The 57,355-nt window shown below is 64.1% G+C and carries 51 protein-coding genes and 1 pseudogene (2 of these 52 running past the window's edge); 30 read left to right on the forward strand and 22 right to left on the reverse strand.

Annotated elements, in window-relative coordinates; all coding sequences use genetic code 11:
• Both RAD16_RS23490 and RAD16_RS23495 read left to right on the forward strand, forming a co-directional pair.
• A protein-coding gene (locus RAD16_RS23490) for a regulator (RefSeq protein WP_458160224.1) crosses the window boundary here: on the forward strand, positions 1 to 1,003 show its 3' portion. 650 nt of this gene lie to the left of the window's left edge; only the last 1,003 of its 1,653 coding nucleotides appear in the window; its start codon lies beyond the left edge, outside the window; it ends in the stop codon at positions 1,001 to 1,003.
• Between the two features lie 170 nt (positions 1,004 to 1,173).
• Positions 1,174 to 2,157: a hypothetical protein gene (locus RAD16_RS23495; protein ID WP_458160225.1), complete on the forward strand. Its 984-nt coding sequence runs from the start codon at positions 1,174 to 1,176 to the stop codon at positions 2,155 to 2,157.
• A 29-nt stretch (positions 2,158 to 2,186) separates the two neighbouring features.
• Here RAD16_RS23495 and RAD16_RS23500 read toward each other — a convergent pair whose 3' ends face one another.
• The 10 genes from RAD16_RS23500 to RAD16_RS23545 form a co-directional block, all read right to left on the reverse strand.
• On the reverse strand, positions 2,187 to 3,011 hold the full coding sequence (locus tag RAD16_RS23500; RefSeq protein ID WP_458160343.1) for a carbohydrate ABC transporter permease: 825 nt from the start codon (positions 3,009 to 3,011) through the stop codon (positions 2,187 to 2,189).
• 11 nt (positions 3,012 to 3,022) lie between these two features.
• A complete protein-coding gene (locus RAD16_RS23505) occupies positions 3,023 to 3,961 on the reverse strand; it encodes a carbohydrate ABC transporter permease (protein WP_458160226.1) in 939 nt (312 codons plus the stop codon).
• Positions 3,958 to 5,280, reverse strand: a complete 1,323-nt coding sequence (locus RAD16_RS23510) for an ABC transporter substrate-binding protein (RefSeq protein WP_326897140.1) — start codon at positions 5,278 to 5,280, stop codon at positions 3,958 to 3,960. Before RAD16_RS23510 ends, RAD16_RS23505 begins: the two co-directional genes overlap by 4 nt.
• A gap of 85 nt (positions 5,281 to 5,365) precedes the next feature.
• Positions 5,366 to 6,145, reverse strand: coding sequence for a sulfur oxidation c-type cytochrome SoxA (gene soxA, locus RAD16_RS23515; protein ID WP_458160227.1), 780 nt, complete (start codon positions 6,143 to 6,145; stop codon positions 5,366 to 5,368).
• Positions 6,142 to 6,459 (reverse strand): thiosulfate oxidation carrier complex protein SoxZ, encoded by a 318-nt coding sequence (gene soxZ / locus RAD16_RS23520; protein WP_458160228.1) that lies wholly within the window; start codon positions 6,457 to 6,459, stop codon positions 6,142 to 6,144. Before soxZ ends, soxA begins: the two co-directional genes overlap by 4 nt.
• Positions 6,459 to 6,926, reverse strand: a complete 468-nt coding sequence (locus RAD16_RS23525) for a SoxY-related AACIE arm protein (protein ID WP_458160229.1) — start codon at positions 6,924 to 6,926, stop codon at positions 6,459 to 6,461. Before RAD16_RS23525 ends, soxZ begins: the two co-directional genes overlap by 1 nt.
• Positions 6,927 to 6,930: 4 nt before the next feature.
• The gene (soxX, locus tag RAD16_RS23530) at positions 6,931 to 7,383 is read right to left on the reverse strand and encodes a sulfur oxidation c-type cytochrome SoxX (RefSeq protein WP_458160230.1); all 453 of its coding nucleotides are present in this window, start codon (positions 7,381 to 7,383) and stop codon (positions 6,931 to 6,933) included.
• Positions 7,376 to 8,659 carry an FCSD flavin-binding domain-containing protein gene (locus RAD16_RS23535; RefSeq protein ID WP_458160344.1) on the reverse strand — a complete coding sequence of 428 codons (1,284 nt, stop codon included), beginning with the start codon at positions 8,657 to 8,659 and terminating at the stop codon, positions 7,376 to 7,378. Before RAD16_RS23535 ends, soxX begins: the two co-directional genes overlap by 8 nt.
• Positions 8,660 to 8,707: 48 nt before the next feature.
• Positions 8,708 to 10,894 carry a molybdopterin cofactor-binding domain-containing protein gene (locus RAD16_RS23540; protein ID WP_458160231.1) on the reverse strand — a complete coding sequence of 729 codons (2,187 nt, stop codon included), beginning with the start codon at positions 10,892 to 10,894 and terminating at the stop codon, positions 8,708 to 8,710.
• A gap of 11 nt (positions 10,895 to 10,905) precedes the next feature.
• The gene (locus tag RAD16_RS23545; RefSeq protein ID WP_458160232.1) at positions 10,906 to 11,355 is read right to left on the reverse strand and encodes a (2Fe-2S)-binding protein; all 450 of its coding nucleotides are present in this window, start codon (positions 11,353 to 11,355) and stop codon (positions 10,906 to 10,908) included.
• A 337-nt stretch (positions 11,356 to 11,692) separates the two neighbouring features.
• Between RAD16_RS23545 and RAD16_RS23550 the strand changes: the two genes are divergently transcribed.
• Positions 11,693 to 13,300 (forward strand): B12-binding domain-containing radical SAM protein, encoded by a 1,608-nt coding sequence (locus RAD16_RS23550; RefSeq protein WP_458160345.1) that lies wholly within the window; start codon positions 11,693 to 11,695, stop codon positions 13,298 to 13,300.
• Between the two features lie 277 nt (positions 13,301 to 13,577).
• Entirely contained in the window at positions 13,578 to 15,761 is a 2,184-nt protein-coding gene (locus RAD16_RS23555; protein ID WP_458160233.1) for a hypothetical protein, read from the forward strand.
• 24 nt (positions 15,762 to 15,785) lie between these two features.
• Here the strand turns inward: RAD16_RS23555 and RAD16_RS23560 are convergent, their stop codons facing one another.
• Positions 15,786 to 17,177, reverse strand: coding sequence for an MFS transporter (locus RAD16_RS23560; RefSeq protein ID WP_458160234.1), 1,392 nt, complete (start codon positions 17,175 to 17,177; stop codon positions 15,786 to 15,788).
• Positions 17,178 to 17,348: 171 nt separating this feature from the next.
• Between RAD16_RS23560 and RAD16_RS23565 the strand changes: the two genes are divergently transcribed.
• From RAD16_RS23565 to RAD16_RS23575, 3 genes are all read left to right on the forward strand, one after another.
• Positions 17,349 to 18,410, forward strand: a complete 1,062-nt coding sequence (locus tag RAD16_RS23565; protein ID WP_458160235.1) for an isocitrate/isopropylmalate dehydrogenase family protein — start codon at positions 17,349 to 17,351, stop codon at positions 18,408 to 18,410.
• 317 nt (positions 18,411 to 18,727) lie between these two features.
• Positions 18,728 to 19,828 carry a calcium/proton exchanger gene (cax, locus tag RAD16_RS23570; RefSeq protein WP_458160236.1) on the forward strand — a complete coding sequence of 367 codons (1,101 nt, stop codon included), beginning with the start codon at positions 18,728 to 18,730 and terminating at the stop codon, positions 19,826 to 19,828.
• Between the two features lie 192 nt (positions 19,829 to 20,020).
• Positions 20,021 to 20,962: a hypothetical protein gene (locus RAD16_RS23575; RefSeq protein ID WP_458160237.1), complete on the forward strand. Its 942-nt coding sequence runs from the start codon at positions 20,021 to 20,023 to the stop codon at positions 20,960 to 20,962.
• A gap of 54 nt (positions 20,963 to 21,016) precedes the next feature.
• Here RAD16_RS23575 and RAD16_RS23580 read toward each other — a convergent pair whose 3' ends face one another.
• Together RAD16_RS23580 and RAD16_RS23585 are read right to left on the reverse strand one after the other, a co-directional pair.
• Complete coding sequence (locus tag RAD16_RS23580; protein WP_458160238.1) at positions 21,017 to 21,472, reverse strand: hypothetical protein; 456 nt, start codon at positions 21,470 to 21,472, stop codon at positions 21,017 to 21,019.
• A gap of 275 nt (positions 21,473 to 21,747) precedes the next feature.
• Positions 21,748 to 22,563 (reverse strand): hypothetical protein, encoded by an 816-nt coding sequence (locus tag RAD16_RS23585; protein WP_458160239.1) that lies wholly within the window; start codon positions 22,561 to 22,563, stop codon positions 21,748 to 21,750.
• 204 nt (positions 22,564 to 22,767) lie between these two features.
• On the opposite strand from RAD16_RS23585, the gene RAD16_RS23590 reads away from it, so the two are divergent.
• Entirely contained in the window at positions 22,768 to 24,699 is a 1,932-nt protein-coding gene (locus RAD16_RS23590; protein ID WP_458160240.1) for a hypothetical protein, read from the forward strand.
• A 114-nt stretch (positions 24,700 to 24,813) separates the two neighbouring features.
• On the opposite strand, the gene RAD16_RS23595 is transcribed toward RAD16_RS23590, so the two are convergent.
• Positions 24,814 to 25,557 carry an SDR family NAD(P)-dependent oxidoreductase gene (locus RAD16_RS23595; RefSeq protein ID WP_458160241.1) on the reverse strand — a complete coding sequence of 248 codons (744 nt, stop codon included), beginning with the start codon at positions 25,555 to 25,557 and terminating at the stop codon, positions 24,814 to 24,816.
• Between the two features lie 141 nt (positions 25,558 to 25,698).
• Between RAD16_RS23595 and RAD16_RS23600 the strand changes: the two genes are divergently transcribed.
• From RAD16_RS23600 to RAD16_RS23620, 5 genes and pseudogenes are all read left to right on the forward strand, one after another.
• Complete coding sequence (locus RAD16_RS23600; RefSeq protein ID WP_458160242.1) at positions 25,699 to 26,469, forward strand: methyltransferase domain-containing protein; 771 nt, start codon at positions 25,699 to 25,701, stop codon at positions 26,467 to 26,469.
• 209 nt (positions 26,470 to 26,678) lie between these two features.
• Positions 26,679 to 27,683, forward strand: coding sequence for a DctP family TRAP transporter solute-binding subunit (locus RAD16_RS23605; RefSeq protein WP_458160243.1), 1,005 nt, complete (start codon positions 26,679 to 26,681; stop codon positions 27,681 to 27,683).
• Between the two features lie 262 nt (positions 27,684 to 27,945).
• Positions 27,946 to 28,290, forward strand: a pseudogene (locus RAD16_RS23610) (TRAP transporter small permease); the annotation flags it as partial.
• Between the two features lie 240 nt (positions 28,291 to 28,530).
• On the forward strand, positions 28,531 to 29,814 hold the full coding sequence (locus RAD16_RS23615) for a TRAP transporter large permease (protein ID WP_458160346.1): 1,284 nt from the start codon (positions 28,531 to 28,533) through the stop codon (positions 29,812 to 29,814).
• Positions 29,815 to 30,114: 300 nt separating this feature from the next.
• Positions 30,115 to 32,043, forward strand: a complete 1,929-nt coding sequence (locus RAD16_RS23620) for an alkyl/aryl-sulfatase (RefSeq protein ID WP_458160244.1) — start codon at positions 30,115 to 30,117, stop codon at positions 32,041 to 32,043.
• 213 nt (positions 32,044 to 32,256) lie between these two features.
• Here the strand turns inward: RAD16_RS23620 and RAD16_RS23625 are convergent, their stop codons facing one another.
• Positions 32,257 to 33,327: a glycosyltransferase family 4 protein gene (locus RAD16_RS23625; RefSeq protein ID WP_458160245.1), complete on the reverse strand. Its 1,071-nt coding sequence runs from the start codon at positions 33,325 to 33,327 to the stop codon at positions 32,257 to 32,259.
• Positions 33,328 to 33,605: 278 nt separating this feature from the next.
• On the opposite strand from RAD16_RS23625, the gene RAD16_RS23630 reads away from it, so the two are divergent.
• From RAD16_RS23630 to RAD16_RS23645, 4 genes are read left to right on the forward strand one after another with little or no spacing between them, the layout of a single operon-like run.
• Positions 33,606 to 35,369 carry an ABC transporter ATP-binding protein gene (locus RAD16_RS23630; protein WP_458160246.1) on the forward strand — a complete coding sequence of 588 codons (1,764 nt, stop codon included), beginning with the start codon at positions 33,606 to 33,608 and terminating at the stop codon, positions 35,367 to 35,369.
• A 58-nt stretch (positions 35,370 to 35,427) separates the two neighbouring features.
• A complete protein-coding gene (locus RAD16_RS23635; RefSeq protein ID WP_458160247.1) occupies positions 35,428 to 37,632 on the forward strand; it encodes an amylo-alpha-1,6-glucosidase in 2,205 nt (734 codons plus the stop codon).
• A gap of 22 nt (positions 37,633 to 37,654) precedes the next feature.
• Positions 37,655 to 38,191 carry a PRC-barrel domain-containing protein gene (locus tag RAD16_RS23640; protein ID WP_458160248.1) on the forward strand — a complete coding sequence of 179 codons (537 nt, stop codon included), beginning with the start codon at positions 37,655 to 37,657 and terminating at the stop codon, positions 38,189 to 38,191.
• A gap of 23 nt (positions 38,192 to 38,214) precedes the next feature.
• The gene (locus RAD16_RS23645; protein WP_458160249.1) at positions 38,215 to 39,534 is read left to right on the forward strand and encodes an MFS transporter; all 1,320 of its coding nucleotides are present in this window, start codon (positions 38,215 to 38,217) and stop codon (positions 39,532 to 39,534) included.
• Positions 39,535 to 39,575: 41 nt separating this feature from the next.
• Here the strand turns inward: RAD16_RS23645 and RAD16_RS23650 are convergent, their stop codons facing one another.
• From RAD16_RS23650 to fixL, 4 genes are all read right to left on the reverse strand, one after another.
• The gene (locus tag RAD16_RS23650) at positions 39,576 to 40,274 is read right to left on the reverse strand and encodes a helix-turn-helix domain-containing protein (protein ID WP_458160250.1); all 699 of its coding nucleotides are present in this window, start codon (positions 40,272 to 40,274) and stop codon (positions 39,576 to 39,578) included.
• A gap of 223 nt (positions 40,275 to 40,497) precedes the next feature.
• Entirely contained in the window at positions 40,498 to 40,920 is a 423-nt protein-coding gene (locus RAD16_RS23655) for a response regulator transcription factor (RefSeq protein WP_458160251.1), read from the reverse strand.
• Positions 40,921 to 40,964: 44 nt separating this feature from the next.
• Positions 40,965 to 41,582 carry a response regulator FixJ gene (gene fixJ, locus RAD16_RS23660; RefSeq protein ID WP_458160252.1) on the reverse strand — a complete coding sequence of 206 codons (618 nt, stop codon included), beginning with the start codon at positions 41,580 to 41,582 and terminating at the stop codon, positions 40,965 to 40,967.
• A gap of 3 nt (positions 41,583 to 41,585) precedes the next feature.
• On the reverse strand, positions 41,586 to 43,103 hold the full coding sequence (gene fixL / locus RAD16_RS23665; protein WP_458160253.1) for a sensor protein FixL: 1,518 nt from the start codon (positions 43,101 to 43,103) through the stop codon (positions 41,586 to 41,588).
• A gap of 206 nt (positions 43,104 to 43,309) precedes the next feature.
• Between fixL and RAD16_RS23670 the strand changes: the two genes are divergently transcribed.
• From RAD16_RS23670 to ccoS, 10 genes are all read left to right on the forward strand, one after another.
• Positions 43,310 to 44,140, forward strand: coding sequence for a universal stress protein (locus RAD16_RS23670; RefSeq protein ID WP_458160254.1), 831 nt, complete (start codon positions 43,310 to 43,312; stop codon positions 44,138 to 44,140).
• A 66-nt stretch (positions 44,141 to 44,206) separates the two neighbouring features.
• Positions 44,207 to 44,632: a CBS domain-containing protein gene (locus RAD16_RS23675; RefSeq protein ID WP_458160255.1), complete on the forward strand. Its 426-nt coding sequence runs from the start codon at positions 44,207 to 44,209 to the stop codon at positions 44,630 to 44,632.
• Between the two features lie 312 nt (positions 44,633 to 44,944).
• The gene (gene ccoN / locus RAD16_RS23680; RefSeq protein ID WP_458160256.1) at positions 44,945 to 46,594 is read left to right on the forward strand and encodes a cytochrome-c oxidase, cbb3-type subunit I; all 1,650 of its coding nucleotides are present in this window, start codon (positions 44,945 to 44,947) and stop codon (positions 46,592 to 46,594) included.
• 10 nt (positions 46,595 to 46,604) lie between these two features.
• On the forward strand, positions 46,605 to 47,339 hold the full coding sequence (ccoO, locus tag RAD16_RS23685; protein ID WP_458160257.1) for a cytochrome-c oxidase, cbb3-type subunit II: 735 nt from the start codon (positions 46,605 to 46,607) through the stop codon (positions 47,337 to 47,339).
• A 13-nt stretch (positions 47,340 to 47,352) separates the two neighbouring features.
• Positions 47,353 to 47,517, forward strand: a complete 165-nt coding sequence (locus RAD16_RS23690) for a CcoQ/FixQ family Cbb3-type cytochrome c oxidase assembly chaperone (protein ID WP_027528922.1) — start codon at positions 47,353 to 47,355, stop codon at positions 47,515 to 47,517.
• A 6-nt stretch (positions 47,518 to 47,523) separates the two neighbouring features.
• Complete coding sequence (gene ccoP, locus RAD16_RS23695) at positions 47,524 to 48,399, forward strand: cytochrome-c oxidase, cbb3-type subunit III (protein WP_458160258.1); 876 nt, start codon at positions 47,524 to 47,526, stop codon at positions 48,397 to 48,399.
• 111 nt (positions 48,400 to 48,510) lie between these two features.
• Entirely contained in the window at positions 48,511 to 49,977 is a 1,467-nt protein-coding gene (gene ccoG, locus RAD16_RS23700) for a cytochrome c oxidase accessory protein CcoG (protein ID WP_458160259.1), read from the forward strand.
• 15 nt (positions 49,978 to 49,992) lie between these two features.
• Complete coding sequence (locus tag RAD16_RS23705; protein ID WP_326897109.1) at positions 49,993 to 50,478, forward strand: FixH family protein; 486 nt, start codon at positions 49,993 to 49,995, stop codon at positions 50,476 to 50,478.
• Positions 50,479 to 50,489: 11 nt separating this feature from the next.
• On the forward strand, positions 50,490 to 52,679 hold the full coding sequence (locus RAD16_RS23710) for a cation-translocating P-type ATPase (RefSeq protein ID WP_458160260.1): 2,190 nt from the start codon (positions 50,490 to 50,492) through the stop codon (positions 52,677 to 52,679).
• Positions 52,679 to 52,846 (forward strand): cbb3-type cytochrome oxidase assembly protein CcoS, encoded by a 168-nt coding sequence (gene ccoS, locus RAD16_RS23715; protein ID WP_008138466.1) that lies wholly within the window; start codon positions 52,679 to 52,681, stop codon positions 52,844 to 52,846. Before RAD16_RS23710 ends, ccoS begins: the two co-directional genes overlap by 1 nt.
• On the opposite strand, the gene RAD16_RS23720 is transcribed toward ccoS, so the two are convergent.
• Both RAD16_RS23720 and RAD16_RS23725 read right to left on the reverse strand, forming a co-directional pair.
• Positions 52,843 to 54,045, reverse strand: a complete 1,203-nt coding sequence (locus RAD16_RS23720) for an MFS transporter (protein WP_458160261.1) — start codon at positions 54,043 to 54,045, stop codon at positions 52,843 to 52,845. The genes ccoS and RAD16_RS23720 overlap by 4 nt on opposite strands.
• 97 nt (positions 54,046 to 54,142) lie before the next feature.
• Positions 54,143 to 54,625: a cupin gene (locus RAD16_RS23725; RefSeq protein ID WP_458160262.1), complete on the reverse strand. Its 483-nt coding sequence runs from the start codon at positions 54,623 to 54,625 to the stop codon at positions 54,143 to 54,145.
• 238 nt (positions 54,626 to 54,863) lie between these two features.
• Between RAD16_RS23725 and RAD16_RS23730 the strand changes: the two genes are divergently transcribed.
• On the forward strand, positions 54,864 to 55,148 hold the full coding sequence (locus tag RAD16_RS23730) for a hypothetical protein (protein ID WP_458160263.1): 285 nt from the start codon (positions 54,864 to 54,866) through the stop codon (positions 55,146 to 55,148).
• Positions 55,149 to 55,228: 80 nt separating this feature from the next.
• Positions 55,229 to 55,945 (forward strand): peroxiredoxin-like family protein, encoded by a 717-nt coding sequence (locus RAD16_RS23735; RefSeq protein WP_458160264.1) that lies wholly within the window; start codon positions 55,229 to 55,231, stop codon positions 55,943 to 55,945.
• Between the two features lie 26 nt (positions 55,946 to 55,971).
• Here RAD16_RS23735 and RAD16_RS23740 read toward each other — a convergent pair whose 3' ends face one another.
• A complete protein-coding gene (locus RAD16_RS23740; RefSeq protein WP_458160265.1) occupies positions 55,972 to 56,853 on the reverse strand; it encodes a LysR family transcriptional regulator in 882 nt (293 codons plus the stop codon).
• A 201-nt stretch (positions 56,854 to 57,054) separates the two neighbouring features.
• On the opposite strand from RAD16_RS23740, the gene RAD16_RS23745 reads away from it, so the two are divergent.
• On the forward strand, positions 57,055 to 57,355 hold the beginning of the coding sequence (locus RAD16_RS23745; protein ID WP_458160266.1) for a patatin-like phospholipase family protein. 836 nt of this gene lie beyond the right edge of the window; the window shows 301 of its 1,137 coding nt (coding positions 1–301); the start codon lies at positions 57,055 to 57,057; its stop codon lies beyond the right edge, outside the window.

A 57,355-nucleotide genomic window follows, 5' to 3' on the forward strand; every position in this document is an offset into this window, starting at 1 on the left:
CATCGCCTGGGGCTCCAACCTGTTCGGGCTCGGCCTCGGCGGATTGAGCATCGCGGGTGTCGGCGCTGCCTTCGCCAATTTCGGCTTCTCGGTGCCGATCCCGGCCGTGGGCTACGTCTTCTCCGGCTTCGAATTCCTCGGCATCATTCTCGTCACCGCGATTCCGTTCGGCATCTATGACCTCGTCGAAGCCATGGACAATGTCGAGAGTGCGGAAGCGGCCGGCGACGAATATCCGACCACGCGGGTGCTCACCGCCGACGGCGTCGTCAGCCTGATCGGCTGCCTGATGGGCAATCCCTTCATCAACGCGGTCTATATCGGCCATCCCGGCTGGAAGGCGATGGGCGGCCGGATCGGCTATTCGGCGGCGACCGGCATCATGGTGGTGGTGCTGGCTTGGTTCGGCGTCATCTCGGTGCTGCTGGCGCTGGTGCCCGTCGTCGCGATCTCGCCAATCCTGCTCTATATCGGCATGCTGATCGGCGCACAGGCGTTCCAGACTACGCCGGTCAAGCACGCGCCGGCGATCGTGCTGGCGCTGACCCCGCACCTTGCCGCCTGGGCCAAGCTGCAGATCGACACGATGCTGGCCTCGACCATGACGGCCGCGGTAACCGTCGGCAGCATGGCCGCCGACAAGGCCGACGCGGTCAAGACCGCTGCGGTCGCGGCGCTGCCGCAGCAGGGCGTGTTCTATCACGGCCTGGAAGTGATGGGCGGCGGCTCCATCCTCGGCGGCCTCATCCTGGGCGCGATCGGCGTCTTCATCATCGAGCGCGATTTCGAGAAAGCGTCAGCGTTTGCGCTGGTCGGTGCGGTGCTGACCTATTTCGGCTTCATGCACGGTGAAGCCGTCGGCATCGGCGGCGGCTTTGGTGTCACGCCCGCCGTGGCGTTCGCCTACGCCGTGATGGCGGCAGGCTTGTTCGCAGCGAGCAAGCTCGGCACCAGCGAGCGCTACGCCGCGCATCCGGAGATGCACGCCGCGCCGGCGGAGTAAGCGTCGGCTTCGGTCGTTTCGGAGCGGCCGGGCATGTCCCGGCCGTTTTCTTTTCAGCGGGGCCAGCTGTTGTGGTGCGTGCGTATCGGGCGCTTGGATGTCTTGCCCAGCCCAACCAAGCTGCTCTACTCTCGATGGCGCAGAAGCCGTCATCCCAACCGGGCCTTTCGATGCTGCCGCTGGACCATCCACTTTGGAAGAGGCTGGACGACGCACATCGTGATCGGGACATCCCGCAGTTGGTGGCCAGACTTTCGGAGGCCTGGGACGACGAACGCGCGAACTCACTGTTCTGGGACTGCCTCTGTCATCAGGGCACGTGTTACGGGGCAACCTATGCTGCAATCCCGCACCTTCTGACGATTGCGCAAGCTGACGCCAACCGGCATCAACGGCTCGAAATCGCACTCTTCTGCGGCTATGTTGTGCTCAACGCCCTGATGCCTCGCGGCCAGGGGGAAGATCAAGAACTGTCGGGGCTTCCGCGTACCTCTGAGGAATGGGAACAGAAGCTCGATTGCTTTCGCGACCTCGTCGCGCATCTTGAAGATCCGGGCAGGCGACCATCCCACTATGAACTAGCGAGGTCTTTGCCGCGATACAGGCAGATCCTTCTTGCCGGACCAGTCGTAGACGCAGATCTCGGCACGATCGCCGAGATCAGGCTCGAATTCCTGTCATCTCTATCGACCGTGAGCAAGATATGCGAGCAGGCGCTGCTGGAAAAGCCGGGACGTGAGAGTGTCGTGATGCCCCTGCTGGGAGGCATCGCTGCGGCGGAAGGGCATCTGGCTCTCGGTCATCTCTTCTTCCAAGGCCAGGAAGGCTGGTTGAAGTGTACGCGTTGCGGCCTTGGCCATCAGTTTGCCCTGCTTGGAGATCAAGTGGCCCTGTATGCCGAGGAGCGTTCTTCGATTCCGGCTGCCGGAATTGATCCGCGGCCGCTTCTCGACATGAAGGAAGGAAAAGCGTCGAGATCCGATGGCATCATGACGCCCGTCGATGACAGCAGGGAGCTTGCGCCGTTGATCACGCGGCTGATCCGGCTCGCCGACCGCGTGCAAGCCCGGCCGGTGGCCACGCTACTGCGCAATTTCCTCGGCAGCTTTCATTGTCGGCGCTGTGACGCAGAGGTGCCGGCCTGCGCCGACTGACGTCGGCGAAACCAATGCCTCTGGCCCAGCTACCCGCCCTTGACAGCCCCCGCGGTGAGCCCGGCCGCGATCTGCCGCTGCGCAAACACCGTCAGCAGGAGTACCGGGAGCGTGACGATTAGTGCGGCGGCGGCCAGCGGTCCCCAGCTCAACTGGTCGAACGAGATCATGTTGTAGACGGCGACGGGCAAAGTGCGTGTCTCGCGTCCGGCCAGCACGATGCCGAAGACGAAGTTGTTCCAGGAGAAGATCACAGCGAGAATGAAGGCGACCGCGATGCCGGGCTTGGCGATCGGCAGTGCGACGTGGCGGAAGACCTGCCAGCGCGTGGCGCCGTCGATCAGCGCGGCTTCTTCCAATTCCAGCGGCGTCGTCTCGAAATAGCCGATCATGATCCAGATCACGATCGGCACCGTCACCACCAGATGGATGATGATCTGCGGCACCAGCGTGCCGAGCAGGCCGAGCCACTGGAACAGCAGGAACAGCGGGATCAGATAGGACAGGCCGGGCGTGATGCGGGCGATCAGGATCACGATCGCCGATTTGTGCGCGGCCATGCGCGCGATGCCGTAGCCGGCGGGGACGCCGACGATCAGTGCCAGTGCGGTCGCGCTGCCTGTCACGATCAGGCTGTTGACGAAATAGGTCAGGAAGCGATTGGAGGCGAGCACGTCGGCATAGTTCTTCCAGGCGATATGCTCGGGGAAGAACACCGGCGGGTAGGCGGCGTTGTCGATCTCGAATTTGAGCGACAGCGACAGCATCCAGAGGAAGAACAGGATGGCCGGCGACACGATGACGAACACCGAAAGCCACAGGCCGATCTTGCCGATGATCTGACGTGGGCTAATTTGACTTGGCGTCATGCGTCGCTCGCGATTTCTGTCCACACCATGCGCTGGCGGGCGTAGAGCATCACCGCCGCGAGCAGGACGATCAGCAGGAAGAACACCACTGCGATCGCCGAGCCGTAGCCGAGGTCGTAATAGGTGAAGGCGACGCTGTAGAGATAGATGTTGATCGTCTCCGACGCCGAGCCCGGTCCTCCTTGCGTGATCGCGAAGATGATGTCGAAACTCTTCACCGCATCGATCATGCGGATCATGCCGGCGATGAACAGGAACGGCATGATCAGCGGCAGCGTGATGAAGCGGAACACCTGCCAGAGATTGGCGCCGTCGATCTGCGCGCTCTCATAGGGTTCGGTCGGGATGGCGGCGAGGCCGCCGAGCACGATCAGCATGACCAGCGGCGTCCATTGCCAGGTCTCGACCAGCACTAGCGAGGGAATCACGGTCGCGGGGTGGAAGACCCAGAGCTGCGCGGGGATTCCGACCAGCGACAGCAGATAGTTCAGCACGCCGAGCTGCGGGTGAAACATCATGGTCCAGACCAGCGCGATCGCCACCGGTGTCGCCATCATCGGCATGATGAAGATGCCGCGCAGAAAACCGCGGCCGGCGAATTTCTGGTGAAACACCACGGCCGCGAACGTGCCGAGCACCAGCGGCAGCAGCACCGACAACGCGGTATAGACGATGGTGTGGACGACCGCCTCGAGGAAGCGCGGATCGCTGGTCAGCCGCAGATAGTTGGACAGCCCGACGAAGGTGGTCGGCGAGCCGACCTTCCATTCGTTCAGGCTCATCCAGATCGTGAAGACCCATGGGAAGATGATGATCGCGATCACGACGACCAGCGCCGGCACCACGAACGGCCAGTAGGACGGCGGCCGCAACTCCTTCTCCGGCGCGGCACCGGACTGTGCCGCGGCCGGATCCGCTTGTATCAACGCACTCACGTCTTTTCGCTACGCTCCAGGATCGGCCGGTACTGGTCGTTCGCCTTCTTCAGCTCGGCCGCAGGATCGGCGCCGGAGAGCGTGGCGGTGAGCGCCGCGCCGACGATGTCGCGGAATTCGGCGACCGGGATCACGACGGGCAGGCCGAGCTTGCTGATCTTGCCGGACTCGATCACCGACTGCAGCCACTCCTTGGTCTTCACGCCCTTCTGGACCTCGGGATCGTTCAGAATCGAGTTGCGGAACGGCACACCGCCGCCGGCCTGCAGCAGGCGCGCACCCTGCTGCTTCGAGACCGCCCACTGGCAGAGCAGATAGGCGGCCTCCTTGTTCTTGCTCGCCGCGGCAATGCCGATGCCGTCGCCATAGGTCGACGAATATTGCCCCTTGGGCCCGGCGGGCACGACGGTGTAGCCGACCTTGCCGACGACGCGCGAGGCGGCGGGATCTTCCAGCGGCGGCGCCCAGCCCACGCCGTCGATCCACATCGCGGACCGGCCTTGCGTGAACGAAGCCATCGACTCCATCCAGTTGAAGCCGGCGACGCCGGGCGGTGCGGTCTTCGTCAGCAGCGTCTGGTAGAGCTTGGTCGCGGCAATGGCTTCCGGACCGTCGGTCAGGATATTGCCTTTGGCATCGAGGAATTCGCCGCCGTAATCGAGGAAGAAGTTGCTCCACATCGCCATGTTGGCGTTGCGCAAGCCGCGTCCGACGAAGCCGTAGATGCCCTCCTTGGGATCGGTCAGCTTCTCTGCCGCAGCGACCATCTCGTCGAGGGTCTTCGGGACAGCAACGCCCTTTTTCGCGAACAGCTCCTTGTTGTAATAGAGGATGAAATAGTCCACCGACCAGGGCAGCGACAGCATCTGGCCCTTGTCGTTCTTGGCGTATTGCAGGCCCGCGGCTGAGAAATCGCTCTCGACGAGGTCGGGCGCGGTCAGCGTCGGGTCCTTCATGTAGGGCGTCATGTCGGCGAGCCAGCCGGCCTTCTCGAACTGCCGCTTCTGCACGTGATAGCTGAGATGGACGACGTCGAAGCTCGGCCGGCCCGAGGTGAACTCGATCACGACCTTCTGGCGCTGCTGCTGCTCGGGAATCTGCTCAGCTTCGACCTGGATGCCGGTGAGATCGGTGAATTCCTTGAGGTTCTTTTGCAGATTGTCGCCGCGCGGACCCTTCGCGAGAATCACCTCCAGCTTGGTCCCGGCATATTTCTTCCAGTTGACCTCGGCGCGCGCCGGCAATCCGGTCAGGCTGAGCGCGCCAGCCGCTGCGGTGCCTGTCAAGAGCGTACGGCGCGAGATTCTGTAGTCCACCACTTAAAGTCCTCCCTGTGACTCATCGTCGTCTTTGGGAGGCATACTAGCTTCCGTGCCACGCCTGCCTAGTCCTAATTCTGGCTGATCAGGGCCGCACGGCCGGAGTCTCCATCGGCAGGCCGCGCGCCCGCGACATCAGATAGAGCTCGAGCGCGACGAGCTCCGGTGCGCCGTAATCATAGGCCTGGGCGCGAACGCCGGTCATGCAGCTGCGCAGGCGCCGCTCCAGCGAGCCCAGCGTCTGCCATTCCAGTCGATAGAGCGGATAGCCGGTCGGCTGCGCTTGCGTGATCGGCGAGCCCGCGAGGCGCTTGTCAAAGTTGTCGTCGTGGCAATTGGTGCATGCAAGGTTGAGCTGGCCCTCGCGCTGCATGAAGAGCTTGTGTCCCTGCGCGACGAAGGGCTTCAGTTGCGGATCGTCGCCTGCCGTGATCGCGACGCCGCGTGACTGATGGGCGACGAAGGCTGACAATGCCAGCAGATCGCGGCTCTCATAGGGCAGCGGGCTCGCCTGCTGATGATTGGCGCGGCAGAGATTGATGCGCTGGTCGAGCGTGACGGGACGCGCCAGCGCCTTGTCGTAGGCGGGATAGCGCGCCGCGACGCCCTTCATGCTGCTGCGGGCATCGCCGTGGCAATCTGCGCAGGCTTTGCCGGCGCTGCCGGCCTTCTTGCCCCAGAGCGCTTCGCCGTCGAGCACGAACAACATGCCCGGATTGGCAGTGTCGTCATTCTGCATGGCGCGCGTATCGGGGCCCATGAAAGTATAGCCCGACCGGCGCGTAGCGGACGGGATTTCGTCGGCGAGCAGGGCAGGGGCCGCAGCAAACAGCATTGCTGCCGCTATCGCGTACCAAAATCTCATTCGACCGTAATCGATGCCGATGCGGTGGACGAATAGCCGTTGTCGCCGATCCATTCGAACTCGAACTTGCCGCTCTCCTTCGCGACCGTGAAGAACGACAAATAGGGGTTCGCCGCGATGGCCGGAAACAGGGCGGCGCGAAAGATCTCGGCACCGTTGTAGCGGCAGGTAAAGCTCGTGATGATGTCGCGCGGCACGAGCTGGCCATCGGCGGTATGGCGGAAGCCGGTTTCCATGATGTGCGAGGTCAGCGTGCGAATCTCGATGATGTCGCCGCGCTTGGCCTTCGAGGGAACGTTGATGAGCGCTGCCATCAGTTCATCTCCTCGGTGCAGGCCGCCAGCGTCACGACCACGTCGGCGACGACTTGCCAGAACGTGTCGTCGGAGAGGCGGGCGATCGCCACCACCTTCTGGGTGTCGGCGAGCCGGATCCGGGTCGAGACCTGGGCGCGGCCGGAAGCGGGGTTGAGGTAGAAATTGCCGATGTTCGGCTGCGGGTTCTTCTCGTTGAAGACGTGGATACTCTTGACGTACTCGGTCGCCGTCATCGGGCTCGCCACGCTCACCGTCATCGGCACGGTGTTGCCATTCTCGACCAGCGGCGGAATGTCGAGCTTGACCTTCCCCATGCGAATCTGGGCTTCGCCGACGACGTTGCGGATGGCGGTGTTGAGCATGGCGGGCGTTGCTTGCAGCGGCCGCAGCGTGACGACCGGGATCGCGCCGGCGACGGTGATGCCTCCGGCAATGCTCAAAAATTGTCGTCGCGTGGTCGGCATGCACCTAGTCCCGAAGCGTTACAAGAAAAGCCACGATGTCCTCGATTTCCGCGGCGGATAATATCGGCTTGCCGGCAAAATTGCGTCCCGTCCGGACTAGCCCGTCTTTGCGATAATAGGAGGGCATGATGGTCTGCGGGTTGAAACGCGATGCGTCGACCAGCCGCAGTCGCAGCTGGCCCGCCGACCACCAATTGCCGGTGCCGGTGAGATCGGGTGCGAGATCGCCCTGGAATCGCGCCTCCGGGAACGGACCGGAATGGCAGAGGATGCAGGTCGTGGTGCGCGCCACCACCAGCGCGCGTCCGCGCGCGGGATCGCCCGGCGTGCCCGTGAGTGGCTCCGGGATGGTGTCACCGATGATCTTGTAAGGCGCGAGCTCGTCCGCTCTTGCTCCGCAAATCAGAGCGAGGCCGAAGGCGACCAGCGCGGCGGTATGGAGGGATGCTTTAGCCAAAGGTGTCCGCCGTGATGGTTTGAAACCAGCGCTCGGCTTCAGTCGCCTCGCGGGCGCGCAGCTCAGGCGGGGCATCGACCGGGCTGGTCGCGCCGCCCTCGACCTCGGCAAAGATGTCGCCCTTCGGCTGGTAATTGCCGGCGAGCGAGAAGCCGTAACCGGGCGCGACGGTGTTGTAGCAGACGCCGGTCAGACGCGGTGCTTCCGGGGCACGGCCTGCGAGCAGGCTGACGATGGCGCTCGCGCAAGCCTTGCCTTGCGCGCTCGCGGCCGATGCCGATTTGGGGATGCCGCCGCCGAGGCAGGCATCGCCGATGACATGGATGTTCTTGACGAGCTTCGATTCGAACGTGACAGGATCGATCGGACACCAGCCGGTCGCATCCGTAGCGCCCGCGGTCTCGGCGATGCGCCCGGCGCGCTGCGGCGGGATGACATTGGCGACGTCAGGGGTGTAGTTGCCGAACTCGGTGATGATGGTTCTGGTCGAAGGATCCACGGATGTGACGCGACCGCCTTGCGAGAGAGCGATGCGCTCGATCATGTCGCCGTAGAGTTCCTTCCACGCCTTCTCGAACAGCCGCTGCTGCGAAAAACTGTCCTTGGCATCGAGGACCAGCACTTTCGAGCGCGGCTTTTTCGCCTTCAGGTAATGCGCGATCAGGCTGGCGCGCTCGTAGGGCGCCGGCGGACAACGCGAGGGATTGGCGGAAACGGCGATGGCGACAGTGCCGCCATCCGCCATCGCCTCGAGCTGCCGGCGCAGCAGCAGGGTCTGTGCACCGGCCTTCCAGGCGTGCGGCATTTTTTCCGACGCAGTTTCGTCATAACCGGGCAGGGCTTCGAAATGGAAGTCGATGCCGGGGGAAAGCACGAGGCGATCGTAAGGCAGCGCGACGCCGTCGGTCGTCATGACGCTGCGCCGCTCCGGTTCGATCGCGCTCACGGCCTGGCCGATCACGGTGACGCCATCGGCGGCCAGCCTGTCATAGCCGAATTGCTGCGCGTCGATGTCGCGCAGGCCCGCGATCACCTCGTTGCTAAGGGGGCAGGAGGTGAAGACCGCATTCGGCTCGATCAAGATGATTTGCAAGTCGGCTTGCGCGCGCTTCAGCGCACGGGCGCAGGCGGCGCCGCCGAAGCCGCCACCGACCACGACGACACGCCCCGTGGACTGCGCGCGCAGAATCGATGGCCGCGCCAGCGTCGCGGCCGCCATGGTGATGCCGAACACGGCATTCCGCCGTGTCACCGGGCGTGTTGTCATCAAGTGCATCTGCAAAGGGGCTGCGGCGGCGATCGCTCGCCGCCGCAGCATGCTACTTCAAGCGAAGGTGATGTTCTGATCGCGCAGCGGCACCGAGCGGATACGCTTGCCCGTCGCCGCGAAATAGGCGTTGAGCACCGCCGGCGCCGCAACGCCGATGGTCGGCTCGCCGACGCCACCCCAGAACCCGCCGCTCGGCACCATCACCGATTCCACCTTCGGCATCTCGTTGATGCGCATCGAATTGTAGGTGTCGAAGTTGGTTTGCTCGATCTTGCCGTCCTTGACGGTGCAGCCGCCATAGAACAGCGCGGACAGGCCATAGACGAAGGAGCCGGCGATCTGCCGCTCCACCTGCGCCGGATTGACGACGTAGCCGGGATCAGTGGAGGCGACGATGCGATGCACCTTGATCTTGCTGCCGTCGGTCACCGAGATCTCGGCGGCGCCGGCCACATAGCTGCCATAGCCCATCACCTGCGCGATGCCGCGATAGACGCCTTTCGGCGCCGGTGTGGTCCAGCCGATCTTCTCGGCCACGGCATTGAGCACCGCCAGATGCTTGGGATGATTGCCCATCAGCTTGCGGCGGAACTCGAGCGGATCCTGGCCTGCGGCCTGGGCGAGCTCGTCCATGAAGCATTCCATGTAGATCGCGTTGTGATTGACGTTGACGCCGCGCCAGAAGCCCGGCGGAACGTGCGGGTTACGCATCGCATGCTCGATCAGCAGGTTCGGCACCGAATAGCCGAACGCGGCTTCGCCGGATTGGGCGACGCCCTGGAATGCGGCCGGGTCCATGCCGTTCTGCAGCGCTTCGGGACGCAGCGAGAACAGGATCGACTGGCCGGACAGCCGGTAGTGCAGCGCGACCAGGTTGTTGTTGGCGTCGAACGCGCCGGTCATTTTGCACTGGGTGATCGGATGGTACCGGCCGTGCGCCATGTCCTCCTCGCGCGACCACAGCAGTTTGACCGGCGTGCCCGGCATCTGCTTGGCGATCAACACTGCCTGGCGGACATAGTCGGTCTGGCCGCGCCGGCCGAAGCCGCCGCCGGGCATCACCTTATGCACGTCGCACTTGTCCGCCGGAAGGCCGGAGGCCTCCAGCACCGCCGCGAAGGCGGCCTCGCCGTTCTGCGTGCCGCACCAGACCTCGCATTTGTCCGCCGTGTAGATCGCCGTGGCGTTCATCGGCTCCATCGTGGCGTGGTTCTGGTAGGGATAGTTGTAGACGGCCTCGACCTTCTTGGCGGCGCTGGCGATCGCGGCCTTGGCATCGCCGTTCTTGTTGCCGACATAGGCCGGCTGGTCGTTGTCCAGGCCTTCTGCCAGCCACTTCGCGATCGACTCGCTGGAGACCTTGGCGTTCTCGCCCTCGTCCCAGACGATCGGCAGCGCTTCCAGCGCGGTCTTGGCGTGCCACCAGGTGTCGGCAACCACCGCAACCGCGGTATCGCCGACCTTGACGACCTTCTTGACGCCTTTCATGCCGGTGATCTTGGCTTCGTCGTAGCTCTTCAGCTTGCCACCGAACACCGGGCAGTCCTTGATCGCGGCGTTCAGCATGCCCGGCAGCTTGACGTCGATGCCGTAGATCATCGTGCCGTTGGTCTTCTCGGCGGTGTCGAGCCGCAGCAGGCCCTTGCCCGCGATGGTCCAGTCCTTGGGATCCTTGAGCTTGACGTCCGCCAGCGGCGTCAGCTTCGCCGCGGCCTCGGCGACCTTGCCGTAAGTCGTGGTCTTGCCCGACGCCTTGTGGGTGATGACGCCCTTGGCGACGGTGCATTCGGAGGCCGGCACCTTCCACTCGTTCGCGGCGGCCTCGATCAGCATCACGCGCGCGGTGGCGCCACCCTTGCGGACATAGTCCTGCGAGGAGCGGATGCCGCGGCTGCCGCCGGTCGAGAAATCGCCCCAGGCGCGCTTGCGGGCGACACTCTGGCCGGGTGTCGGGTATTCGGTCGTCACCTTCGACCAGTCGCATTCGAGCTCCTCGGCGACGAGCTGGGCGAGGCCGGTAAGGGAGCCCTGGCCCATCTCCGAGCGAGCGATGCGAATCACCACGGTGTCGTCGGGCCTGACCACGACCCAGGCATTGACCTCGGGCGAGCCGTCCGCGGCGCGCACCACGGCGGGACCGCCGAAGGGAAGGTCGAGGCCGATGGCAAGGCCTGCGCCGACTGCGGCGGTGCCGACGACGAAGGCGCGGCGATTCATCTTGGGAGAGACGTGCTTGTTCATGGGGCGGCTCCTTAGGCGCTGGCGATCGTGTGGATCGCTTCGCGCACCTGCTGGAAGGTGCCGCAGCGGCAGATATTGGTGATGGCCTCGTCGATGTCGGCATCGGTCGGCTTCGGCTTCTCGGCGAGCAGCGCCGCCACCGCCATGATCATGCCGCTCTGGCAATAGCCGCATTGCGGAACGTCCTGGGCGATCCAGGCCTGCTGTACCTTGTGCAGCGTGTTCCCGGACGCGAGCCCCTCGATCGTGGTGATCTTCTTGCCTTCGGCCTCGGCGACCGAGATTCCGCAGGAACGGGTGGCGACGCCGTCCATGTGAACCGTGCAGGCGCCGCATTGTGCAATGCCGCAGCCATATTTGGTGCCGGTCAGGCCGGCATTCTCGCGGATCGCCCAGAGCAGCGGCGTATCCGGCTCGACATCGAGCGTGAGGGTTTTTCCGTTGATTGTTAGGTTTGCCATCGCAGTCCCCTGATTGGCCCAATCCACCGATTGGACTCAGGGAACAATGTGTCTGGCAAATTGGAACTGTTCAAATCAAGAGTCCGAGGGGTGGCAGACGAAGATTCTCGCCGACTCGGGAAGATTAGGGGGCCTGCGGTGTTCTGCCTCGCTTGGCTCCGGGCGGGCGGAGCGACCTCTCTCTGCGCGCCAAGGCAGCGGGCCTGGGGCGACGTTCGTTCATGAACACCGGTTCCCAACCCGCGCACCGCTGCGTTGCGGCGACAGTTTGTCCTTTTTGCCGGGGTGCAAGACGGAAACGCTTTGCTTACACTGCACCCGACGCAGAAGGAGTTCCATCGACGTGGCGAGCCATTGCAAAGTGCTGATGCTTTATCCGTTGTTCACGGCGGAGTCGTTCTGGAGCTTTGGCGAGTCCTGCAAATTGATGGGGGTGCGGCGCCCGGCCGCGCCGCTTGGCCTGATCACCGTCGCCGCGATGCTGCCGAAGAGCTGGACGATCCGGCTGATCGATTGCAACACGCAATCCTTCGGCGACGACGATCTTGCCTGGGCCGACGTCGTCTTCACCGGCGGAATGTTGCCGCAGCAGGCCGACACGTTGCGCCTGATCGACAAGTGCCGCGCTGCGGGCAAGCCAGTGGTGGTCGGCGGTCCCGATCCGACGTCGAGCCCGCACATTTACGAGAAGGCCGACTTCCGCGTGCTCGGGGAAGCCGAGAGCGTCATCGACGACTTCATTGCCGCCTGGGACAGCGGTGCACGCTCCGGCGTGTTCACCGCGCCAAAATTCCAGGCCGACGTCACCAAGACGCCGGTGCCGCGTTTCGATCTGCTGAGGTTCGAGGACTACCTCTATCTCGGTGTGCAATATTCACGCGGCTGTCCGTTCACCTGCGAGTTCTGCGACATCATCGAGCTCTACGGCCGCGTGCCGCGGACCAAGACGACCGAGCAGATGTTCGTCGAACTCGAGACGCTCTACGCGATGGGTTACCGCGGCCATCTCGACTTCGTCGACGACAATTTCATCGGCAACAAGAAGTCGCTGCGGCAGTTCCTGCCACAGCTTGCCGAATGGCAGCGTGCTCACGGCTATCCCTTCGAGCTGTCAACCGAAGCCTCGGTCAATCTGGCCGACGATCCCGAACTGCTGGAGCTGATGGGAGAAGCCAACTTCTTCGGAATCTTCGTCGGCATCGAAAGCCCTGATCCCGCGACCCTGGTCGCGATGCGCAAGAAGCAGAACACACGGCGCAACATCGCCGAGAGCATCCACAAGATCTACGCCGCGGGCATGCTGGTCACCGCGGGCTTCATCGTCGGCTTCGACAGCGAGAAGGTCGCAATGGCCGACGCCATGGTCGACTTCATCGAGGAGGCCGCAATTCCGGTCGCCATGGTCGGTCTGCTCTATGCGTTGCCGAACACGCAGCTCACGCGCCGGCTTGCGAAGGAGGGCCGGTTGCACGCGGGCCACGATCTGGCACCGACGATGGGCGGCGACCAGTGCACGGATGGCATCAATTTCGATCCGGTGCGGCCGCTGCGCGATATTCTCCTGGACTACAAGACGGTGCTGGAGCGGATCTACAGTCCGGCGGCCTATGCGGGCCGGGTCGACAAGCTGATGACGCTGCTCGACCGGTCCAGGCAGCGCCATGAGCTCGCCGAAGGCGACATCCGCGCGAGGGTCGGAGCGATGGAGACCGTGCACCGCGTGGTCACGGCCATTCCGGACGGGCGCCCGCTCTGGCAGACCTTCATGAACTGCGCCAAGCGCGACACGTCATCGGCGCGCATTGCGGTGCAGATGATCGCGGCCTATGCGCATCTCGGGCCGTTCTCGCGCAAGGTCATCGCGGCGATCGATGAACGCCTCGCTGAGCTGGACACGGACACGCCCAATCCGGTTGCGGCGGCCGGTGCGCGGCATCTGGCCTGACATCCAAAGCGTAGAGCAGTGTCCTACCGACGACGCAACGACGCGCCGGCGATAGCGCGCGGCTGCCTCGATCTGCCTGCTCGCTGGCGCCGAATTCAGGGCGGCAAGTGTGAGCTGCTCGCTTGACAGCAAAACAACCTCGGGCTGATCGTGACCGGGATGACACCGCTCGCGATTTCGGCGGCCGTGCCGGCAACTGCGCCGGCCCGGCGAGCTTCAGTGCCCGGCGGCGATCAGGATCCGAATTGCGGAGAGCTCGGCTTTGGCGGGGTAGGTCATGTCCAGGAAGATGATCGGCTGGTCGGTCGCGGCAATCACCGCGATCGCGTTGGTGTTCGCCTATCTGCCTTCGTTCGTCGCCGACTCCCTCTACAAGAATGTCGAGGACATCTCCGACGGCGAGATGCCTGCCACGATCACCGCGTTCCAGTCCGGGCCGGAGGTCGTCAGCACGCTCGGCGGCAGCGGCGAGGGGCTGAACTGCAGCCTTCCGGCGCTGACCAACATCTTCTTCGACGGAAGCAAGGATGACGCCGGCAAGCGTCATTTGGTGCTTCAGCGTTTCCGGCAAGCCTGCGTCTTCCACGACCTCTGTTATCGCCACGGCCTTGCCACGTACGGCTACAACCAGAACGACTGCGACCGCATCCTGCAAAACGCGGCGTTCCGGCTGTGCACCTATATTCGTAACGGGAGCGAGGCGAGCAACGCGACCCGATGCCAGACCGATTCGAAGATGGTTCTGGCAGGCGTCAGCATCGGCGGATACGACTCCTATCGCGGCTGGGATCGCTCGACCTATTTCGAGTTCGAGTCCGATCCGTCGCGCTCGAACGGCTTCGTCGCCAGCCGCGTGGTGGATCACCCGTTCAGGGCCGTCGATCCCGTCAAATATCGCAGCGAGCCGGATCAGGTCATCCTGACCTTCGAGAACGTCAGGTCCAATGTCGCCGTCACCTGCACGACCTGCGCGAAGCTGCCCGTCTTCGACACCATGCAGGATCAGAATCAGGTCAGCGCCGAATTGCGTTCGGTCGGCGTGACCAAGCTGCCGGAGGCGCTGCTCGGGCGCAAGCCCATGCTGTCGCAAACCGTTCCGGTGTGGCTGCCGCCGCGCCGCCGTCATGCGGCACCACATTTGCTGGTCGACAGTGCAGGGAAGGATCATCTGATCTGGATGAGCCGGAACAACCCGCGCGGCACCATGTCCTGCATCGTTCTTGCCGATGCAGCCCGACTGCTCACCAACACGTTGCCGAAGCGGGATCTCTGCTCGGTCGATGCCCACTCGTCCCTGACCATGGTGGAGATCGACATGTTCGCAACCTCTCCGCTCCCCATGGAGATCCCCGGCGCGCCGGACCCCATCTACGCGACCGCCATCAGTCCACAGAAGACGACCGCTCACGATCTCAGCTTCTGCTCGCGTTCTGCGTCCAGGCCGATCGAGGGTTCAGGAAACGACGACCAGTCCAAATGCGTCAACTTCTCCGGAGACGGCGTCGGCAAGGGCGCGGCGCTCGGCGCGTTCCAGAACTTTTCGGTGATCCGGCCCGGGCAGCAGATATCTTTCGCGCGGGACGTCGATCTTCGGACGGAGTCGCCGCTGACCGCACTCTGGCAGCGCGCGCTCGGCAACACCTATTCGCCGGGCGGGTCCCTGCTCGTGATCGACGTCGCGCCGCCGGCGGCCGCCAAGGGACCGGCCGCAGCCAGGCTGAACAGGATCGTCCGGTTCAACATCGACGACCGCTTCGATCCGATGATGCCGATCTCGCGCAAGGTGGACGATTTGCGCTTCCTGAGCCTGGAAGCATCGAAGTCGAACGTGTACCTGCGCATGATCGATTTCGCCAACGACAACCCGGCGGTCGGCAATGTGCGGCTGACCATGGGCGGCGGCGACGTGGTGCTTGACCGGTCGTGGGCCGCGAGGCCGATGCTGGTGCTGGAGACCAGAGACGCCCAGCCCAAGACCAAGCTGGTGTTTTCGCGCGGCGAGATCGCGGTCGAGCCGGGCAAGCCCGTCGCTCCCGATGCGACGACGGAAGCGTTGACATTGCAGACTCTGGTTTTCGAGCGCGATGCCGCGGCGCCTTCGGATGCACCCTTCGTGAAATCGGCCGGCGCGGTTTGCAGGATCGTCTACGAGTTCGCGGCCAACCATACCGACTGGCCGTGCTATCGCGCGTTCAACCCCGCGCGGCCGATGCGGGCTTCGCCGGCGGCAACGATGCAGGCCTCCCAGATGCTGGTCGGGCATTTCTCGCAAGGCGGCGGACACGGCATCGCATTTCCCGACGTCTGCCTGAAGTCGGAGCCGATCGTGCTGAAGCCGCAGGGGGACACGTTCGTGTCTTCGCGCGACACCGCGGGCTGGCCAAGCCTGACCCGGAAGATCGCGTGTAAGCCACTCGACGCGGCGGCGACCGTGAGCCAGCCGATCGCTGCGGCTTTCTAGGCGCGGCGGGCGAACGCGCTCCGCCTATCTCACCGCCAGCCGCAGAAAACTCATCACGCTGCCGAGCGCGGCAAAGCCGGCGCCGAGCGCCAGCGCGACGGTCGCACCGTCGTGGCCGGCCAGTGCGAAGCAGAACGCAGCCAGGGCGGCTCCCGTCGTCTGGCCGGTCAGGCGCGCGGTGGCGACGATGCCGGAGGCGCTACCGCTGCGGTGGGGCGGCGCGCTCGACATCACCGCCTTCATGTTCGGCGCCTGGAAGAAGCCGAACCCCATGCCGCAGATCACCATCCGCCAGATGATGTCGGGAATGGCGGGATTGGCCGGAAGCATCGCGAGCAGCGCCATGCCGAGGCCGAGCAGCACGAGCCCGATGCCGCCGAGCAGGCCGACGGCATGGCGATCGGAGAGGCGGCCCGCGATCGGCGCCATGATGCCGACCACCAGCGGCCAGGGCGTCATAAAGAAGCCGGTCTCGACCTGCGAGCGTCCGAGCACGTCCTCGAAATAGAACGGCAGCGAGACGAAGGCGAGGCCCTGCACGGCGAAGGAGCACACGGCCGTTGCCGCCGACAACGCGAACATCGGCCGACTGAACAGATCTATCGGGAGCATCGGCGCGGGATGATCGGCGTGGCGACGCGTCAGGATGAAGCCGAGCGCGAGCGCGGCGACCAGCTCGACGCCGACGACGACGGGCGACAGATTGTGCGCGGCGCTGCCGATGCCGGTGATGAACAGGCCGAGGCAGGCCGATGCCAGGATTGCGCCGAGAAAGTCGAAGCCGTGATCGGCGCGCGGCGTCTTCGGCAGCATCGCAAAGCCGATGCCGGTCGCAACCAGGCCGAAGGGAATGTTGACGGCAAACAGCCACGGCCACGGGCCGAGCGCGAGAATGGCGGAGGCGACCGAGGGGCCGAAGGTGAAGGCGGTGGCCACCACCAGCGCATTGTGGCCGAAGCCGCGGCCGAGCATCTTTCCGGGATAGACGAAGCGCACCAGCGCCGTGTTGACGCTCATGATGCCGCTGGCGCCGAGGCCTTGCAGCGTGCGCCCGACCAGCAGGCTGTCCAGCGACCACGCCACCGCGCAGAACAGCGAAGCGACCGTGAACAGGATCAGGCCGCCGAGATAGATGCGCTGGTGCCCGACGATCTCGCCGAGGGCCCCGAGCGGCAGCAGCGTCGCGACCAGCGCGATCTGGTAGACGTTGACGACCCAGACCGACTGCTCCGGCGAGACGTGCAGGTCGGCGGCAATGGCGGGCAGTGCGATGTTGGCGATCGCGGTGTCGAGCGAGGCCATCGCCAGCGCGGTGAAGATGGCGGCGATCGCCCAGCGCCGCTGCGTGGCCGGCAGGCCGTCGGAAATGGTGTGGTCGGGCTCGCGCGCGGCGGCGGCAGGTAACGTGATTGTCATTGCGTTCGCGCGTGGCTCCGGCGGCGTGCCTCAAGGGGACTTTTGGCATGTACTACGCCGCTGGCCGCTTCCACAGGCATATGCTTGCATGCTGTGTATGCGCGAAGCTCAGGCGATGACGCCTCGCGCTGGCGTATGATCGCGGCGTGACTGCCATTTTGGGGAAACGCCATGCAAATCGTCGTTCTGCCCGGCGACGGCATTGGACCGGAGATCACGACCGCGACATCGGGTGTGCTGCGCGCGGCCTCCGAACGCTTCCAGCTCAATCTGCGGCTGGAGGAGCACGCGGTCGGGCATGCGAGCCTGAAGCTATCGGGCACGACGGTGCGGCCCGAGCTGCTCGACATCGTCCGCGGCGCCGACGGTCTGATCCTGGGGCCGACCGCGACCTTCGACTTCAAGGACGAGGCGCATGGCGAGATCAATCCGTCCAGGTATTTCCGCAAGAGCCTCGATCTCTACGCCAACGTCCGGCCGGCGCGCACTTATGCGGGCCGGCCCGGCCCGCTCGGCGATTTCGACCTCGTCGTGGTGCGCGAGAACACCGAAGGGTTTTACGCCGACCGCAACATGGAGCAGGGCAATGGCGAGATGCTGGTCACGCCCGATGTCGTGATCTCGCTTCGCCGGATCACGCGGCTGTGCTGCGAGCGCATCGCGCATGCCGCCTGTCGTCTGGCGATGAAGCGGCGCAAGCATCTCACCATCGTGCACAAGGCCAATGTGCTCAAGATCGGCGACGGCATGTTCCTCGACATCTGCCGCGAGGCAGCGAAGGGCTACCCGGGCCTTGCCGTCGACGACATCCTCATCGATGCCATGATGGCGCATGTGGTGCGTAGTCCCGGTCGCTTCGACGTCATCGTCGCCACCAACATGTTCGGCGACATCCTGTCCGATCTCACCGCTGAGCTCTCGGGCAGCCTCGGCCTCGGCGGCTCGCTCAATGTCGGCGATCGCTATGCCATGGCGCAGGCGGCGCACGGCTCGGCGCCCGACATTGCAGGGCAGGACATCGCCAATCCGGTGTCGCTGATCCTCTCCACCGCGCTGCTGCTCGCCTGGCACGGCGAGAAGAGTGGCGCGGTCCGTTACGAAGAGGCCGCGCGTGCAATCGAGGCCGCGGTGGCGAAGGCGCTTCGCGCGGGCAGGGCGACGCGCGACGTCGGCGGCAGCCTCGGCACCATCGGAGCGGGCGCTGCGATCGCGGAGATATTGCAGGCAGAGTAAGGGCTCCAGAACAAAAAGTCGGAAAACAACCCCATGCACAGTAGAAGGCCCCTTGATCGATAAGGGATTTTTCGAGGCGCAACGTGACGGCATCCGACGTGGCCTTGACGTTGACCCGTCGGGCAAAACACTGGCAGAATGTGATCGTCGCGGAGATCGGGCTGTGAGCCCATGAAGTCGTGATGTCCGCTTCCAGAGGCAGGGTGGATTTGCGCTTCTGCCCCATGCTGGATCTGCCGCTCGCGTTGACGCAGATCAAGACGCGCCCTTCCTGCCCGCCAGACCTTTCCATCGGTGCATCCATGGAAGGGGGCGGCATGCAAACTCTGTTCAGGGAAATCCGGGATACGCCTTTGCTCTGGATGCTGGCCTTCGTGCCCATCGTGCTGGTGGCCGAGGCGCTTGCTCCGCATTCCCACACGCTGCTCTTCGTGCTGGCCATCCTGGCCATCGCGCCGCTGGCGGCCCTGCTCAGCCACGCCACCGAGGCGGTCGCCGCCAAAACCGGCGATGCCGTGGGCGGACTGCTCAACGCCACGCTCGGCAATCTGACCGAGCTGATCATCGCCATCACGGCGCTGCGTGCGGGCCAGTACATGCTGGTGAAGGCCTCGATTGCCGGCGCGATCGTCACCAATGCTGTATTCATGCTGGGGGCCTGCCTGCTGCTCGGCGGGATGCGCTACCATGTGCAGGAGTACAATCGCGCCGGCGCGCGGCTCTCGTCCGGCCTGTTGCTGATGGCGACCGTCGCCCTGCTTGCCCCTTCGGCGGTCGCCGATCTCGAGCACCTGCCTGCGGATGGGCACATCCTGAACAAGCTGAGCGTCGGCATTTCAGTCCTGCTGATCATCGCGTATGCGCTCGGCCTGTGGTTCTCGCTCGGGACCCACAAGGAATTGTTTGCAAGCGCCGATCACGGTGACGAGCATGGGGCGCACTGGCCGATCGGAACGGCCGTCGGGACACTGCTGGTCGTCACCGTGCTGGTCGCGCTGGTGAGCGAAATTTTTGTGGAATCCGTGCAGAAGGCGGCGGAGACGTTCGGAATGAGCCCGGCCTTCGTCGGGTTCATCATCGTCTCGCTGGTCGGGGCCGCCGCCGAATTCGCAGTGGCCTTTGCCGCAGCGCGCAAGGACCGGCTCGACATGGTCGTCAGCATCGCACTCGGCAGCGCCTCCCAGATCGCGCTGTTCGTTGCCCCCGCGCTCGTGCTGCTCAGCTATGTGGTCGGGCCGACGCCGATGAACCTGCAATTCTGGCCAGGCGCGGTCACCATGGTGATGATTGCAACTGTCACGGCGACCTTCATCACCACGACCGGACGCTCGGCATGGTTCGTCGGCGCCCTGATGATCTTCATCTACGCGGTCTTCGCGCTGACGCTGTATGTCGTGCCGCCGGCGGGCCAGGGATGATTTGAGGTAGCCCGGCGGAGGTAGGGCGTTCGGTCGCGCTCGTGCCGGCTTGCGTCTTTACAATTCCAGATTGTAACATTCCCGTGTGATCAACCGAAATCCCGGAGAGCAAACATGCAAGTGGCTGCAGTTCTGGCGCGCGCCCACGCGGCGGTCGAACAGGGAATTCGTTACGAGCTTGGAGAAGGTGGAATGAATCCCGGCTCTCCGACGCCGGGCCATGGCGGTCTATGCGACTGCTCGGGTTTCGTGGCCTGGTGTCTCGGCATGAGCCGGAAGACGGCGGATCAGTTTTACATCCACTTCAACGGTGGCTGGATCGAGACGACGGGGGTGTGGACGGATGTCGGGCAATCCGTCGGTATTTTCGACGAGACGAGCAAGAAGCCCGGCGCGGTGGTGGTCTATCCGGACCAGCACGGGCACCAGGGACACATCGGCATCATTGTCGACGCGAACAGCGTCGTTCATTGCTCGAAGGGGAACGACTCGCAGTACGGCAACGCCATTCAGGTCACGCCGCTCACGGTGTTCAACAACAACCCGAACACGCGCTACGGCTGGCTGGTCGGCCTGCAGGACGGTATCGGCTTGGCGGCCGCGGCCGGGCCGAATTACCGCAGCCTGACGCCGGGCGGATTCTTCTCCAGCACGCCCTACGACACCTCGATCAAGCGCTCGATCCGGACCAACAACCCGGGCGCGCTGAACATCTCTAACTGGCAGAAGAATTTTCCGGGTTATGCCGGCGTCACGCAGCCTGACAGCGCCGGCAACGTCACGACGATCTATGTCACCCCCGAGCACGGCACGGCGGCCTGGTACAATCTTCTCACCGATCGCTACGGCTATGGCGAGGAGGGCTCCTTCGCCCTGGCGGCGCTGGCGAAGAAATATGCGGGCGTATCCAGCGTGAACGATCCGGCCGTCACGGCCTATGTGAAAGGCTGGCGAAAATGGTCGGGTAACGTGCTGAACAAGGACTCCGTCACCCATCTCGACAACAACGACGAGGTGTTGCTGCTGGCGCGCGCGATGTTCGGTCATGAGATCGGCGCGGCCTCGCCGTTGCATCCTGACCAGATCATGACCGGCGTTGCGTTGAAGCGCGCGGGAGAATTGCCGCCGAACTAGACAAGAGATCCTGATCGAACGGAGGACGGCGGCAAGCCGTCCTCCCAATCTTCGCTACCAGTAGCCGGCGTAGCTGCCGGAGGGCGAGCAATAGTCGCTGCTATAACTGTAATACGACACGGACGGATAGCTGTAGCCATAGCTGTAGGCGGGATAGCCGCCATAGTAGCCACCGTAGTAGCCGCCGCCATAACCTCCGTAATAGGCGCTCCGCGCAATCGCCCCGCCGACGACGGCACCGGCGACGCCGTATCCGAGGCCGCGATAGCCGTAGCCGCGATAGCCGTAACCTCCGCGATAGCCCCAGCCGCCGCGGTAGCCCCACCCGACGCCGCGATAGCCGTAGCCACGCCAGCCGCCGCGCCATTGCACTTCAGTCGTGGCCGGCTCGACCATCGATTTCATCGCCGACAGATGCGTGGGGATCGGCCCGGCCTGGGCGCCGGTGCCGAGCAGCAGAACGCCGGCTCCGGCAAGAACGAGGGTACGCAAACACTTCGCGGAGGTCATGATCGAGCAACTCCCTGCTGGCGGGCGGCGCCTTCTGCGCGGCCATCGCGCATATTCCGGGATGGCGCCGCCGCGGCGGGCTTGATCTAGATCAAGCACATGGGGGCGCGGAGGACGCCCGCAGCCGCACGATGGGGAGGGCCCTTGCGAAACCCATGATGTTTCACCCCCGGATGCTGTCGATGGGTTTCGCTTCGCTCTACCCATCCTACTGGCTGCGGCCGTAGGACGTCGGATGATAAGCGAATGCGTCGCATGAGCGGTCAATAGATGCCTTACGGCGACGTGCACATTCGCGACAGTCGGGCGAGCGTCGCATTCGAGCACCAAGGAAAATGAATCTTCGAAATCAACGTCTTTGGTCTGGAACGCTCCAACGCCATCTTCTGAAGCTCGGGAAACGCCTCCATTGCAATCGCAGAGAATTTGTCCTCTTCAACGACAACAGCCTTCGTCTCAGGCGTTAAATAGAATCTGCGAACGACTACTGTCGCCTCGTGTGATGCGATCGAGGCGGTTGCCAAACGCACCTGGAGACACGTCGAAAGTTCAACGAGGTCTTTCTTCGCAAGTTCATTCCCTAATGGGAAAGAAAATCGACCCGCGCCGGCACTCTGTATCCCAAACTGGTTCGGTCCACGCTCCTCATGCAGCAGTTTGATTTCTTGAGTGATAACCTCCTTCTCTTTCACCGAGGTGGCTTTGAAGTCGGTTTGAAATCGAGCAAGGACTTGGCCGGTTTTTTCGCAATCGTATCCTTTGACGTCTGCGACAAAATAGAAGGTGACATCAAGGATTGCAGCAGTGCGTGTTCCGGTATTGATCAATCCGATGGACGTTGGCTTCGCGTCCGTCGTCAGGCGGCCTGGCACGGTCTTGAAAGCAAGCGGCGCGTCCTTAAGAACAACATTGACTTCGTCAGCGACGTAAAGTTGCTCGCGAAACGCCGTGGCTGCTGAAATCAGGAACGCGCAAACGGAAATGACAAGGGCCACCTTGTCCTTCAGCGACAGGCGCTTGCTCTCTCTTTCGGCTATTCTCGCAGCGTCAGCGGCCTTGCGCTTCTCGTAAGACTCCCGCGCTTGATTCAAGCTCAGCCCCTCATCCCCACTGGCGCTCGCATATTGCGCTACGCATACGGTACACTTCAAGCATGAAAGCCGCCCTGCGGGCGCGCTCTACCCCTCCTGGATGCTTTCGAAGTTTTGTTGCCGCATCTCGTTCGATCTCGTTGAGGTTGCTTCGCAAGCAAATTACACTGTTTCAGCGCTTTTCGCGCGATGAAAGGAAACAGGATGCCGGCGGAGGTTGGGATTCTTCTGGTGCACGGTATCGGGACACAAAATCGCGGCGAAACGCTCGTCACTTATGGCGAGCCGCTGTTCAAAACAATAAAGGGAGGGGTCGAGCTTCCTGGATCTGAGGTGGTCGAGGGACCTGATCCCAAGACCCGTGAAAAGACATCTGAAGATGAATCTCCAGCCTCTTCCCCAAAAGTCGGGCGGGTCCGGCTGTTGGACTCGTTTTTAAGTCCTCTCATCAATGACGTGCCGAATCGCCTGGTGCCTCCGCACGTCCAGCTTTCCATAACGAACTCGGATGACCCCGGCGAGGTGCCCATCAAGTGGGTGATGGCAGAGTGCCACTGGGCAACGTCGTTTCCCGCCCCGAATGCCCGGAAGGTCACGCTATGGATCATGAGAGTTCTGCCTTGGGTATGCGTGACTTTTGTGTCGCGGCGCCTTCAGATTGCAATCAAAGCAACGCGGTCCGCGTTGGCGGCGCCAGGGTCTCGCCCTCTTGAAATTGCAAGACTAGGTGCGGGCGGCTTATTGCCGGCCTTGTGTTTGCCGCTGATCACTCCGCTCGTCGTAATCTTCGAGTTGTGTCTTGCGGGCTTGCTGATCGTGCAGCTCGTCCCGCTCAAGATTGTTCAAGATATCGTGGTTCGAATTAACGCGGCGATTTCATCGGTGCTTGGTGACTCGTTCATTTTTACCTCGAGCGCGTTTCGACAGCAGGCAGTCGTCTCGAAATTGCTGCGGGATATCGATTGGCTGGAAACGACTTTCGAGTGCAAACGGATCGTCGTGATGGCTCATTCCCAGGGGGCGGCAATCGCCTACCTGGCTCTGCGCCAGCGCGAACTCAGCAGCGTCAAGCTTCTCATCACGTTCGGCGCCGGTATCCTCAAGCTACATCAACTCAGCGGGGAGGAGGGGGGATATCGGACTATGGGGCTGAGTATCCCGATCTTCGTCAGCGGCGTGATGATGCTCTTGCTAGGATACAACCTCCTTTCGGAGCCTGGCTGGTTTGAGACTTTTTTGGCAGGCTTCGCCGCCCTCGCATACTTGGTCATGGCAGCGTTCTTTGCTTCGAGCGACTACTCTGCGGAGATCCTTGACGCTTCAGATGATCTGGCGAGGAAGAACATAAAGTGGGTAGATATCTTCGCGACGCTGGACCCTGTGCCGAATGGGCCGATCTTCATAACTCCGAACGAAAATATTGAGAGTATCGAAGTCTGCAACTCATCATCACTGATTGGGGATCATACGTCGTACGATCTCAACCGAGATGTTTTCTTTCCATATGTCGTCAGCGCAATCGCACGGTCTGTTGAAACCAATGTTTCGTTGAATCCTCTTGACCCAGCCAAGCTGTCATTGTTTCAGGCCGGTCGGCGCGTCAGGATTAGTTCGGAGAAGCTCGATCACTTGCTGTTGCTGCTAGCATTGGCCGGAGTTTTGTTTCATCGAGAAGCAGTTATAGCGGCCGGTGACTGGCTGAGTGGGTGGATCAACTATGCTTGTCACACTGCTGCCGACGTCGGCCATTGCTGGCCGTTCGCCGCCAGCGCAACCGGGCTTGGAATTACGTTGTGTTCCTACATGTTTCTAAGACTGTCCGTGCAGGCGATTGCGGCCCTCTCCCACCATTTTAGCGAGATGAGGGAAGTTCGCTTTCTGTCTATCGGCATTTTCTTCGGAGCTGTTCGCCATTTTCTGGCGTGTATAAGCTTGTCTTTCGTTGCACTTCTCTATTTCTCGCAAATCGTTCCTCCCTTCAGTTGGAGTCCGAACCCAAGCCGTTTCGTTCAGGCGTATATGATCGGTAACATTGCCACGATCCCCCTCGCGTTCCTCGATGCGTATCGTATGCGGCGAATACGGAAAGCTGGAAAGCGAGACGGTCGCCGCAAAGACAGTGATGGGTCGGACTGACAGGCAGTCGGACCGGTCAAACACACGCCAGTCCCTTGAGAAAGGAAGGGGCGTGAAGCGGCCCGCTGACGGCTTGCTGCCGCAGCGCTACATTCCACTGGGCTGGTGCCCCCCTCAGAACTGATACCGCCTCAGCCCCCCATCCACCGGGATCACCGTGCCCGTGATGTACCGCGCCACCGGTGACGCCAAAAACACCGCGAGCGCCGCGAGGTCCTCCGGCTCGCCCCAATAGCCGACCGGGATCTCTTCCTCCGCAAAGCGCTCTCGATAATCCGGCGGGTAGTTGCGGCGGATCTGCTCGCTCATGATGCGGCCGGGCGGGATGCAGTTGATGGTGATGCCGTGCTCGCCGATCTCGCGCGACAGGCCCTTGGCCCAGGCGTGCACGGCGGCCTTGGCGGCGAAGGCGGCGTTGAGGCCTTCGGGCTCGGACTTGCCGGTGATGTTGACGATGCGGCCCCATTTGCGCTCGATCATCTGCGGCAGCAGCGCATGGGCGATGCGGCGGTAGCTGGTGAAGTTGAGCGCGATCGCCTCGTCCCATTTGCTGTCGGGCGCATCGACCGGCAGCGGGCGGCTGCCGCCGGCATTGTTGATGAGGATGTCGACATGGCCGAGCTCCTTCAACGCGAAGGCTGCGATCTTTTCGGCTGCGTCCTTGGCCATCACATCCTGCGCGAGCGGCGTGATCAGGCCGCCGCCGACCTCTTTCACCAGCTCGGCGAGCAGGTCGGTGCGCCGTGCCACGCCGACGACGCGCACGCCTTCGGCAGCCAAGCCCTTGGCGATGGCGCGGCCGATGCCGATGCTCGCGCCTGTCACGACAGCGGTTTTGGATTTGAGCCCGAGGTCCATGGTCACGCTCTCTTGTTTGCTTTTGCTTGTTGTCGTTCGTTTCCTGCCCGTCCCGCAGGCTTTGCGAATTGCCTGAGCGGGACGAGCAGTGGTAACCAGAAGCGCCGGTGAAGGAAACACGAAAAAGAAAAGGCTTGAACGATGGTGTGGGATCCGCAGCAATATCTGAAATTCTCCGGCCATCGGCTCCGGCCTGCCGTCGATCTGTTGATGCGGATTCCGGATCTGGGCCCGCGCACCATCGCCGACCTCGGCGCCGGTGCCGGCAATGTCACCAAGCTGATTAGGGAGCGCTGGCCGGATGCGACCGTGACCGGCGTGGAAGGCTCGGCCGAGATGGTCGCGGCGGGGCGGAAGGCGGCGCCTGATGTGGAGTGGTCACACGAGGACCTCGGCCATTGGCGTCCCGCGAAGCAATATGATGTCGTCTATTCCAATGCCGCACTGCACTGGTTGCCCAATCATGCGGCACTGTTTCCGTCGGTGATGGAGAAGGTGACGCCCGGCGGCGTGCTCGCGGTGCAGATGCCGCGCAACTTCCTGGCGCCGTCGCATGTGCTGATCGGCGAGACCGCGCTGGACGGACCGTGGCGGTCCAAGGTCGAGCATCTCGTCACGCCGCCGCCGGTCGAGGGGCCGGCCTTCTATCATGATCTGCTTGCTCCGATGTCGTCCAATGTCGACATCTGGGAGACCGAATATCTCCAGGTGCTCGAAGGCGAAAACCCCGTGAAGGAATGGACCAAGGGGACCTGGCTGACGCGCTATCTCGACATTCTGCAGGGCGACGAGAAGGCGGCGTTCGAGGCGGCCTATGGTGCGCGCGTCGCGAAAGCCTATCCCAAGAACGCCGCGGGGCAGACGCTGTTTCCGTTCCGGCGTCTGTTCATGGTTGCCCAGCGCAAGGGCTGATGGCATTGCCGCAATGCGACATAAGCGCTCGCTTCCGGGGACGGGAGCGTGCGCCGGGTTGCGCATTCTGCAGCCGTCAAGATAGCTTGGCTGCGGCAAATTGGGCTTAGGTCTAGTTGTTCGGGTGGCGGATTGCTGCCACTACTGACGGCGCACAACAAAGCAAAACAAAAAGACCCGGTTTCCGAGGGTTATTGGGGAGGTCCTTCATGCGCAAACTGCTTCTCGCGGTCGCTGCGGCCGCGTTCGCTCTTGCCCCTGCTGCCGTTGCCCAGGCCCAAAGTCCGATCATCATCAAGTTCAGCCACGTCGTCGCCAACGACACCCCGAAGGGGAAGGGCGCGCTGAAGTTCAAGGAACTCGCCGAGAAGTACACCGACGGCAAGGTCAAGATCGAAGTCTATCCGAACTCCTCGCTCTACAAGGACAAGGAGGAGATCGAGGCGCTCCAGCTTGGTTCGGTGCAGATGCTGGCGCCTTCGACCGCGAAATTCGCCCCGCTCGGCATCAAGGAATTCGAAGCGCTCGATCTGCCCTGGCTGTTCAAGGACGATGCGACCTATTCCAGCGCGATGAAGGGCACGGTCGGCAAATGGCTGTTCCAGAAACTGGAAGCCAAGGGCATCACCGGCCTCGCTTACTGGGATAACGGCTTCCACATGGTGTCGTCGAACCGCGCGCTGATGAAGCCGGAGGATTTCAAGGGCCTGAAATTCCGCATCTCCGGCTCGAAGATCGCCGACCAGTATTTCCGCCTGCTCGGCTCGATCCCGCAGATCATGGCGTTCTCGGAAGTCTACCAGGCGCTGCAAACCGGCGTGGTCGACGGCTGCGAGAACACCGCCTCCAACTACCTGACGCAGAAGTTCTACGAGGTGCAGAAGGACATCACCGTGTCCTATCACGCGCATCTGCAATACGCCGTCATCGTCAACTCGAAATTCTGGTCCGGCCTGCCGCCCGACATCCGCGCCCAGCTCGAGAAGGCGATGAACGAGGCGACCGACTACACCAATCTGATCGCGCATCAGGAGAACGAGGATGCGCTCGCCGAGATCAAGAAGACGGGCAAGACCCAGTTGCATTATCTGAGCGACGCTGACCGCAAGGCGTGGCAGGAGGCGATGCGGCCGACTTATACTTGGGCCAAGGGCCGGGTCGGGCAGGAAGTGCTCGATCTCGTCGCCAAGGAACTCGACGTCAAGATGAACTGACGCGGTTTCCGGGAGAATGATACCAACGGTCGGGAGTGCGAGCACTCCCGACCGTTTCGCATATCGATAGGGGGACTTTGATTTGCTTCGCGTGCTCAATCAGGCGCTCAACCATCTCGAAGAATGGTTGATCGCGACGCTCATCGCGGCTGCAACCGGCTTGATCTTCATCGCGGTGGTGCACCGTTACGGGGCAGGCGAATCGATCGCGCTCTCGAGGTGGGCGGCCGCGCACGGAATGACCTGGCTCGCGTCGCTGTCGATGGCGGTGTTCACCTTCCTGTCCGAGCTCGATCTGTCCTGGGCGCAGGAACTCTGCATCTACATGTTCATCTGGATGGCGAAGTTCGGCGCGGCCTATGGCGTGCGCACCGGCATCCATGTCGGCGTCGACCTGCTCGTCAACCGCCTGCCCGAACATTCGCGCAAGCACGTGATCCTGTTCGCGCTGCTGTGCGGCGCGCTGTTCACCGGCATGATCGCCGCCTTCGGCGCCTCCTTCGTCAGCGAGATGTTCAAGACCGGCCAGCAGTCGAACGACCTCGAAGCGCCGATGTGGTTCGTGTATCTCGCGATCCCGCTCGGCTCGGGTCTGATGTGCTTCCGCTTCCTGCAGGTCTCATGGGCCTATTACTGGACCGGGGAGCTGCCGCATCACGACGAGGCCCATGTCGAGGGCGTTGAGGCCGACGGCTCGCCCGCGCTGCATCCGCAGCCCGCCGGCGCGGCCACCCGCGCGGCTGCGCGAAAAGTGTCGCCGCTCGGCGTTATCCTGATCATGGCGCCGATCCTGATCTTCACGATGTGCCTTGCCGAGAAGTTCGGGGTGCTGGTGCTGCCGAACTGGATGCGCGCCACGACCGTGTTCGCGCTGCTGATCGCGCTGATGCTGACCGGCATCCCGGTCTCGATCGCGCTCGGCCTCACCGTGATGACGTTCCTGTTCACGCTGACCACGGTGCCGATCGAAGCCGTCTCGATGAAGCTCTTCACGGGCATCGAGGGTTTCGAGATCATGGCGATCCCGTTCTTCATCCTCGCCGGCAATTTCCTCACCCATGGCGGCGTCGCGCGCCGCATGATCAATTTCGCGACCTCGCTGATCGGCCATTGGTATGGCGGCCTGGGCCTTGCCGGCATCGTCGCCTGCGCGATGTTCGCGCTGGTCTGCGGCTCGAGCGTCGCGACCGTGGCGGCGATCGGCGCCATCGTGCTGCCCGAGATGGTGCGCCACGGCTATCCGATGCGCTTCGGCGCCGGCATCATCACCGTTGCCGGCTCGCTCGGCATCCTGATGCTGCCGTCGATCCCGAAGATCGTCTACGCGGTCTCGACCAACACCTCGATCGGCGCGCTGTTCGTCGCGGGCCTGCTCCCCGGCATCATGCTGACGACGATGCTCTGCATCGTCACCTGGTGGCTGGCGCGCAAGCGCGATTATCCGCGGTTGCCGAAGGCGAGCTGGGGCGAGACCGTCCGCACCTTCCGCGAGAGCATCTGGGGCTTGATGCTGGTCGTCATCATCATCGGCGGCATCTATAGCGGCCTCTTCACCGCGACCGAGGCCGCCGCCATGGCCGCGGTCTACTCCTTCGTCATCGCGGTGTTCGTCTACAAGGCGATCAAGATTGCGGACGTGCCGCGGGTGCTGCTGCGCGCCGCCAACACCAGTGCGATGCTGCTCTACATCGTCACCAACGCGGTGCTGTTCTCCTTCGTGCTCTCCAACGAGAATTTACCGGCAACGCTCGCCGACTGGATCGCGGCGCAGAATCTCGGCTGGGTCGGCTTCCTCCTGGTGGTCAACATCCTGTTGCTGCTCGCCGGCAACTTCATGGAGCCGAACTCGATCATCCTGATCATGGCGCCAATTCTGGCGCCGGCGGCCAAGAAGCTCGGCATCGACCTCGTCCATTTCGGCATCGTCATGGACGTCAACATGGAGGTCGGCCTCTGCCATCCGCCTGTCGGCCTGAACCTCTACGTCGCCTCGATGATAGCGCGAATGCGCATCACCGATCTCGCGGTCGCAGTGATGCCGTGGCTGGTCACCATGCTCGGTTTCCTCGTCGTCGTGACGTATTGGCCGGATTTGACGCTGTGGCTGCCGCGGGTGCTCGGGATGCATTGAGCCGGCATAGTCGGTGGATCCTGTCCCCTTGCGGGAGAGGGTGGCTCGCCGCGCAGCGGCGAGACGGGTGAGGGGTATCTATCCTCACGAACAGTCTTGCGAGTGGAGAGAGACCCCTCATCCGGCGCCATAGCCGAAGCTTTGCTTCGGCGTTCTCTTAAGAACGGCCGCCGAAGGTGGCCTATGCCACCTTCTCCCGCAAGGGGAGAAGGGAAGGGCACCTGTGCTGTCTCCGCCGCCGATGGCATTCCCTCGCGAGATGCGGTTAGATGCCGCGCATCAGGCCGGGAGGAAACAAACATGACTGAACCCAGCAGCGAGCCGAAGGACGCAACGCCGTCCGTCATCGCGCAGCAAACGGCGATGCTGAATGCGCTGCCGTTTTCCGACACACGGGATTTCGACGATGCCGCGCGCGGCTTCCTCGGCACCATCGAGAATGCCGAGATCACCAACCCGCAAGGGCGCACAGTCTGGAGCCTGAAGCCCTACGGCTTCCTGTCGGCCGCGCAGGCGCCGTCCACCGTCAATCCCAGCCTGTGGCGGCAGGCGCGGCTCAACATGCATCATGGCTTGTTCGAGGTCGTGCCCGGCGTCTATCAGGTGCGCGGGCTCGACATCGCCAACATGACGCTGATCGAGGGCGACAGCGGCGTCATCGTCGTGGACACCCTGACCTCGATCGAAGGCGCGCGTGCCGCGCTGGACCTCTATTACAAGCACCGCGGCTTGAAGCCGGTCGCGGCCGTCATCTTCACGCATACCCATACCGACCACTGGGGCGGCGCGCGCGGCGTGCAGGAGGAGGACGCGCTGGCGACGGGGCGCGTGCCGATCATCGCGCCGAACCTGTTCATGGAGCATGCCGTCTCCGAGAACATCATCGCGGGTCCCGCGATGCTGCGCCGGGCGCAATACCAGTTCGGGCCGTTCCTTGCGAAGGGCGTCCGCGGGCAGGTCGACAACGGACTTGGCAAGTCGATGGCCGCGGGCGGCGTCGCGCTGCTGCGCCCGACAGATCTGATCATCGCGACCGGCGACAAGCGCGTCATCGACGGCGTCGAATTCGAATTCCAGATGGCGCCGAACAGCGAAGCGCCGGCGGAGATGCATTTCTTCATCCCGCGCTACAAGCTTCTGAACCTCGCGGAGAACTGCACGCATAATTTCCACAATCTGCTGCCGTTCCGCGGCGCCGACGTGCGTGACGCGCTGGCGTGGTCGAAATATCTGGGCGAGGCCTTGCAGCTCTGGGACGGCAAGGCGGAGGCGATGTGCGGCCAGCATCACTGGCCGGTGTGGGGCCGCGATCGCATCGGCACGATGATCCGGCAGCAGCGCGACCTCTACAAGTTCGCGCACGACCAGACCATCCGCCTGATGAACCATGGCCTCACCGCGACCGAGATCGCCGAGACGATCCAGCTGCCAAAGAGCCTCGACGACGCCTGGCACGGCCGCGGCTATTACGGCCATATCAGGCACAATGTGAAGGCGATCTACCAGAAGTATCTCGGCTGGTACGACGCCAACCCGGTCAATCTCGACCCGCTACCGCCGGTGGAGTCCGGAAAGAAATATGTCGAATACATGGGCGGCGCCGACGCCATTCTCGCGCGCGCCCGCGCGGACTTCGACAAGGGTGAATTCCGCTTCATCGCGCAGGCGCTCAGCCATCTCGTCTTTGCCGAGCCTGACAATGCGGCGGCGCGCGCGCTGCTGGCCGATACGCTGGAGCAGCTCGGCTATGCCGCCGAGAGCTCGACCTGGCGCAACGCCTATCTGTTCGGCGCCCAGGAATTACGCCAGGGCATGCCAAAAACCCCGGCGCGCCCGCCGATGCCGCGCGAGACGCTGGCCGCGCTGCGCACCTCGCAGCTCTGGAACGTGCTCGGCATCCGCCTCAACGGGCCGAAGGCGGAGGGCAAGCACATCGTGCTGAACTGGAATTTCTCGGATACCGGCGAGACCTTCGTACTCAATCTGGAGAATTGCGCGCTCACCTACACGGAAGGTGTGCAGGCGGAGACCGCCGACGCCAGCTTCACGCTGGCGCGGGCAACGCTGGACGAGGTGATCGCGAAGCTGACGAGCTTTCCGGAAGCGGTCGCCGCTGGAAAGGTCAGGCTATCCGGCAACCCGATGCGGCTCGCCGAGCTGATGGGCCTGATGGACGAGTTTCCGCGGATGTTCGAGATCGTGGAGCCGAAGCGGGCGGTGGTGGTGTAGGGGGCTCTTTGCGTCGTTGTGAGCGAAGCTCTCTCTGCGTCGTCATTGCGAGGAGCGCTTGCGACGAAGCAATCCAGAAACTTGCCGCGGAGACAGTCTGGATTGCTTCGCTGCGCTCGCAATGACGTGTTGATAGAGTGGGGTGCAACATGCACAGCTGTCGTCCCGGATCCATGCTTCGCTTGTCCGGGACGACACCTTGGGTGGGACTGCTTACTCCGCGCTGCTCACCAGCTTGATCCGCGGCTCGGTGGCCTCGGTCAGGCTGCGATACGCCGCGAGATAGTCCAGCGCCATCCGCCGCGCGGTGAAGCGCTTCTCGAACTGCTTGCGGATCGCGGTGCGGTCCAACTGCGCGAGGCGGTTGACCACACCGGCGGCGCTGAGGATGTCCTCGACCACGAAGCCGGTGAGGCCCTCGTCGATGATCTCAGGCACCGAGCCGCGGTTGAAGGCCACCACCGGCGTGCCGCAGGCCATGGCTTCGATCATCACCAAGCCGAACGGCTCCGGCCAGTCGATCGGCAGCAGCAGGCCGAGCGCGCCGCTGAGGAAGTCCGACTTCTCGTGATCGCTGATCTCGCCGATGAAGTCGACCAGCGGGTTGTTCTGGATCATCGGCTTGATCAGCTCGTCGTAATAATCCTGGTCGGCGCGATCGACCTTGGCCGCGATCTTCAGCGGGATGCCGCAATGGGTCGCGATCTTGATGGCGCGATCGACGCCCTTCTCGGGCGCGATGCGGCCGAGCACGGCGAGATATTCCTGTTTCGCCGGCTTCGGCGTCAGCAGATTCTCCGGCAGGCCGTGATGGATGGTCGTGACCCAGTTTGCCTGCGGCACCGGCCTGCGCTGTGCGTTGGAGATCGAGATGACCGGCATCTCAGAGAAGGTATTGAAGACCGGCTGATGCTCCGGCAGATCGAGCCGGCCATGCAGCGTGGTCACGAACGGGGTCGGCTGCCGGTAGAACAGCGACCACGGATAATAGTCGAGATGGAAGTGGAGGAAGTCAAACTCCTCGTCGTCACATTTCTGCCGCACGCGCTCCAGCAACACCATATGCAGCGCGTTGGGATCCCGTACGGAACCGTCGAGGCGAAGCGCCCGCGGCCATAATGCGTCCAGCTTCGCCGACGTCTGCGAGTCGCCGCTGGCGAACAGCGTCACGTCGTGTCCCAGGGCCACCAACTCTTCCGTCAACCAATGCACCACCCGCTCGGTGCCGCCATACAGCTTGGGTGGAACAGCCTCCGTCAACGGAGCTACCTGCGCGATGCGCATCTCACCATCTCCTCTGCGATCATTGAACGTTGAAACCCCCAGCGTGCACGGCACCGGCAATGCCAGCCAAGGGAACGTTTCCGCAGTTGCGAAGTTCCTCTCAACAAACGTTACTTATTGGACACATCTCGCACCTGTCTCGATGCTGCCATCACCTCTTCGCAGATCGTCCGCATCCGCATGTCGTGATGAGCTTGCCCGGGAACCGAGGCGAAGCGGTCGATGTTCAGTCGACCAGCAAGAACAATTCAAATCATCACGACGGGGTCGAGTGTCACATGGATCATCTTTCTGGATACGCGCGCAGGCCATTTGCCTTTGTCTTGCGCTATCTTCGGCGGCGGCTGGCGTCGCATCTGGTGATCTTGGGCGCTGTCGTCGCAGCCGTTGCCTGCTCCGTAGGCACGCAATACGGCGTCAAATCGCTGGTCGACAGTTTGTCTGCGGGAACCTCGCATGGTGGTAGCGTATGGCTGGCATTCATTCTGCTCATGTCGCTGATCGCCGCCGACAATTTCCTGTGGCGCATCGCAAGCTGGACAGCGAGCTTTACCTTCGTTCGTGTCACGGGCGATTTACGCCGTGACATATTTCGTCATCTGACCGGTCATGCGCCGAGCTATTTCTCCGACCGCATGCCAGGCATGCTGACGAGCCGGATTACCGCCACATCCAACGCCGTGTTCACGGTCGAGAACATGTTCGTCTGGAACGTATTGCCGCCGTGCATTGCCACAATTGCGGCAATTGCGCTGATTGGAACCGTCAGTCCTTATATGGCGCTCGGCTTGATGGTCATTGCGGGCGGCATGGTGGTGGCCATGTTCCATCTGGCTGCTGCCGGCAAGCCGCTGCATGACGACTTCGCCGACAAGGCCGCGGCCGTCGACGGCGAAATGATCGACGTCATCAGCAACATGCCGCTGGTCCGCGCCTTCTGCGGCATCGGCCATGAGCACGAACGTTTCGACGCGACGGTTAACCGGGAACTGACCGCACGAAGCCGCAGTCTGCGCTATCTGGAAAAGCTGCGGCTGTTTCATGCCGCCGTGACAGTCCTGTTGACCATTGCTCTGATGGCTTGGGCGGTCACGCTCTGGCAGAACGGCGAGGCGACCACCGGTGACGTCGTGCTGGTCTGTACGCTCGGCATTTCCATCCTGAGCGCGACGCGCGATCTCGCCGTGGCGCTGGTCGATGTCACCCAGCATGTGGCGCGCCTGACAGAGGCGATCGCGACGCTGCTGATCCCGCACGAGCTGCGCGATCACCCCGAGGCGGAGCCGCTGGTGAAGACCGGTGCGGCGATCGCGTATAACAATGTCACCTTCGGCTATCCCGGCGGCGACAAGATTTTCGAGCGCTTCAGCCTGCGCCTGCAGCCCGGCCAGCGCGTCGGCCTGGTCGGTGCGTCCGGCGGCGGCAAGTCGACACTGTTCACGCTGCTCCAGCGCTTCTATGATGTTGACGAGGGCAGCGTGACCGTGGACGGCCAGGACATCTCGATGGTGACGCAGCAGAGCCTGCGCGAGGCCATCTCGGTGGTGCCGCAGGACATTTCCCTGTTTCATCGCTCGATCCGCGAGAATATCCGCTATGGCCGCCCCAACGCGACCGACGACGAGGTGCTGCGCGCGGCGATCGCGGCGCGCTGCGATTTCATCGACAGTCTGCCCGAGGGCCTCGACACCATGGTCGGCGACCGCGGTGTGAAAATGTCCGGCGGCCAGCGCCAGCGCATCGCGATCGCGCGCGCCTTCCTGAAGGACGCCCCGATCCTGCTGCTGGACGAGGCCACGGCGGCGCTCGACAGCGAATCCGAGGAGGCGATCCGCGAGGCGCTGTCGCGTCTGATGCGTGGCCGCACCGTGATCGCGATCGCGCATCGGCTGGCGACGCTGCGCAATTTCGACCGCGTGATCGTGCTGAAGCATGGCAAGATCATCGAGGACGGTGCGCCCGACCGCCTGATGCAGGGGCACGGTCCTTACCGTGAGCTGGTTACGCAGGAGATGAGCCGGCTCGCGAAGTTCGCAGCGTAAACCCAACCGTCGCGTTCGCGTTGGTCGCGTTTCGAAACAAGGCGCAGGGGAGCAGCTCATGGCAGCCGAAGCCGTCACCCAGATCATTTCCATGTCGCAGACGGTGGAGGCCGTCGCGGAGCAGACCTTCTACATCCCGATGACGGGGCCCGCCGCGCGTCCGCGGCGGTCCCTCAAGCACGACGACACTTTCATCGTGCTCGACAGCCATGGCGACATCGGCGCCTCGGCCGGCGGGCCGGACGGGCTGTTTCACCACGACACGCGCTATCTGGCGCGGCTGGAGCTGGTGCTCGACGATCTGCAGCCGCTGCTGCTCGGCTCGAACCTGCGCGACGACAATTCGGCGCTGACCGTGGATCTCACCAATCCCGACATCTATCGCCAGGGCCGCCTCGTCTTCCAGAAGGATCTGCTGCACATCGTGCGCACGATCTTCCTCTGGCGCGGCACGGCGTATCAGCGCATCGGCGTGCAGAATCATGGCGAGCAGCGCGCCAGCTTCGAGCTGACGCTGCTGTTCGACAGCGATTTCGCCGATTTGTTCGAGGTCCGCGGCGAGCGGCGCCCGCGCCGCGGCTCCGGCACGAGCAAGCTGCTCGGGCCGACCGACGTGCTGTTCGAATATCGCGGCCTCGACGATGCCGAGCGCTCGACAGGGCTGCATTTCGATCCGCGGCCGACGCGGCTGTCGGTGAACGCCGCGGCCTGGCAGGTCGAGCTCGATCCGCATGAATCGAAGTCGCTGTTCGTGGCCGTGTCCTGCAACCGCCCGGTCGCGGAGAAGCCGGCGCGCTTCTTCAGGGGCCTCTTGGCCCACCGCCGCGAGATGCGGCAATCGACCATCGGCGCGGCCAGCATCGAGACCTCCAACAACATCTTCAACGAGGTGCTGTGCCAGGCCATGGCCGACCTCAATATGCTGATGACGGAGACGCCGCAGGGCCGCTATCCCTATGCCGGCATTCCCTGGTACTCGACGACGTTCGGCCGCGACGGGCTGATCACCGCGCTGCAGATGCTGTGGGTCGACCCGCGCGTCGCCAAGGGCGTGCTCAGGCGGCTCGCGCATTTCCAGGCCAAGGCCGTCGATCCGCTGGCCGATGCTGCGCCGGGAAAGATCCTGCACGAAATGCGCGGCGGCGAGATGGCGGCGCTCCGCGAGGTGCCGTTCTCGCAATATTACGGCAGCGTCGATTCCACCGCCTTGTTCATCCTGCTGGCCGGCAGCTATTTCGAGCGCACCGGCGACGAACAGACCTTGATCGAGCTGTGGCCCGCCATCGAGGCGGGGCTGGCCTGGATCGACGGTCCCGGCGATCCGGATCAGGATGGCTTCGTCGAATATCAGCGCGCAACGGAGAAGGGGCTGGCCAACCAGGGCTGGAAGGATTCCTACGACGCGATCTTCCATGCCGACGGCCAGCTTGCGGAAGGCAATATCGCGCTCGCCGAGGTCCAGGGCTACGTCTACGCCGCCAAGCAGCTCGCCGCGCGTTGCGCGCTGCGGCTTGGCAAGCCGGACCGCGTGCGCAAGCTCGAGGCCGAAGCCAGGGCGCTCGCCGAGCGCTTCGAGCAGGCGTTCTGGTGCGAGGAGCTCGGCACCTATGCGCTCGCGCTCGACGGCAGGAAGCGGCCGTGCAAGGTGCGGACCTCGAATGCCGGGCAGGTGCTGTTCAGCGGCATGATCCGCGAGGATCGCGCGCGATTGGTCGCCGCCGATCTCATGCGGCCGCATTTCTTCTCGGGCTGGGGTATTCGCACCGTCGCGCAGACCGAGGTGCGCTACAATCCGATGTCGTATCATGACGGTTCGGTTTGGCCGCACGACAACGCGCTGATCGCCCTTGGCCTTGCGCGCTATGGGCTCAAGCATTCGGTCGCGCATGTCTTCAAGGGCCTGTTCGATGCCGCGACCTATATGGATCTGCGGCGGCTGCCGGAATTGTTCTGCGGCTTCCGGCGCGAGAAGCGGCGCGGTCCGACGCTCTATCCTGTCGCTTGCGCGCCGCAGGCCTGGGCCAGCGCCACGCCCTTCACCCTGCTGGAGGCGGCGCTCGGCCTCGAATTCGACGTCGCGCGCGGCGAGATCCGCCTGCGCAATCCGCATCTGCCGGCGTTCCTACACGAGGTGATCTTGCACGATCTGCGCCTCGGCGAATCCAGCGTGGATCTGCGCGTCAGCCGCCACGGTGACGACGTTGCGCTCGAAGTGTTGCGCACGCGCGGCCAGATCCAGGTGTCGATCGTGCTGGCGCGCTGACGGCGCCGGCGAGGAGGGTACCATGCGTACGATCGGAGCGGTGGTCCTGAGCATGGCGATCGCAGCCAGCCTGTCGGTCGCGGTATCACGCGCGGCGGAGGAGCAGCCCGCGGTCGTCCCAACTGCGCCGCCAAGCGAAGCGAATGCGCCGGCCACGGTGCAGCCGCCGGCCTCGACCGTGCCGGTGACCCCGAAGGATGCCGCGCCGCCGCCGTCGGTGACGATCATCGGTGCCAGCGACGCCCACGGCGTGCTCGGTCGCGACGTGCGCAGCGCCGCGGACGAGGACATGGGCCGCATTGTCGACGTCATCGTCGATCGGAGCGGGCATGTGCGCGCCGCCGTGATCGATTTCGGCGGTTTCCTCGGCGTCGGCAGCCGCAAGATCGTGGTGGACTGGAACGCGATGCGGTTCGGCAAGATTGCCAACAAGAAGGACAGCATCACGCTGGAATTGACCAAGGCGCAGGTTGCCGCCGCGCCCGAGTACAAGGAAGACACGCCGATGGTCGTGTTAGGTGCGTCCGGCAGCCTGCAACCGCTGCAAGCGATACAGTGAGGCGTGGGGAGGGATGGCCGCCGGTGCTGTTGTCGAGAAAGCCGAACCATGCCGCCGAGGATCGTGCCGGCCGCGTTGAGCAGCACAACGTCGTTGTGCCGCCGCCTGCGGGCATCCCGGCGCCGTCGCGCCAGAGCCTGCGCGGCCTCGACTGGTTCATCTTCTTCCTCGCCGACGTGCAGACCGGGTTCGGCCCGTTCATCGCGGTCTATCTGACGACGCAGAAATGGACCCAGGTCGAGATCGGCCTCGTTTTGTCGATCGGCGGCATCGTCGCGCTGATCGGGCAGATGCCGGGCGGCGCCATCATCGATGCCGCAAAGTCCGAGCGGCTGGTGGCGGCGCTGGCGATCGTGACGATCGGCTTCTGCGCGCTGGCCTATGCGGCAATGCCGATCTTCGCAGTGGTGGTGACGGCGGCGACGCTGCATGCAGCCGCGAGCTGCGTGCTGGGGCCGGCGATTGCCGCGATCAGTCTCGGTCTCGTCGGCCCGCTCGCGATCAGCGAACGGCTCGGCCGCAATGCGCGCTTTGCCTCACTCGGCAATGGCGTTGCCGCCGCGGTGATGGGCACCGCCGGCTATCTGCTGTCGAGCCGGTCGGTGTTCCTCGTCAGCTTCCTGCTGGCGATCCCGACCCTGATCGCACTCTCGCGCATCCGTGAGGAAGAGGTGGACATCGCGCGCTGTCACGGCGAGATGCCGCGCGAGGCGCCGATTCCCGGCGACACAAATATCTGGCATTTGATCCGGCAGAAGCCGCTGATCGTCTTTGCGCTGAGCGTGTTGCTGCTGCAGCTCGCCAACGCCGCGATGATGCCGTTGATGGCAAGCGCGGTGACGGCGCGTTCGAGCCAGTGGGCGACGGTGCTCGTCGCCTTCTGCATCGTCGTGCCGCAGGCGATCGTGGCGCTGTTGTCGCCGACCGTCGGCCGCAAGGCGCAGGCGTGGGGCCGGCGACCGTTGCTGCTGATCGGCTTCGGTGCGCTGACGATTCGTGGCCTGCTGTTCGCCACCGTGCGCGATCCGTATCTGCTGGTTGCCGTGCAGGTGTTCGACGGCATCACCGCGGCCGTGTTCGCGGTGATGATCCCTCTGATCGTCGCCGACGTCGCCTTCGGCAGCGGGCACTTTAATCTCGCCCAGGGCATCGTCGGCACCGCGACCGGGATCGGCGCATCGCTGAGCACGGTGCTCGGCGGCTATGTCAGCGACAAATTCGGCAATGCCACCGCCTTCATCGGACTGTCGGGTGTCGCTGCGACGGGCCTGTTGCTGATCCTCTTCGTGATGCCGGAGACGCGGCGCACGGGTCTGGTCGCGCCAAAAGAAATGGCCGGCTGAACGAAGTGAGCCGGCCAAGTCGGTGGGGAGGACGAAAAGGATCAGGCGTCGAGATTGTGCAGGCGCTGGCGGTTGCGCAGCACGATCTGGCGGGCGCCGGAGAAACCGAGAATGCCCTGGGCGTGGAGCTGCGACAGCGCGCGCGAGACGGTCTCCAGCGTCAGGCCGAGATAGTCGCCAATGTCGCGGCGGCACATCGGCAGCGCCATCATGCCGGCGACGGCAAGGCGGCGGTCCATTTCCAGCAGGAAGGTCGCGACGCGCTCCATCGCGGTCTTGCGTCCGAGCAGCAGCATGTGGTCTTCGGCGTGGCGCAGCTCGGAGGCGGTCATGGCCCAGAGCTTGCGGGCGACCTGCACGTCGGTGCCGGCGGCCTTCTCGAGGCTGGCGCGCTTCACGAGGCGGACATTGGTGTCGATGATGGCTTCAGCGGCGAGACGATGAGCCGGGCCGGATTCGAGGCCGAACACGTCGCCGGGAAGATGGAAGGCGCCGATCTGGCGACGGCCGTCGGAGAGGAGCTTGTAGCTGCGCACGGCGCCCGACACGACCTGGTAGACGTATTCGGCCGGCTCGTCCTCGCCGTAGATTTCCTCGTCCTTGCGGTAGGAGAACTCGGTGGCGACCAGGCCGACATGGCCGGCGATCGCGCCGAACTGATCGGTCACGGGATGGGCGGGAGCAATCTTGCCACCAATCTGGGTGTTGATCGCCTGGGTGTTGAGCGTCTGGGTCAGCATCTGCGCCATCTCCGTTGTGATGGCGCTTTGGTACGCGGTATCGGGTGGTTCGAAAATTTCGCGAGATATCTTAAGGGGGGCCCCTTACGTACATCCCCGTAGGTCATGGGGCGCGTAGCCCGGATGGAGCGAAGCGAAATCCGGGGCCGTCGGTTGCTGAAGCAGATCCCGGATTGCGCTGCGCTCCATCCGGGCTACGGGGACCTACATAGATTCCCGTAGGTCAATTCCGGCGCCGTTCCTGGATTGCACCACGGATGCGTCTAACCAGGCTTTCGTCCAGAAGCGGCTTCAAAATCACGTCCTTGACGCCTGCCGCGGCCGCCCGGGCCGAGATATTCCCGTCCGGATAGCCGGTGATCAGGATGACGGGGACGTCGGCGCCGGACTGGCGCAGCCGGCCAGCGAGCTCGATGCCGTTGATGTCCGGCATCTTGTAGTCGATCACATAGCAATCGGCACCCGGCGCCCCGCCGGCATTGAGCAGCGCGGTCGCATTCCTGAAGGTGCGCACGGCAAAGCCGTCGGTTTCCAGCAGGAACTGTAGCGAGCCCAGCACGGCGGCATCGTCGTCGACCACATAGACGGTGGGCTTTGCCGCTGACGCCATTGGGAGTCGCTGAGGGTGCGAGCCAATCTCGATCATGCAGCCTTGGCTATCACAGCCAAAACGGACGAACTTGACTTGCCTCAATCCTTGAGCATGCCGGCCCGCATCGCCAGCCGGACCAGCTCCGACAGGCTGTTGGCCTGCATCTTGGTCATGACGTTGGCCCGGTAGACCTCGATGGTGCGTGGGCTGATGTCGTATTCCCTGGCGATCAGCTTGTTGGAGAGGCCCGCGATCAGGCCTTCCATGACCTGGCGCTCTCTGGGGCTGAGGGAGGCGACGCGCGCGGCGATGTCCTGCGAGATCGCCTCGTTCTTGGCGGCCGGCTCGGCCTGGCGGATCGCGGTCTCGATCATGGTGGTGAGGCGGTCGTCCTCGAACGGCTTTTCGAGAAAATCGACCGCGCCGAGCTTCATCGCCTCGACCGCGAGCGGCACGTCGCCATGACCGGTCATGATCAGGATCGGAAACGGGCTCTGCTGCGCCTTCATCCGCTTCAAGAGCTCGATGCCGTCGAGGCCCGGCATGCGCACGTCGGAGACGATGCAGCCGAAGGCAAGACCGGGCAGGGCGTCGAGAAAACTCTGGGCATCGTCGAACAGCGTGACCCCGAAGCCGCAGGAATCCAGCAGGAAGTTCAGCGAGTCCCGCATCGCTGCGTCGTCGTCGATGACGTAGACATGTCCCTTGGTCGTCATAGCTCAGTTCTCGTCGGCTGCCGGCAAGGTGAAGCGGAATGTCGCGCCGCCCGACGCGTTGCTCTCGGCCCACATGCGCCCGCCGTGAGCCTCGATGATCGAGCGGCTGATGGACAGTCCGACGCCCATGCCGGTGTCTTTGGTGGTGAAGAAAGTCTGGAACAGGTTCGGGATGACGTCGTCCTGGAAACCGGAGCCGGTGTCGGAGACCTCGACCTCGATCATGTCGTCACCGACGCGCTTGTTGGCGACGACGAGCTCGCGCCGCTCGGAATGCGCCATCGCCTCCAGCGCGTTGCGGAACAGGTTGACCAGCACCTGTTGGATCTGCACGCGGTCGGCGAGCACGAGATCGGCGTCCGGATCGAGGCTGAAGCGGAGCTGCACGTTCTGCTCGCGCGCGCCGGCAAGCCCGAGCGCGCCGGCCTCCTCGATCAGCTTGGACAGGCTCTCGACCCGCTTTTCGGACTCGCCGCGCGAGACGAAGTCGCGCAGGCGGCGGATGATCTGGCCGGCGCGCAAGGCCTGCTCCGCCGCGCGATCCATCGCGCTCTCGATCTTCGGTGTGTTGGGATCGGTGCTGCCGGCGAGCAGCCGCCGTGATCCCTTCATGTAATTGCTGATCGCCGCCAGCGGCTGGTTGATCTCGTGGGCGAGCGCCGAGGCCATCTCGCCCATCGCGGTCAGCCGCGAGACGTGGACGAGCTCGGACTGCAGTTCCTGGAGCCGCGCCTGGGTCTGCTGGTGCTCGGTGAGGTCGCGGACGAAGCCGGTGAAATAGGGCTCGCCGCCGGACTGCATCTCGCCGATCGACAGATGCATCGGGAAGGTGGTGCCGTCGCGGCGCCTGCCGGTGACGATGCGGCCGATGCCGATGATGTGTGGGTCGTTGGTGCTGCGATAGCGCGCGATGTAGCTGTCGTGGCGGGTGCGATCCGGCTCCGGCATCAGGATGCTGACATTCTGGCCGATCGCCTCCTGCTCGGACCAGCCGAACAGGCGCTCGGCCGCGGTGCTGAACAGTTGGATGATGCCGCGGCCGTCGATGACGATCATGGCGTCGGGAATGGTGTGCAGGATGGAGCGGAGGTGGGTCTCGCGCGTGCGCAGCGCCTCCTCGACCTGCTTCTCCTCGTCGATGTCGAGGAGAATGCCGCTGAGATGGCGCGCGGCACCGGCATCGTCGCGAATCAGGCCGGCGCGGGCCCTGATCCATTTGCCCCGGTCCGAGTTGCCGGCAATCCTGAAGGAGACGTCAAAGCCGCCGCCGCGCTCAATCACCTGCCTGATCGCGCTCTCGATGCGCGCGCGATCCTCGGGCTCGAGACGCGACAGGAACAGGTCGTAGCTTGCAGGTTCGCCGCGCGCGATCCCGAGCAGCATCCGCGCGGTTTCCGACCATTCCAGCGCCCGCGTCGTGAGGTCGAGATCCCAGGCGCCGACGCCGAACCCCTCGATCCGGACCCGGAAATGCTCGCCGCGATGATCGTCCGGCGGATGCGTTACGCGGGTCGGCGACAAGTCACGGCTCCCATTGTGCAATCCGCGGCAAGGTGCCGCGAACATGCCGGCAATTTCGCCCAACGCCGCGCCGGAGGCAAGTTCCGATGTCTGATTCCGTTGGTGGATTTCCCGCGGCACGGCCCCGGGCAATTTGATCTATCTCATTCTGCTGGGCTGCCGCGGGCTTACACTTTCGTCAAAGCTCACCGCTCCGGAGATTCCCGATGACATACGCGACCGTAATGGTCAGCCTGGCACTGGATCAGCTCAACACTGCGCGCCTCCAGGTCGCGGGGGAACTCGCCGAACGGTTTGAGGCGGCGATCGTCGGGATCGCCGCTGCGCGTTTTGCCCCGCCGCTTTATTTCACCGATGGCGCCGAGGCCCAGCGCCTGATCGAACAGGAGGAGGGCTCCGTCAAGCGGCGCCTTGCCGAACTGGAGGCGCAATTCCGCGCCGCGACCAGGACGGGCAACGGGCGTGCGGAGTGGCGCAGCGCCATGGATTTTCCCGCACGATACGTCCTGGCACAGGCGCGCTGCGCCGACATCATCGTCAGCGGTGGGCAGGGCGCGACCTTCTCCGATGCCTTTTCGATGGCAAGCCCCAGGGATCTGGTGATGCAGACCGGCCGGCCGCTGCTGGTCGTGCCCGATCGAATCAACTGGCTCGATCTGCGCAGCGTGCTGGTGGCCTGGAAGGACACCCCGGAGGCGCGGCGGGCGGTGGCCGATGCGCTGCCGATGCTGCGCAAGGCGAAGGACGTTGTCGTCGTCGAGATTCCGGAGGCGGACGATGACCGCTCGGCGGTGATGGCGCATGTCAGCGACGTCGCCGCCTGGCTTGCCCGCCACGGCGTCACCGCGACGGCGCGGGTCCCGGAGGCGTGGAACGAAACCGCCGCCGTGCAATTGGAGAGGATCGCCGGCGATGTCGGAGCCGGCCTGATCGTCGCCGGTGCCTACGGTCATTCCCGCTTTCGCGAGCTGATCCTCGGCGGCGTCACTGAATATCTGATCACGCAAACCGCTCGCTGCGTGCTGTTGTCGCACTGACGGCAAGACACTGAAGGCAAGTCCTTGAAGGCTTGGCCGGCAGAGAACAATCAATGAGGACGCGCCGTGTACAAATTCCTTGAGCAGACCGTCGAAAGCTACATGACGCGCCAGGTCAAGTCGGTGCAGCGCGACCAGGATCTGCTCGCGCTCAGCGAGATGTTCGAGACCGACGATTTCAACTCCTATCCGGTCGAGGACGACGGTCAGGTCGTCGGCATCGTCACCAAATTCGATATCCTGAAGTGCTTTGCGTTCACGCCGAGCCAGATGCTGCCGCGCTATCACGAGCTGATGAGCCGCAAGATCGGCGACGTCATGACGCCGGAGTTCATCTATGTCAGCCCCGACACGCGGCTGACGCGCGTGCTCCAGATCATGGTCGAGCATCGCATCAGGAGCATCATCGTGCTCGACGGCGCGCAGAAGCTGGTCGGAATCATCGCCCGCGAGGACGTCATCGCCGCGCTCAAGGCGACCGCGCGCGACTGACTTCTTCCCTTCTCCCCTTGCGGGAGAAGGTGGCGCGAAGCGCCGGATGAGGGGTTCTCTCCACAGAAAGACTTTCCGTGCGGAGCCAACCCCTCACCCACATGGGCTTGTAGCACGGTCCTCGCTGCCCTCTCCCGCAAGGGGAGAGGGCGCTGCAACTTGCAGCGCGCGAAGCCCGGGGCACGGAATCGATATCGCTTTCCGATCCGCGCCGTCCCCGCATGAACAGAAATGCATGTGTCTTGATTTCAATCAATTCCCCGCGAGGGTGAATGTGGTTTCTGGCTCCGTGTTCTTTCAGAGAGAATCCGCATGAGCCAGCCCTCCATCTCCAAATCCATGACCATCGGTGAAAGCGGCCTGGCTGTCGTGTTCGCAGTCACCGCCTTCCTCTGCGTGATCGCCTCGGCCAAGGCGCTCGATGCGCCCTTTGCCTTCCATGCCGGGGTCAGCGCGGCGGCGAGTCTCGCCGCGGTGTTCGTCATCATCAACCGCTACTTCGATCGGCCGGCGGAGCTGCCGCCGCAGGAGATCAACGGGCGCCCCAATTACAACATGGGCCCGATCAAGTTCACCGCCGTCATGGCGATGTTCTGGGGCATCGCGGGATTCCTGGTCGGCCTCATCATCGCCTCGCAGCTGGCCTGGCCGGCGCTGAACTTCGATCTGCCCTGGACCAGTTTCGGCCGCCTGCGGCCGCTGCACACCTCGGCGGTGATCTTCGCCTTCGGCGGCAACGTGCTGGTCGGCACGTCCTTTTATGTCGTGCAGAAATCCTGCCGCGCGCGCCTCGCCGGCGACCTCGCGCCCTGGTTCGTCGTGATCGGCTACAACTTCTTCATCCTGGTCGCGGGCACGGGCTATCTGCTCGGCGTCACCCAGTCGAAGGAATATGCCGAGCCGGAATGGTATGCCGATCTGTGGCTCACGATCGTCTGGGTCACTTATCTCCTCGTCTTCCTTGCCACAATCATCAAGCGCAAGGAGCCGCATATCTTCGTCGCGAACTGGTTCTATCTCGCTTTCATCGTGACGATCGCCGTGCTGCATCTCGGCAACAATCCCGCGCTGCCGGTCTCGGTGTTCGGCTCGAAGTCCTACGTCGCCTGGGGCGGCATCCAGGACGCCATGTTCCAGTGGTGGTACGGCCATAACGCGGTCGGCTTCTTCCTGACCGCCGGCTTCCTCGCCATCATGTACTACTTCATCCCGAAGCGCGCGGAGCGGCCGATCTATTCCTATCGGCTCTCGATCATCCACTTCTGGGCGCTGATCTTCCTCTACATCTGGGCCGGTCCCCACCATCTGCACTACACGGCGCTGCCGGACTGGACGCAGACGCTCGGCATGACCTTCTCGATCATGCTGTGGATGCCCTCCTGGGGCGGCATGATCAACGGCCTGATGACGCTGTCGGGTGCCTGGGACAAGCTGCGCACCGATCCAGTGCTGCGCATGCTGGTGGTCTCCGTCGCCTTCTACGGCATGTCGACCTTCGAAGGCCCGATGATGTCGATCAAGGTGGTGAACTCGCTCAGCCACTACACCGACTGGACCATCGGCCACGTGCATTCCGGTGCGCTCGGCTGGGTCGGCTTCGTCTCCTTCGGCGCGCTGTACTGCCTGGTGCCGTGGGTCTGGAATCGCAAAGGCCTCTACAGCCTGAAGCTCGTCAACTGGCACTTCTGGATCGCGACGCTGGGCATCGTTCTCTACATCTCGGCGATGTGGGTGTCCGGCATCCTGCAGGGTCTGATGTGGCGCGCCTACACCTCGCTCGGCTTCCTCGAATATTCCTTCATCGAGAGCGTCGAGGCGATGCATCCCTTCTACATCATCCGCGCTGCCGGCGGCGGCCTGTTCCTGATCGGCGCGCTGATCATGGCCTACAATCTCTGGATGACCGTTCGCGTCGGCGAGCAGGAAGTCCAGATGCCCGTCGCGCTTCAGCCGGCGGAATGAGGAGTCTTCCATGTCGTTCTGGACACGCCACCAAGTCTTCGAAAAGAACTCGATCATCCTGATCGTCGGCATTTTGCTGGTGATCGCGATCGGCGGTCTCGTCGAGATCACCCCGCTGTTCTACCTCAAGAGCACGATCGAGAAGGTCGACGGCGTCAGGCCGTACACGCCGCTGGAGCTCGCGGGGCGCAATGTCTACGTCCGCGAAGGCTGCTATCTCTGCCATTCGCAGATGATCCGTCCGCTGCGCGACGAGGTCGAGCGCTACGGCCACTTCTCGCTGGCCGCCGAGAGCATGTTCGACCATCCGTTCCAGTGGGGCTCGAAGCGCACCGGTCCCGATCTTGCCCGCGTCGGCGCCAAATATTCGGACGACTGGCACGTTACCCATCTGACCAACCCGCGCGCCATCGTGCCGCAATCGGTGATGCCGGGCTATCCCTTCCTCGGCCAGAACGAGGTCGATCCGGACACGATCGCCGACCACATGAAGACGCTCCGTGCCGTCGGCGTGCCCTACACCGACGACCAGATCGCTAGCGCAGGCGCCGATCTGAAGGCCCAGGCCGATCCGGACAATGCCGGCAGCGACGCCTTCACCAAGCGCTACGCCAAGGCCGTCGTGCGCAATTTCGACGGCAAGCCCGGCACGCCGACCGAGATGGACGCGCTGATCGCATACTTGCAGATGCTCGGCACGCTGGTCGACTTCAAGATCTACAACGAGAAAGCCAATCTTCGCTGAGAAGGCATCAACGATGAAAGCTATCCTGACCCTCGACAATCTCGCGTCCGGTCTCGTCACCACGATCTGGACGCCGGTGTTCGTCGCGATCTTTCTCGCGATCATCGCCTACGCATTCTGGCCCCGCAACAAGGCCGCTTTCGACGAAGCGGCGAGCCTGCCGCTGCGGGAGGAGTAAGAGATCATGACCGATCATCATAGCGACATCGATTCCGTCACCGGCAAGTCCACGACCGGACATGAATGGGACGGCATCAAGGAGCTCAACACGCCGCTGCCGCGCTGGTGGGTGATCTCTTTCTACCTCACCATCGTCTGGGCGATCGGCTACTGGATCGTCTATCCGGCGTGGCCGCTGATCCAAGGCAATACCACCGGCCTGTTCGGCTATTCGTCGCGCGCAGACGTCGCCGTCGAGCTCGCCAATCTCGAGAAGATCCGCGGTGACAAGATGGCGGTGCTGGGCAAGGCCTCGCTCGCCGACATCGAGAAGGACCCGGCCTTGCTGGCGCTCGCCCGCGCCAAGGGCAAGACCGTGTTCGGCGACAATTGCGCGCCGTGCCACGGCAGCGGCGGCGCCGGCGCCAAGGGCTTCCCGAACCTGAACGATGACGACTGGCTGTGGGGCGGCACGCTCGACCAGATCATGCAGACGATCCAGTTCGGCGCCCGCTCGGGCCACGCCAAGACGCATGAGGGCCAGATGCTCGCCTTCGGCAAGGACGGCGTGCTGAAGAGCGACGAGATCGTCACGGTCGCCAACTATGTGCGCGCCCTGTCAGGCCTGTCGACCCGCGCCGGCAATGACGCCGCCAAGGGCGAGAAGATCTTTGCGGAGAATTGCGTCGCCTGTCACGGCGACGGCGGCAAGGGCAACCCGGAGATGGGCGCCCCGAACCTGACCGACAAGATCTGGCTCTACGGCTCGGACGAGGCGACCCTGATCGAGACCATCAGCCAGGGCCGCGCCGGCGTCATGCCGGCCTGGGAAGGGCGACTCGACCCCGCCACCATCAAGGCAATGGCGGTCTACGTCCACTCGCTGGGCGGCGGCAAATAACCAAGCAACTCCAAGCGGGGGCGAACAAAAACGCCCCCGTTTGAGCTGGATCAATCGACGCGGCGGCGCCGGGTCTAGGTTTAATCGCACCTTTTCGAGACGACTCAAGCGATGAACAAGACCGTGAACCCGAACGAGCTCACATCGGAAGACGACTACGGCCCGCTCTACGCGGCCCGCAAGAAGGTCTATCCCCAGAGTGTCTCCGGCACCTTCCGCCGGATCAAATGGGGCCTGATGGCGTTCTGCCTCGGCGTCTACTACTTCCTGCCCTTCGTTCGTTGGAACCGTGGCCTCGGCGCCCCCAGCCAGGCGGTGCTGATCGACCTGCCCAACAGCCGCTTCTATTTCTTCTTCATCGAGCTGTGGCCGCAGGAGGTCTACTACTTCACCGGCCTGTTGATCGTCGCCGCGCTCGCGCTGTTCCTGATGAACTCGGTGGGCGGCCGCATCTGGTGCGGCTATCTCTGCCCGCAGACGGTCTGGACCGATCTGTTCTACGCCGTCGAGCGCTTCGTCGAAGGCGATCGCCGCGAGCGGATGCGGAAAGACAAGGCGGCCGGCGCGCTGACGCTCAGGCGCGTCTCCGAGATCGCGCTCAAGAATTTCATCTGGCTCATGATCGCCTGGTGGACCGGCGGCGCCTGGGTGCTCTATTTCAGCGACGCCCCGACGCTGGTGAAGGACCTGCTGAGCTTCCAGGCGCCGATGACGGCCTATATCTGGATCGGCATCCTCACCGCGACGACCTTCGTGCTCGCCGGCTACATGCGCGAGCAGGTCTGCACCTATATGTGCCCCTGGCCGCGCATCCAGGCCGCACTCACCGACGAATGGGCCCTCAACGTCACCTATCGCTACGACCGCGGCGAGAAGCGCACCTCGGTGAAGAAGGCCGCCGAGCTGCGCGCGCTCGGCGAGCATGTCGGCGACTGCGTCGATTGCTATCAGTGCGTCGCGGTGTGCCCGACCGGAATCGACATCCGCAACGGACCGCAGATGGAGTGCATCCAGTGCGGGCTCTGCATCGACGCCTGCGACAACGTCATGACCAGGATCGGCCGGCCGACGCGGCTGATCGGCTACGACAACGACATCAACATCCAGCGCCGCCAGGAAGGCAGGGCGCCGGTCTATCGCATCGTCCGCCCGCGGACGATGATCTACAGTGCGATCATCGCGGCCGTCGGCGGCTTCATGGTCTATACGCTGGCGACGCGCAGCCTGCTCGACGTCAACGTGCTGCACGACCGCAATCCGGTCGCGGTCAAGCTCAGCGACGGCTCGATCCGCAACGCCTACACGGTGCGGCTGCTGAACAAGAGCGGCTACGACCGCGTCATCGCCATCGACGCGGACGGTCCGGTCAATCTGACCACGCATGTCGTCGGCGTCGATTCGGTGACGCCCGACAGGCCGATGATCGTGATCCCGCGCGACACCACCAGTGAGCTGCGCCTGCTGGTTACCGCGCCCGCGGACGGCAATCCGGAGAAGTCGATCCCCGTGCGCTTCCGCGTCACCGACGTCGGTCTCGGCGAAGTTGCAACCGCCACCGACAATTTCGTCGCGCCGTAAGTTCAGGAGACTGCCATGGCCGCCAAGCCGCTGACCGGAACCAAAGTGTTCCTGATGCTGGTCGCCTTCTTCGGGCTCGTGATCGGCGTCAACGTGACCATGATGAAGCTCGCGATCGCGACGCTGCCGGGCACCGACGTCGACAGCCCCTATGCAGCAGGTCTCACCTATGACCGCGAGATCGCCGCGGCGCAGGACCAGGCCGCGCGCAAATGGCAGGTCAACGCCCATATCGAGCGCCGCGCCGATGGCGCCGCCACGCTCCAGGTCGATGCCCGCGACGCCAAGGGCCAGCCGATGAGCGGCCTGAAATTCGGGGGCCGTCTGGAAAGGCCGACCGACAAGCGCGCCGATCTCCAGCTCGATCTCTCGGAATCCGGCATCGGCATCTATCGCGGCAATGTCGCCTCCGTCGCGCCGGGCCAATGGGACCTCGTGATCGAGGGCGAGGCGCGCGGCACGCGCGTGTTCATGTCGCGTAACCGCGTGATCCTGAACTAAAGGAGCTCGCCATGCAGGTCACGCGGGATTTCTCTCACTATGTCCGCGCCGCGGGCGAGGGCCTCCAGCATATCGATCTCGCGGTCGAGGGCGTTCACTGCGCCGGCTGCATGGCCAAGATCGAGCGCGGACTGTCGGCCATCCCTGATGTCACGCTGGCGCGCGTGAATCTCACCGACCGCCGTGTCGCGCTGGAATGGAAGCAAGGCACACTCGACCCCGCCCGCTTCATCGATCGCCTCGAAGAGCTCGGCTACAAGGCCTATCCCTACGAGACCGAAAGCGCTGAAATGGCCGAGGTCGCCGAATCCCGCTTCCTGCTGCGCTGCCTCGGCGTCGCCGCGTTCGCCACCATGAACGTGATGATGCTGTCGATTCCGGTATGGTCCGGCAACGTCTCGGACATGCTGCCGGAGCAGCGCGACTTCTTCCACTGGCTGTCGGCGCTGATCGCACTGCCGGCGGCGGCCTATGCCGGCCAGCCGTTCTTCCGCTCGGCATGGCGCGCGCTGTCGAACAAGACCACCAACATGAATGTGCCGATCTCGATCGGCGTGTGCCTTGCGCTCGGCATGTCCGTGGTCGAGACCATCCACCACGCCGAGCACGCCTATTTCGACGCCGCGATCATGCTGCTGACCTTCCTGCTGGTCGGCCGCTTCCTCGACCAGAACATGCGACGGCGCACCCGCGCGGTTGCCGGCAATCTCGCCGCGCTCAAAGGCGAGACCGCGGCCAAGTTCGTCGGGCCCGACGAGATATCTCAAGTACCGGTGGCGGCGATCCATCCCGGCGACATCGTGCTGCTCCGGCCCGGCGAGCGCTGCGCGGTCGACGGCACCGTGATTGAGGGGCGCTCCGAGATCGACCAGAGCCTGATCACCGGCGAGACGCTCTATGTCACGGCGGAGCAGGGCACGCCTGTCTATGCGGGCTCGATGAACATTTCCGGCACGCTGCGGGTGCGGGTCTCGGCCGCCTCCGAGGCGACGCTGCTCGCCGAGATCACGCGGCTGCTCGACCACGCGCTGCAGGCCCGCTCGCGCTACATGCGGCTCGCCGATCGCGCCTCGCGGCTCTATGCGCCGGTGGTGCATGCGACCGCGCTCGTCACCATTCTGGGCTGGGTCATTGCAGGTGCGAGCTGGCACGATGCGATCGTAACAGGCGTTGCCGTGTTGATCATCACTTGTCCTTGTGCGCTCGGCCTTGCCATTCCGACCGTGCAGACGGTGGCCTCGGGCGCAATGTTCAAGGCCGGTGTCCTGCTCAATGCGGGCGACGCGATCGAGCGGCTGGCAGAAGCCGACCACGTCATCTTCGACAAGACCGGCACGCTGACGCTGCCCGATCTTGAGGTGATCAACGTGGCCGACATTCCCGCCGACATCTTCGAGCTCGCCGGCCGGCTGGCGCTGTCGAGCCATCATCCGGTGGCCGCTGCGGTCGCACAGGCCGCGGGCGCAAGGTCGCCGGTCGTCGGCGCGGTCGAAGAGGCTGGGCAGGGCGTGCGCGCGACGGTGGACGGCATCGAGATCCGTTTGGGCCGTCCGTCCTTCTGCGGCGCCGACGGACTCGTCGGCTTGACCGACGATCTCGACCCCGAAGCCTCCATCGTCGCGTTCAGCAAGGGCACCGCGAAGTTCATCCTCTCGGTGCGCCAGGGCCTGCGCCCGGATGCGCAGGCCGTGATCGCGGCGCTGAAGGATCGTCACATCGGCATCGAGATCCTGTCCGGCGACCGCGAGGCGGCGGTGATCGCCGCTGCTCGTGCGCTCGGCATCGCCGAATGGCGCGCCGGCGTCACCCCGGCCGACAAGATTGCCCGGATCGAGGAGCTGAAGCGGCGCGGCGCAAAGGTGCTGATGGTCGGCGACGGTATGAACGATGCGCCCTCGCTGGCGGCGGCGCATGTCTCGATGTCGCCGATTTCGGCCGCCCATCTCAGTCAGGCCACCGCCGATCTGGTCTTCCTCGGCCGGCCGCTGGCTCCCGTCGTCGCCGCCATCGATTCCGCGCGCAAGGCGCTGCATCTGATGCGGCAGAACCTCTGGCTTGCGATCGGCTATAATGTGCTGGCCGTGCCGGTTGCGATCAGTGGCGTCGTCACGCCCCTGATTGCCGCGGCGGCCATGAGCGGATCGTCGATCCTGGTGATGCTGAATTCGCTGCGCGCGCGCAGCGCGCGGGAGATCACGTAATGGAGATCCTGGTCATCCTGGTGCCGCTGGCGCTGATGCTCGGAGGGGCCGGTCTCGTCGCTTTCCTCTGGTCGTTGCGCAGCGGCCAGTACGACGATCTCGACGGCGCCGCCTGGCGCGCCATCGCCGACGACGAGCCGCCGCAGGAAGCCCCGGTCAAGCGTTAGCGCTCCAAGGCGAAGGTGAGCAAGGCCGCGCCCGCGAGTGCCGCTCCCACGCCGGCCACGCAGGCGTGCCAGCCGAAAGCATCGAACAGTCGACCGAGCACGGCCGTGCCGATGAGTCCTCCGCAAAAGTAGCACGCAAGATAGGAGCCGCTGGCGACGCCGCGATTGTCGGTCGCAGTCTGTCCGACGAATCCGGTGGCGGCGGCTTGCGCGAAGAATGTCCCGACACCGACCAGGATCATCCCGGCAAGCACTTCCCCCAGGCGAGCGGTCAGCATCAGCGGCAAGCCGATTCCGGCAACGGCAAGTGCGCCCCAGATTGCCGGCCGGGTCCCGAGGCGCGCGGCCACCCTGCCGGCCAGCAAGGTCGTGATCACCGATGGCAGGAAGACGAAATAGACGAGGCCGAGGTCCATCATGCCCAGCGACAGCGGCGGCCGGACCAGCACGAAGTTGACGAATGTGAAGGTACCGATGAAGGCGAATAGGATGCAGAAGCCGATCCCAAAGGCGGCGCGGAGTTGCGGATTGCGCCAGTGAGCGATCATGGCGGCCAGCGGCGATCCCGTCGGCGTCATCGCATGTATCGGCCGTACGCGCTTGATGGTGAAATAGACCAGCACGGCGCCGGCCAGATTGAGCGCCGCGAAGAAGTAGAAATTCCAGGCGAGGCCAAAGCCGTCGGCGACCGCTGCCGAGATCAGCCGGCCGACGAGGTTGCTCGCGACATTGCCGGTGATGTAGGCGGCGAACGCACCGCCCGCGTCCATGGCGCTGCATTGCTCACCGAGATGAGCGAGGGTGAGTGCAAAGGCAGACGCCATGCACAGGCCCTGGGCAACCCGCAAGGTCGTGAAGACGGCAAGATTGGGGGCGGACGCCAGCAGGCTGGTGGGGATCGCCAGAAGCAGAAGGCTTACCAGGATGCCGGTCCGGCGGTTGATGTGCGGGCTGAAGAAGCCGACGATGAGGCTCGCAATGGCCATGCCGAAGGTACTGGCGTTGACCGCAAATCCCATCGCCGCCGGCGTCACGCCATAATGGCGCGTCAGCGAGGGCAGGATCGCCTGCGTCGCGAAGAGGTCGACGACGGTCAGGAATGCTGTCAGGCCGATGACGAGCGAGCGAAATACGAGCCCCGGGGAATGCTCGTCCATCGTCATTGCGCTCGGCTCGATGGGTGCCGAAAGGTCGGTCATGGCACGTCTCTCCGGTGAAGGATGTGGCGCCCGGCATGCTGGGCAGCATGGAATTCCGGGCGCCACGGTAACGAGCTGGCTGGGGCCGGCGCGCTCGTTACATGTTGTGGTCGTGGGGATCCTTGCGGACATCGCCGACATAGAGAATGACAGTCTCCTTGCCGAGGTTTTTCCACCAATGCGAGGTGCCGTAGACTTCGGGACGGATGTCGCCGGCCTTGTGCACGATCGGATCGATGCAGTTGGAGGCATATTCGAATATCTCGCCTTGCTGCACGAAGATCAGGGCAGGACGATCGTCATGGCTGTGCCAGGGCACGATGCCGCCGGGCTCGATTGTGAGCTTGCGAAAGCGCAGCTCGCGCCCCTCGATATGAGCAGGCTGCTTGCCGAGGTCGATCGCACCGAGCGTGACGTCGGTAACGCCGACCGGCTTGTAGTCCACCATCTGCTGCGCGTTCGGCTTGATCTTGTCAGCCGGGCATTCGCCGGCGGACACCGGCTGCGCCGAGAGCGCCAATGCGCCGGCAACGGCAAGGCCGGGCCAGATCAGGCGCGACAAGGTGTGGCTCGTGGACATGGGGAGGTCTCCTGTGTTGGCCGCAACCTCGCTGGTTGCAGGCTATGGCAGGAGCTTCACCGGGATCGTACTGAACCTGAAATACCGGCTTGCTCTCGATGCGATAGCTGCGCGCTATGTCGATGCGCGGCGGCTATTGAACCGATTGCGCATCGGCATTTCCGCTTCCGGGGTGTCTGGCATCCGATGGCAGTGCGCCCGATTGGCGGGCGTTGACGTCAATCGGGAGGAGCATTCCATGACGAAATTGTCCAAGACCATGATCGCCACCGCCGCCTTTGCGGTCATTGCAACGTCCGCCTTCTCGGAGGCCGCCTGGGACTTCAAGGCCGGCATGGCCTATGTCTATGGCGGGCCGGGCAAGATGTCGGCGATGGCCATGGCCCCGGCCGAGAAGAACCACGAGGCCATGATGAAGAATGCCAAGAAGGTTCCGGAGAACACCGTCTTCTTCATGGACAACGGCACGCTGTACTCGACGTCGGGTCGGCTCGACCCGACCGGAAACTTCTACGTGAACTGAATCAACCCGGGCATCGCGGCCGCCCCTTGCGGGCGGCCGAACCGGGAAACTAGTATTCTCCAGGAATGCCGGAGCGGAAGATGACGTCTCTCTCGCCAGCCGACGCCGAGCGGCTCAGGTCTGCCTTCCTGCGTTGCCGCGACATGGACGGCACGCTGAACGAGCAGCTCCGCGCCTATGCCGATGCCAGCCGCGAGGTCTTCCCGGCCTATGGTGAGGCGGTCGATCGCCTGGTGGCGCGATTGGGCGGAAACGGCGGTGGCGAGACCGCCCCGCGGCCCGGCGATGCGATGCCGCCGTTCATGCTGCCCGACGAGACAGGACGCCTGGTAGCGCTGTCCTCGCTATTGGAGCAGGGGCCGGTCGCGGTGATGTTCTTCCGCGGACACTGGTGCCCCTATTGCCGGCTCAACATGAGGGCAGTGGCCCGGGCTTGGGCGCGCATCAGGGCGATGCGAGCGCAAGTCATTGCCATCATGCCCGAGATCCAGGAGTTCACGGAATATCTCAAGGACGATGCCGACGCGCGGTTTCCGATCCTGACCGATCTCGACAACGGCTATGCGCTGTCGCTGAACCTTGCGATCTGGCTCGGCGCCGAGATTCAGCAATTGCTGTCGTATCACGACATGGCGAGGTTTCACGGCAATGATGGCTGGATGTTGCCAATCCCGGCTGTGTTCGTGGTCGGTCGCGATGGAATCGTCAAGGCGCGCTTTGTCGATCCCGATTTCCGCAAGCGCATGGAGATCGACGATCTGCTTGCCGCACTGGAGAGCGCTGGCGGCGCTTGCTGACGAGCGCCTCGCACCGCCTCGCAGGCTCAGCCCGCAATCGCTCGCCAATCCGCAGCGCGCAGCATACGCATCACGGCGTTGGCCACCGCGGTGCGCTGACGGCCGGCCACGCCGTAAAGGCTGACGGTGCGGCGGGCGTCCAGCCCGGTGACGATAGCGCGCGTTAGCCTTTCCGGAACGGGTGAAGTGTGTGGTACCATGGCGACACCGATATCGGCTTCGACGAGCTCGATCAGATCGCGCTCGCTCGAAATCTCATGCCCGTGTTCGATGCCGTGCCGGCGCAGGCTTGCGGAAATCCGGCCGGAATGCTCGCAGAAAGTCCGGCTCAGCAGCTGTTCCGCGCGTAGATCATCGAGCTCGATGTTGCTGCGGCCGGCCAGCCGGTGTCCTTCGCTGACGACCAGCTCGAAGCTCTCGGTGAACAGCGGCCACACATCGAGCCGGTCCCAGGCTTCGTCGACCTCGGCGGCGATGCCGAGCTCGGCTTCGCCCTTCTTCAGGAATTCGCCGACCTCGCGGCTGGTCCCGCGCAGGAAGCGCAGTTCAAGCCGGTTGAACTGCCGTTTGATCTCGTTGAGATGCGGAATGAGCAGCGCCAAGTCGATCGAATGGGTCAACGCAATACGCAGCGCGCCGATCTCCCCGCTCTTGAACGAGGAGGCGAGCGAGCGCGCGCCAGCGGCGGCGTCATAGCACTGCTTGAGCAGCGGATGCATGCGCTGGCCGAGCTCGGTCAACTGGGCAGCCGGGCGTTCGCGGCGGAACAGGTCGCCGCCGAGCTCGGCCTCGAGCTGCTTGATCGCGCGCGTCAGCGAGGGCTGCGTCACGTTGCACTCCTCGGCGGCGCGCGTGAAATTCAACAGCTGCGCAACCGCGAGGAAATAGCGGACCTGGTGCATTTCCATGGATCGGCTCCCGGCGTGATCGGCCGGAATCTACCCGATCGCGGCCGCCAATGACATCCCGCCCGCGATAGCGACCGGGCATGGATTCGAAAGCCAGCCGGCATTCCAAAAGGTCCTGCGATCTTCTAGAACGATGGTGTGTAACAAGATCGCCGCGGCCGGCGAATATTCGACCAGGGGCGGGCTCAACAGGAGCTAACCATGAGCGGCGCGAAGGGCAAAGGTGCGGATATCCCGGGACAGGTCGTGCTGGTGTTGCAAGGCGGCGGTGCGCTCGGTTCCTATCAGGCGGGCGTCTACCAGGCCCTGCACGAGGCGGGCATCGAGCCGGACTGGGTCATCGGCACCTCGATTGGCGCGATCAATGGCAGCCTGATCGCCGGTAACGCGCCGGAGAACAGGCTCGCGCGCCTGAGAGAGTTCTGGAAGCGGATGGAGCAGAGTCCGGCCTGGACATTTGGCGGCGCCTTTCCCGACTTCGATGACAAGCTGGCTTATTGGT

This window comes from Bradyrhizobium sp. 18BD, assembly GCF_054185225.1.

Bases quoted from the DNA above. Each gene is read 5' to 3' on its own strand.
- RAD16_RS23540 (WP_458160231.1), bottom strand. From the start codon at position 10,894: ATGAACAAGCACGTCTCTCCCAAGATGAATCGCCGCGCCTTCGTCGTC.
- soxA (WP_458160227.1), bottom strand. From the start codon at position 6,145: ATGAGATTTTGGTACGCGATAGCGGCAGCAATGCTGTTTGCTGCGGCC.
- RAD16_RS23635 (WP_458160247.1), top strand. From the start codon at position 35,428: ATGGCAGCCGAAGCCGTCACCCAGATCATTTCCATGTCGCAGACGGTG.
- RAD16_RS23605 (WP_458160243.1), top strand. From the start codon at position 26,679: ATGCGCAAACTGCTTCTCGCGGTCGCTGCGGCCGCGTTCGCTCTTGCC.
- RAD16_RS23590 (WP_458160240.1), top strand. From the start codon at position 22,768: ATGCCGGCGGAGGTTGGGATTCTTCTGGTGCACGGTATCGGGACACAA.
- cax (WP_458160236.1), top strand. From the start codon at position 18,728: ATGCAAACTCTGTTCAGGGAAATCCGGGATACGCCTTTGCTCTGGATG.
- RAD16_RS23630 (WP_458160246.1), top strand. From the start codon at position 33,606: ATGGATCATCTTTCTGGATACGCGCGCAGGCCATTTGCCTTTGTCTTG.
- RAD16_RS23725 (WP_458160262.1), bottom strand. From the start codon at position 54,625: ATGTCCACGAGCCACACCTTGTCGCGCCTGATCTGGCCCGGCCTTGCC.
- RAD16_RS23730 (WP_458160263.1), top strand. From the start codon at position 54,864: ATGACGAAATTGTCCAAGACCATGATCGCCACCGCCGCCTTTGCGGTC.
- ccoP (WP_458160258.1), top strand. From the start codon at position 47,524: ATGACCGATCATCATAGCGACATCGATTCCGTCACCGGCAAGTCCACG.
- RAD16_RS23615 (WP_458160346.1), top strand. From the start codon at position 28,531: ATGCGCGCCACGACCGTGTTCGCGCTGCTGATCGCGCTGATGCTGACC.
- RAD16_RS23640 (WP_458160248.1), top strand. From the start codon at position 37,655: ATGCGTACGATCGGAGCGGTGGTCCTGAGCATGGCGATCGCAGCCAGC.
- ccoN (WP_458160256.1), top strand. From the start codon at position 44,945: ATGAGCCAGCCCTCCATCTCCAAATCCATGACCATCGGTGAAAGCGGC.
- RAD16_RS23735 (WP_458160264.1), top strand. From the start codon at position 55,229: ATGACGTCTCTCTCGCCAGCCGACGCCGAGCGGCTCAGGTCTGCCTTC.
- RAD16_RS23625 (WP_458160245.1), bottom strand. From the start codon at position 33,327: ATGCGCATCGCGCAGGTAGCTCCGTTGACGGAGGCTGTTCCACCCAAG.
- RAD16_RS23535 (WP_458160344.1), bottom strand. From the start codon at position 8,659: ATGCACTTGATGACAACACGCCCGGTGACACGGCGGAATGCCGTGTTC.
- RAD16_RS23560 (WP_458160234.1), bottom strand. From the start codon at position 17,177: ATGACAATCACGTTACCTGCCGCCGCCGCGCGCGAGCCCGACCACACC.
- RAD16_RS23620 (WP_458160244.1), top strand. From the start codon at position 30,115: ATGACTGAACCCAGCAGCGAGCCGAAGGACGCAACGCCGTCCGTCATC.
- RAD16_RS23565 (WP_458160235.1), top strand. From the start codon at position 17,349: ATGCAAATCGTCGTTCTGCCCGGCGACGGCATTGGACCGGAGATCACG.
- RAD16_RS23575 (WP_458160237.1), top strand. From the start codon at position 20,021: ATGAATCCCGGCTCTCCGACGCCGGGCCATGGCGGTCTATGCGACTGC.
- RAD16_RS23740 (WP_458160265.1), bottom strand. From the start codon at position 56,853: ATGGAAATGCACCAGGTCCGCTATTTCCTCGCGGTTGCGCAGCTGTTG.
- RAD16_RS23650 (WP_458160250.1), bottom strand. From the start codon at position 40,274: ATGCTGACCCAGACGCTCAACACCCAGGCGATCAACACCCAGATTGGT.
- RAD16_RS23690 (WP_027528922.1), top strand. From the start codon at position 47,353: ATGAAAGCTATCCTGACCCTCGACAATCTCGCGTCCGGTCTCGTCACC.
- RAD16_RS23580 (WP_458160238.1), bottom strand. From the start codon at position 21,472: ATGACCTCCGCGAAGTGTTTGCGTACCCTCGTTCTTGCCGGAGCCGGC.
- soxZ (WP_458160228.1), bottom strand. From the start codon at position 6,459: ATGGCAGCGCTCATCAACGTTCCCTCGAAGGCCAAGCGCGGCGACATC.
- RAD16_RS23555 (WP_458160233.1), top strand. From the start codon at position 13,578: ATGTCCAGGAAGATGATCGGCTGGTCGGTCGCGGCAATCACCGCGATC.
- RAD16_RS23720 (WP_458160261.1), bottom strand. From the start codon at position 54,045: ATGACCGACCTTTCGGCACCCATCGAGCCGAGCGCAATGACGATGGAC.
- RAD16_RS23670 (WP_458160254.1), top strand. From the start codon at position 43,310: ATGACATACGCGACCGTAATGGTCAGCCTGGCACTGGATCAGCTCAAC.
- ccoO (WP_458160257.1), top strand. From the start codon at position 46,605: ATGTCGTTCTGGACACGCCACCAAGTCTTCGAAAAGAACTCGATCATC.
- ccoS (WP_008138466.1), top strand. From the start codon at position 52,679: ATGGAGATCCTGGTCATCCTGGTGCCGCTGGCGCTGATGCTCGGAGGG.
- RAD16_RS23655 (WP_458160251.1), bottom strand. From the start codon at position 40,920: ATGATCGAGATTGGCTCGCACCCTCAGCGACTCCCAATGGCGTCAGCG.
- RAD16_RS23525 (WP_458160229.1), bottom strand. From the start codon at position 6,926: ATGCCGACCACGCGACGACAATTTTTGAGCATTGCCGGAGGCATCACC.
- RAD16_RS23710 (WP_458160260.1), top strand. From the start codon at position 50,490: ATGCAGGTCACGCGGGATTTCTCTCACTATGTCCGCGCCGCGGGCGAG.
- ccoG (WP_458160259.1), top strand. From the start codon at position 48,511: ATGAACAAGACCGTGAACCCGAACGAGCTCACATCGGAAGACGACTAC.
- RAD16_RS23545 (WP_458160232.1), bottom strand. From the start codon at position 11,355: ATGGCAAACCTAACAATCAACGGAAAAACCCTCACGCTCGATGTCGAG.
- RAD16_RS23705 (WP_326897109.1), top strand. From the start codon at position 49,993: ATGGCCGCCAAGCCGCTGACCGGAACCAAAGTGTTCCTGATGCTGGTC.
- RAD16_RS23495 (WP_458160225.1), top strand. From the start codon at position 1,174: ATGCTGCCGCTGGACCATCCACTTTGGAAGAGGCTGGACGACGCACAT.
- RAD16_RS23595 (WP_458160241.1), bottom strand. From the start codon at position 25,557: ATGGACCTCGGGCTCAAATCCAAAACCGCTGTCGTGACAGGCGCGAGC.
- RAD16_RS23600 (WP_458160242.1), top strand. From the start codon at position 25,699: ATGGTGTGGGATCCGCAGCAATATCTGAAATTCTCCGGCCATCGGCTC.
- fixJ (WP_458160252.1), bottom strand. From the start codon at position 41,582: ATGACGACCAAGGGACATGTCTACGTCATCGACGACGACGCAGCGATG.